Here is a 57,671-nt window from a genome sequence, read left to right as displayed (position 1 = left end):
AGGCGTTTTCATAGCGTCGTTATACCTTACTTGCGCGCTGGATGATATATCTAAGGAAATAATTTTTACTTGCTGATGGGCTACTGATTAAATGAGGCTCAATAGTACTGAATTTGTGCTTTGTAGACTCTTGTTTATTAGATGAAAATGCTGTAGCCATTCAGCTAAATATAGTCGATTCTGATCCTTTTACCGAAAGATATCGATGGGGTGAATGTTGAGTTATCACTAAAAAGAGCTGCCAAACGTGTTATATTAGCGGCCGTCATTTAGCGTAATGATATCAGTTGCGCCTATAGATTAAAATATTGCTGATGGTACGCCTAAACTAACGTTAGGTATAAAGGCCATCATTTAACGCAGTATAATATCTTGTATTTAATGATGAAGAACTTCAGCAAGACTTAAGTTCTTCTTCAGTCAGTATTGAGTGATGAGTAGGATAATCTTTTTTGATTTAGTTATTATTTGATTTTTATCTGAATCGGCTATTATTTGAAGCGATTATTGTCGATAACTCATTGAACAGTGATTCCAAAATTTGGCATGGAAGTCATCATGCGCACCTATTTTTTTTAACATTTTAATAGAGTTTTTATGAAACGGACCTTACTTTTAACACTATTTGTTTTTTCTAACGCCGCAACCGCAGTTGAACCTTTATTTGAAACCCCCAAAGATATGCAACCAACATGGATTGATGACATTTTGTCGGTTTTTGGCGCGGATGGTGAATTCGATGATACTAAAGCTATTGATATGAGTTATTTACCTACGGCTTATTACACCCCAGAGAAAAAGTTTGGTGTGGGTTTACTTATGGTGGGGTTATACAAAACAGATAACGCATCAAGTGAACAACAGCCTTCATCATTGGTGTTGAATTCATTTGCTTCTGTGAACAATTCTTATGGCGTCACGGTAGAAAATATGACGTTTTTAAATCAAGGTAAACAGCGTTTGTTGCTTGACTTAGAACTGCATAATGAAGCTGCTGTTTATTATGGAATAGGGATTGAACAAGGCGACCAAGACCTTAATCATCATGAGTTCAAAGAACAACTGTATAGTTTTAAGCCGCGTTGGATGACCGAAGTTGCCAGTAACTATTTTATTGGTGTGGGTGCTGACTTTATTTATACCACGGCCGACAGCTTAGAATTAGTCGCAACAGAAGCTCCTGTGGATTCAAGTACGCTTCTGCCAGACAACTTTAGCTCAGGTGTTGTAGTAACCAGTATTTATGATTCAAGAGATTACCGTTTAAACGCAACAAAAGGCTGGTTATTTCAGGTTGATGCTGGATTATACCAAAATGACCAGTTCGATTCGTTTTCTACTTATAATATTGAATTAGCGAACTATATTGATTTAGGCTCGACACCGGGTTTAATCGCATGGCAAGTGCAAGGTCATCTAACCAGTGGCGATGTACCTTGGAATCTATTACCTGATCTTGGTGGCTCCGACGCGATGCGAGGTTACATTAGAGGCCGATATCGTGACGAGCAAATGATGATGGGGCAAGTTGAATATCGCTTACCAGTGTTCCAACGTTATGGCATGGTATTTTGGGGCGCTGTTGGTAGTGTGGCACCTAAAGTGAGTGAGCTAACCGATACGCTATTAACGGCCTATGGCACAGGATTTCGATTCAAAATTAAAGACAATATTAATTTACGATTTGATGTAGGGGTCGGTGAAAATGAAACTAACTTCTACCTAAATGTGAATGAAGTCTTTTAAGGCGATACTATTGATGATGACAGTAATGTCGCTAATGAAGCTTATGATGACCGGGTGTCGTAACATCCGGATATCTGCGACAGCTTATGCTGTCGACTCGAGAATGATGATCATTGTGTGTTTGGTTAGTGGCTTATTGCAGAGTAATAGTGCCTTGGCCAGTGACATTCCACACAGTTGCCAGCGAAGCTTTAATTACGCTATTTATCTCAGTGGTCTGCACACTGGTAAGATGAACCGTACTGAGAACTGGCAGGGTAAATCTGCTGTTATAACCTCAAAGAGTGAAGCCAGTATTCTAGGGGTTGGCACTCAATATCAACAACGTACTGAGTTATCGTGGTCAAATAACCGCAATGAATGGCTAACCGATAGTTTTCATCAGCAGGTAACCGGTTTTCGCTCACGAGACATGCAAGCCACTTTTTACAATAATGGCCTTGAGTCACGAGTGGATGTTGATGGCGATATTGAGAATTATACCTCAAGCCAAATACCATTAAGGGATGTAGACACCTTAGCCATTCAAATACGCGAAAACTTGCTCGGTGGCCGACGTCAATTTGCGTTAATTAGGCAAGCTTCAGATGCAATTGAACCTTATCAATTTTATGTAAAGGACGAATTAACCGCTACCATCGCGTCTTTGGGGGAGATACAACTTATTCCGGTGGAGCAAACCGGGGCCGAAGAGGTGACGTACTACTTTGCACCAAGTATGAATTATCAACTGGTGAAAGCCCATTATCATGGGATGATTTTGCAAGGTGTTATTGAGCTAGAACATTATGTTTCATCTTGCGATACCATAACGGAGAGCTAACCTTACCTCGTGATAAGCAGCAAGTTCAGTACCGTTTACTTCATTAGGCTTATTGACGCGTCAATGAGCCTAATTTTCACGGTATTATTGCCATAAATGGACACTATAGAGAATTGATTTACTCGTTATGGGCGGTGGCTGACTCATCACTATTTATGCTAGTTATTTTAGCATTAGCCATTATCTACTCTAGCCATAGCCATTATCTACACTAGCATTAGTCATTATTAGCGCGAGTCAATAATGATTAAAGGATTAATCTCGATACCTTAATATTAGCCCCGCAAGATCATCAATAGACTTTTTCGTACAAGCTATCAAGTAACAATATCCCTGCGATAAGCTCGATGGCGTTAGTTGCTGACTAACCCGATGAAATCGTGTCGTCTATGTTATATGATTTTGGCTGGTGAATATGACCCAAAATTTTTATCGAATAGGTATAATCTACTGCTGATGTTCCCATTGGAGATACCATGGCCAAGGTGATCAATAAAGCCATTTTTAGCAGTCGAATATTATCGATAAATTTGGTGACCTACCATACTCATCATCGTGTGATGACACATATCGATCCGGTACAACAAGGCCGCTATTACAAACTCAATTTTGTCTTTGTACAACCTAAAGTGGGCGGGGTGTTTCGTTGTGCCAAATGCATCATGAACTTATGGGGACGAGTATATTTATTTCGTCCAGATAAATATGAACACAGCGTGACTAAGATTGAGACTGGTAAACGTGTGTTGCTAAGTGTTGCTTTGAACATCTAGAAGGGTGTTAACGGGACCATAAGTTAACGTTCGTGGACAAGTTTAGGGTTAGCCTGTAATTGTTGGGTTAACGCAGTTGTTGGCTTATGAGTGTCATTGGTTGAAACATATTGACGTTTAGCCACCACTTGTACACCTTCAGTTGATAGTTTGAGGTTTAAATCACCCTCAGGTACACAACAACAGGGCAGACATTCATCTGATTTCAGTTCTGCTAGTGGCTCGGAGAAGTATTTGACTTCTCCTGATATCACTGTGGTTTTACACGCGCCGCAAAATCCATTACGACACTCTGAAAACACTTTTACTTTTTTCGACTCAAGCGCTTCTAATAAGCTTGAATGTTGGCCGTCAAATAAAATAACCGGCTGTCCTTTCAAGCTCACGATAGGGGCTTTTTTGAAAAAATTTTTATAGGTCAAAATCTAAAAACTCGTCGCCATCAACAGAAGAATCAATTTGACCAACAAGATAAGATGATACTTCTACTTCTTGTGGGGCAACCTGTACTGCATCACTTTCTAACCAGTTTTTCATCCACGGTAGTGGGTTTGACTGTTCATCATAAGGTTGAGGTAAGTGAACTGACTTCATCCGTTGGTTAGTAATAAACTCAACGTACTGGCATAAAATCTGTTCATTTAAGCCAATCATCGAACCGTCTTTGAATAAGTACTTGGCCCATTCTTTTTCTTGTTCCGCCGCTTTAACAAATAAGTCATACGCTTCTTGCTTACACTCAGCAGCAATTTCTCCCATTTCAGGGTCGTCTTTACCACCTTGCATCAGGGCTAAAATGTGTTGTGTGCTATTGAGGTGTAATGCTTCATCACGGGCAATTAAGCGAATGATTTTAGCGTTACCTTCCATGACCCGGCGCTCTGCAAAGGCAAACGAACAGGCAAAACTGACATAGAAGCGAATCGCTTCTAAAGCATTAACTGACATCATGCACAAATATAATGACTTTTTAAGAATACGTGAATTAACGGTGATTTCTTTACCGTTAATAACGTGCGTTCCTTCACCTAACAAGTTATTAATCTGGGTGAGGTTAATTAAGTCATCGTAATAAGCGGCAATGTCACCGGCACGCTTTAAAATTTCGTCATTTTGCACAATATCGTCAAATACCACAGATGGGTTATTAACAATATTACGAATAATGTGGGTGTACGAGCGCGAGTGAATGGTTTCAGAAAACGACCATGTTTCAATCCACGTTTCTAATTCTGGTAGCGATACCAAAGGCAAAAATGCCACATTCGGTGAACGGCCTTGAATTGAGTCGAGTAATGTTTGGTATTTTAGATTTGATAAGAAAATATGCTGTTCATGTTCAGGCAAATTACCGAAATCAATTTTGTCACGGCTGACATCAACTTCTTCTGGACGCCAGAAAAACGATAATTGCTTTTCAATTAGTTTTTCAAAGACTTCATATTTCTGTTGATCGTAGCGTGCCACATTAACCGATTGACCGAAAAACATAGGTTCTTTGGTAGAATCGTTAGGTGTTTGACAAAATGTTGAGTAAGCCATTATTTAGGTGTCCTGAAAACGCATTTTTCAAAAAGCGGGGAAGGCCCCCGCTAAATATACATAAAGTGATGATTAGATCTTACACGCACCGCCACCACAACCATCGTCTTCTTCTTCGACAGCAATAATGTCGTCAAACTGATCAGAAGCACCGTCACGAGTATTATGATAATACAATGTTTTAATGCCCAGTTTGTAGACGCTTAACAAGTCTTTTAACAATGTTTGCATCGGTACACGACCGCCTTCAAAACGGCTTGGGTCATAATTGGTGTTAGCCGAAATAGCTTGGTCGATAAACTTCTGCATTAACCCAACAAGTTGGATGTAACCATCGTTGTTTGGCATATTCCACAGTAGTTCATACTTATCTTTCAGTAATTCAAAATCAGGAACGACTTGCTTTAACTGACCATCTTTACTGGCTTTAACGCTAATTAAACCGCGTGGAGGCTCGATACCATTAGTCGCATTTGAAATTTGCGATGAGGTTTCAGACGGCATTAGCGCAGACAAGGTTGAGTTACGTAAACCGTACTGCTTAATGTCGCTACGTAAGCTTTCCCAGTCCATGTGCAATGGCTCGTCACAAATCTTGTCTAAATCACGCTTGTAGGTGTCGATAGGTAAAATACCTTTCGAATAAGTTGTCTCGTGGAATAACGGACATGCACCTTGCTCTTTTGCTAAGTTCATCGACGCTTTCAGTAAATAAAACTGAATCGCTTCAAAGGTTTTGTGAGTTAAGTTATTAGCTGAACCGTCTGAATACTTTTTACCGTTTTTAGCTAAATAGTTAGCAAAGTTAATCACCCCAATACCTAAGGTACGACGGTTCATTGAACTCGTTTGCGCGGCTTTAATTGGGTAATCTTGGTAATCAAGTAAGTTATCTAGCGCACGAACAGCTAAATCAGCTAATGGTTCAAGCTCTGATAAATCTTTAATTGCGCCTAAGTTAAGTGCTGACAAGGTACACAACGCGATTTCACCGTCTGGATCATCGATGTTTTTAAGTGGCTTAGTCGGTAAAGCAATTTCTAAACATAAGTTAGATTGCTTAATTGGCGCAACTTTAGAGTCAAACGGGCTGTGAGTATTACAGTGATCGACGTTTTGAATGTAGATACGGCCAGTAGAAGCACGTTCTTGCATCATCAATGAAAACAGTTCAACCGCTTTAATTTGTTTTTTGCGGACATTGCTGTCTTGTTCATACTGAAGGTATAAACGTTCAAACTCAACTTGGTCTTCAAAGAATGCATCGTAAAGACCGGGCACGTCTGATGGGCTGAATAGACTGATATATTCGCCTTTAATCAAACGTTGGTACATTAATTTGTTTAACTGCACACCGTAGTCAAGATGACGTACACGGTTGTCGTCAACACCACGGTTGTTTTTTAGTACTAATAGCGATTCAACTTCTAGATGCCATAAAGGATAGAAAAGAGTTGCTGCACCGCCACGTACGCCGCCTTGAGAACACGACTTCACCGCAGTTTGGAAATACTTATAAAATGGTAAACAACCGGTGTGGAATGCTTCGCCGCCACGAATAGGGCTACCAAGGGCACGAATACGACCCGCATTAATACCAATACCAGCACGTTGGCTAACGTATTTAACGATAGACGATGCAGTCGCATTGATTGAATCTAAGCTGTCATCACACTCAATCAATACACATGAGCTGAACTGACGTGTAGGGGTACGCACACCGGCCATGATTGGTGTTGGTAAAGAAATCTTAAACAGAGACGTCGCGTCATAGAAGTCTTTAATGTACTTCAAACGAATTTCTTTTGGGTAACGGGCAAACAAACATGCTGCGACTAATATGTATAAAAACTGGGCGCTTTCGTACACTTCATGGGTGACACGGTTTTGAACCAGGTATTTACCTTCAAGTTGCTTTACCGCGGCATAAGAGAAGTTCAAATCGCGCCAATGATCGATATAGGTGTCGAGTGTGTCTAATTCTTCACGGCTGTAGTCAGCCATGATATGCATGTCATATTTACCCAGTTCAACTAATTTGGTGACATGGTCATATAACGTTGGTGGTTCAAATTGACCAAACGCTTTTTTACGTAAGTGGAACACCGCTAAGCGGGCAGCCACAAATTGGTAGTCAGGTGACTCTGGAGAGATCAAGTCAGCCGCAGCTTTAATGATCGTTTCATGAATGGCTTCTGTTGGAATGCCATCAAAAAACTGCAGATGAGATCGAAGTTCTACTTCAGATACTGAGACGTTTTTTAATCCCTTGGCTGCCCAAGTGATCACGCGATGAATTTTATCTAAATCGATAGATTCACGTTCGCCACTGCGTTTAGTGACTGTCATATTGCTATTCATTGAAGAGAGGCCTTGGTTCTATATCTAATCATGTGATCTGTTGTTGGATGCAGTGCTGCTTGATTCGATCCGAACCAGTTACAAAACAATTCCATGTTAAAACAATCAACCTGATGTACTCACAACGTGGTAGTTAAACACCAGTACGTTCAGTTAGCCACTACATCCTTTGGAACGTCGTGGAGTAGTGTTTTGATTGTCAGCCACACACAAGATATGGTGTTATTTAAAATCTAAGATACAAGATAGTGAGGTTTGAGGTTTATTGCAAGCCACAATTTCATTAACTTCTTGTGGATAACTTGAGGATAAACGGCAGGGTTAGTGACAACTAACCCTAGAGCCCAAATTCATAAAGAGTTTTTGATAAATGATATTTTTTAATCCATCAAATGATAAAAATTTGATCGCTAAAATAAACAGCGATCAAAAAAAATGGACCGTTTATTGGTTGATCTTTTGTTGGTTTTGATCGGGTATAAATTGATGACTGTTAACTGTACATTTAAGCTTAATAAGACCCGTTAAACTTCACTCATGCTTTGTTCATTTACCCAAAAATTAACCCGCTAAACCGATGTCGAACATTGTCATTAATCAGTGAAAAACTGTTTAAGTGAGGCTCCGTGTTCAAATTGCTTGCCTGCTGGCCATGTGTCAGGTTTATCTGTCGCAGATAAGTAACCCCATAACGCAACGCCGCCTAACATACTGGCATTGTGGGCGGCGACTAAGTCACGTTCAGCGTCACCTAGATATAAGATACTTTGAGGAGCAATGGCAATTTGTTGTGCTGCTAGCAGCATTGGTGCGGTATGAGGTTTAGAGTGACGAGTGCTATCACCACTGATCATGGTTTTCAATTTATGAGTTAAACCAAGCTTTTCCACTAATGGCCTGGCAAATCGAGCCGGCTTATTGGTCACTACGCCATAAGGAATCGATTGGGCATCAAATAAGGATAATAGTTCGGGTAAGTCAGCGAATAAACGGCTGTTGTCACCATTGATACGGGCATAATGCTGAAGTAGTGCTTGCTGGATGGTAATTTGTACTTGTTCATCGGCATCTGGAATGGCCGTTTTAACTAAATATAAGCTGCCATGTGATGCCGCATGGCGCATCAAGTCAAGCGGTTGGACGTTAAAACCGGCTTCATCCAAGCTGAGATTCAATGCCTGTACTAAATCTGGTGCGGTATCGGCTAAGGTACCGTCTAAATCGAACAGCACTCCTTTTATATCTTGTTTATGCAAGGGCTAGCTCCTAACGAGAGAAAATAACAATAGACAGTGCAAGCCCTTTATAGCGTTATTGGCACAACATAACGCTATTGTGGTGCATTCACATTGAAATGTTGAAAAGAATCACCTGGATGATTAATCAATTTTTTGAGTGGCTATCATATAATTTACATCGACACTTTTAGTGTACTTAAACACACCCGACAATGGATTGTAGGTAATTCCCAGCGCATCTTTACACAATAAGTCGGTGTTATCGACTAATGCCATCAGTTCCGATGGGCGAATAAACTTGCTGTGATCGTGAGTACCAACTGGCAGCATTTTTAATAAATACTCTGCGCCGATAATCGTCTTTAAATACGACATCATATTACGGTTTATGGTTGAGAAAAACACAAAACCATTAGGTTTAACCATGTCACAACAGGCTTGAATAACCGATTGGGGATCGGGTACATGTTCGAGCATTTCCATGCAAGTGACCACATCATAATATTCGCGGTGGTTATCGCGATGTGCTTCGGCTGTTGTTTTGAGGTAATTAACCGTAACACCAGACTCTAAGGCATGTAGTTTTGCCACTTCAAGTGGCGCGTTGCCCATATCAATACCGTCAACGTTAGCACCTAGGCGCGCCATACTTTCTGACAAAATACCGCCACCACAGCCAACATCAAGTACTTTTTTGTCAAAAATACCCTCAGCGGTTTGGTCAATGTAGTTTAAACGCAGTGGATTAAGTAAATGTAATGGCTTGAACTCGCCATTGAGATCCCACCACGTTTGCGCCATGGCTTCAAATTTTGCGATCTCGAGTGGATCAACATTGGGTGTCGATTGTTCAGCGTGTGACATAACGTAACCTAAGTGTGTAATAAAGTATGGTCGCTATTATAGCGATAACCTTTACGAATAGTAGTCAACAATGGCTTTTGCCGTTTACGCTTGCTCATAAAACATCCATTTAAGCGAGGTAAATGGATGTTTTATGCTATCAACTGCTTAAATCATCAGCAAGTTAACGATAATTGTTGCTCAAATTTAGTCGTATATTAGCCAATGAATAAACTAAATTAGCTGAAAATATTAGCTTTTTTGTAATTTTTAAGAGTGATAGAGCATTTGGCTGGTCTTTGCTCTGGCGACATTAAATATCTGTGTTAGAATGCCAAATCACGTTTTTAAGCTAGATAATAATATGGAAGTTTTATTGTCAGCTCACTTTAGGGGAACGCGCAGTTTATGACTGATCTGGCATCATCTATTTCGCCAATTAACATCGAAGACGAACTTAAAAATTCTTACCTTGATTACGCCATGAGCGTAATTGTAGGTCGTGCATTACCTGACGTCCGTGACGGTTTAAAACCAGTTCACCGTCGAGTATTGTTCGCAATGAGCGAATTAAAAAACGATTGGAACAAACCATATAAGAAATCCGCTCGTGTCGTTGGTGACGTAATTGGTAAATATCACCCACACGGTGATACTGCTGTATACGATACAATTGTTCGTATGGCGCAACCGTTCTCGCTACGCTACACATTGATTGACGGACAAGGAAACTTTGGTTCGGTCGACGGTGACTCGGCAGCGGCGATGCGTTATACCGAAATCCGCATGCAAAAGTTGGCGCATTCATTATTAGCCGACCTTGAAAAAGAAACTGTGGATTTTGTGCCTAACTACGATGGCACCGAAATGATCCCTGCGGTGTTACCAACACGTGTACCGAACCTATTAATCAATGGTTCATCAGGTATTGCGGTTGGTATGGCCACTAACATTCCACCTCACAACTTAACAGAAGTAGTGAAAGGCTGTTTGGCGTTAATCGAAGATCCAAGTTTATCGATTGAACAGTTAATGGAATACATTCCAGGTCCAGATTTTCCAACGGCAGCTTCAATAAACGGTCGCAAAGGCATTATCGATGCTTATCACACTGGCCGTGGCCGCGCTATCATGCGCTCTAAAGCGGAAATTGAAACTGAAGAGAATGGTCGTGAACGTATTATTGTTCATGAAATTCCATATCAAGTTAACAAAGCCCGTTTGATTGAAAAAATTGCCGAGCTTGTTAAAGATAAAAAATTAGAAGGTATCAGTGGCCTACGCGATGAGTCTGATAAAGACGGTATGCGTATTGTTATTGAAATCAAACGTGGTGAAGTGGGTGAGGTTGTACTAAACAACTTATATTCTCAAACACAAATGCAGTGTTCTTTTGGTATCAACATGGTGGCATTGACTAACGGTCAGCCTAAATTGTTTAACCTTAAAGAAATGCTTGAATGTTTTATTCTTCACCGTCGTGAAGTGGTCACGCGCCGTACTGTATTTGAACTGCGTAAAGCCCGTGAACGTGCTCATGTTCTTGAAGCACTAGCCATTGCATTGGCTAACATCGACCCTATTATTGCGCTTATTAAAGCTTCACCTACACCTGCTGAAGCCAAAGCAAAATTGGTTGCACAAGGTTGGGAATTAGGCCATGTACAAGGCATGCTTGAAAAAGCTGGCGATGACGCTGCACGCCCTGAATGGTTAGAGCCTGAGTTCGGTATCCGTGACGGTCAGTACTATTTAACTGAGCAACAAGCCCAAGCGATTTTGGAATTACGTCTGCACCGTTTAACCGGTCTAGAACATGACAAGATTTTAGCTGAATATGAAGAGCTTTTAGTTCTTATTGCAGGTTTGTTATTCATTCTTCGTACTCCATCGCGTTTGATGGAAGTGATTAAAGAAGAACTAGAAGAAATACTTGAGCAATACGGTGATGAGCGTCGCACCATTATTAACGCCAACGAAATTGATATGAGTCTTGAAGACTTAATCAATGAAGAAGATGTTGTAGTGACCTTGTCTCACTTAGGTTATGCGAAATACCAAGTGCTGTCTGACTACCAAGCGCAACGTCGTGGTGGTAAAGGCAAAGCGGCAACTAAAGTAAAAGATGAAGACTTTGTTGAAAAGTTATTGGTGGCAAACACCCATGACACCATCTTGTGTTTCTCTGACTTTGGTAAGATGTACTGGCTAAAAGTGTATCAATTACCATTGGCAAGTCGTACAGCCCGTGGTCGTCCAATTGTTAACTTATTACCACTGTCTGACGGTGAGCACATTACTGCAATCCTACCAGTACGTGAATACGCAGATGATAAATTTATCATCATGGCTACCGCGCACGGAACCGTTAAGAAAACAGCATTAACAGCTTACAGTAACCCTCGTGCAAACGGCATTATTGCGGTGAACCTAAAAGACGGCGACCAATTAATTGGCGTTGATATTACTGAAGGTAGTGACGACATTATGTTGTTCTCTAATGAAGGTAAAGTGGTTCGCTTTAATGAAAAAGCGCGTGATTCTGAAACCGGTGAAGTGAAGATTGATGCTGAAACTGGCGAAGAAATTATTGCACTGCGCCCTATGGGTCGTACTGCTACCGGTGTTCGCGGTATTAAACTTGATGCTGGCCAAAAAGTGGTGTCGTTAATTGTACCTAAAGGTGACGGTGCTATTTTAACCGTAACTGAAAATGGTTACGGTAAGCGTACTGAGCTGAGTGAATACCCAGCGAAGAGCCGCGGTACTAAAGGCGTGGTATCAATTAAAGTCAGTGAACGTAATGGTGAAGTTGTTGGTGCTGTTCAAGTAGGCACATTTGACGAAATCATGTTGATCAGTAATAAAGGCACCTTAGTGCGTACTCCTGCTGAAGGCGTATCCATTATTGGTCGTAACACTCAAGGTGTGACTATCATCCGTACCGCAGAAGACGAGAAAGTCGTTGGTTTGCAGCGTATTGAAGAAATTCAAACTGAAGAGTTGTTAGACGAAGAAGGCAATGTTATTCCAGTAAGCGATGTTATTCCAGTAAGCGATGTTATCGATGCTGAAGCGACAGATGCTGAGTCAACTGACGATGTTGAATCAACAGATGCAGACGAAGCCAAAACCGGAGATGACGAACAAGAGTAATAGATTACTTTTGTTGTAGATATCCTCGAACGGGCGCCCTTATGGCGCTCGTTTTATTTTACGGAATAAATTTCATCAAAATAGGTAAATAAAGGCCTATTCATCAACCCGTAAAATACTTACTATTACGGTTAAATTGTTATTGTCTATATTGATTATTTGTCAAAGGAGTTGTCTGTGAGCGCGATTTATAATTTCTGTGCTGGACCTGCCATGTTACCTCAAGCTGTAATGCAAAAAGCACAACAGGAATTAATTGATTGGAATGGCCTAGGCGTCTCCGTGATGGAAATCAGTCATCGCAGTAAAGAGTTTATTGCGCTGACCGATCAAGCAGAGGTGACATTACGCAAGTTGATGAACATTCCTGCAAATTACCACGTGTTATTTATGCACGGTGGTGGCCGGGCTCAATTTTCTAACGTAGTGAATAACTTTCTTGGCGATAATGGTCAGGCACTGTATTTGGTCAGTGGTCAGTGGTCATCGGCAGCGGTCACTGAAGCGAAGAAATTGGTAAGCGAGCACAATATTGACAGTATCAATATTGTTGAGCAAATCAATGGGCTTCATCAGGTTAAACTGCCGCACTTAACGGCAATCGATAAAGATTATCGTTATGTGCACTATTGCTCAAATGAAACCGTAGATGGTATCGAGATTTTTGAAGAGTTAGACAGTCCATGGCCAATTGTTGCTGATTTATCATCGACCATCATGTCGCATGAAATTGATGTCAGCAAGTACGGTCTTATTTATGCCGGCGCGCAAAAGAACATTGGTCCATCAGGCTTGTCGATTGTCATTGTGCGTGACGATATGCTTAAACTGCCTAGTCTGCCGCAATCATCAGTAATGGATTATCGCGTTGCCGTTGAGTATGGTTCTATGTTTAATACGCCGCCAACGTTTGCTTGGTATTTAGCCTCGGAAGTGTTTGCGTGGTTAGCCGCAAATGGCGGCATAAGTGCGATGGCTGAAGTGAACCAACAAAAAGCTGCGTTACTGTATGCTTGTATCGATAGCAACCCGTTTTATAAAAACGGTGTAGCACCACAAAACCGCTCACGCATGAACGTCACCTTTCAACTAGTGAATGATGCCTTAGACAGTGAGTTTTTAGCCCAAGCGGAGCAGGCTGGGTTAGTGGCGTTAAAAGGTCATCGTATTGTCGGTGGTATGCGTGCAAGTATTTATAACGCCATGCCGCTAGCGGGTGTGCAAGCCTTAGTGGACTTTATGAATAACTTCGCCGTAAAGCACAGTTAATTCGAACCGCTTATTTATTTACCGTAAGATCGGCTTAGTAAAGACAAAAAGCGAATGCCTAACAGCATTCGCTTTTTTTATGCCATCAATAAATGTGTATGTTATCGCTATATTACTGTTCTAACTTCTTGCCACTGGTCTTTCTGGCCTGTGAGTTCTGTTAATTCATCGGCTTTAATTTACAGCGCAGTAAAGTATGACCTAGGCCAATGTTGTCGATATCTTCATCAACATACAGCCCAGCCTCATTGATCATTTTAAGCATGTCTTTACTGTGATACATCCGGCTATTTCCATTGGCTATCGCGGTAAAATACAACGAGGTTGCGTTAACGCAATAGGCGCCCGCTTCGTGTGGCTGTCTGTCCCAATAGGTCTCTAAAATACACAGTTCACTGCCAGGTTTCATCGCAGCCACTGTGCGCCGAAGAATAGTGATGATTTGTTGTTTAGAAAAACAATCTAAAAATTGACTCATCCAATACAAATCACCTCCTTGGTAAAACGGTTTGTTGCTATCAAGCAAATCGGTTTCAAATGGATGAACGCGGTCGGCAACCAAACATGCTTGGGCATTTTTCATTGCCACAGCAAGTTGACCGGGTAAATCCATTATGGTGACGTTGACGTTTTTATTATAGCGGGTGCAGGCAAATGCCCATTTACCGGTATTACCGCCTACATCAATAATATGAGCTGGATCTGACTTGAAAATCAAAGGTAATAAGCTGTCAAAGGCATGATCTGAATAGTAATGATCAAATTCAAACCAGCTTTTTTTAGTTTGTTCAGGTAGCTGGCTTAACCCTGGGTAAATAGTATCCCAATCGCCAAAGTGTTTAAGTCCTATTGCTTTGCCTTGCTTAAGTGAATCATCAAGATCAAACAAGCCTTGATAGCAAACATCATGGACGAAGTTTAGGTTCTTGGCGGCCATATCATCATGGAGTAAGAAATAACCCGTTTTATCGAGTCGATAATGATCATCCTTACACCAAAAAATGCCCATGCTTAATCCCATATCGAGCAATACATGAATGGCATACTCAGACAGTTCAAAATGTTGAATCAGTTGAATTAAGCTAATACCTTCGTCTCCGGCGTCATCAACTTTTGCCAGTAAGCCAAATTGACTTAAGCAACGGGCGACTTGAAAGCTTACGGGTGCGAAAGCTATTTTTTGTGCTTCAAACTTAGCATCAAATGCAGACATTTTTTTGGGAGATTGGTAAAAAGACATTAACCGTATTTACTCAAAGGAAGGAGGTGATATGGGTTTTATAGTAGCAAGATAATGCTAGTAAGGTTTTGAGCTACTTCTAGTTTTTGTTTTTTGATAAATGTATAACAATAGAAGTTGAAGCATAACACTACATTTTGTCTGAGTTTTTATACAAAACTTTGCCTCAATCAATAATTCGAGCGGGTGTGAGCCCGCCCAAATTATCTTATTTAACTCAGCAAGCCGAATAGAATGGCAGTCATAGATAATAAACCGGTAATGACGACGAATATGTTGCTTACTCGACCGCGGTAGGCTTTCAGTGCCGGTACTTTGTATATCGCATACATTGGCATGAGATACAAAATAGCCGCAATCACTGGGCCACCAAGCGCTTCAATCATACCCAGAATACTTGGATTCATAATCGCCACGCCCCAGGTGGTGATAAACATAAACCCTAAAATAAATTTATCCAGTTTTTTGCTATTTTCTGGCTCGCTGCTATCCGGTAATTGCTTAACAATAATGCCTTTTAACCCTTCTGTGGCACCCATATAGTGACCGAAGAAAGATGAAATAATGGCGATGAAAGCAATGACAGGGGCAAAATAACTGATAAAGCCACTTTCATGCACGTTGGCAAGATAAGACAATATCGGCAAGTTATCGGCTTTAGCTTCTAATAACTGCGCCGGTGTTAACGACAGTACACAAGAGAACACAAACAACATCACAAATCCGACTAACATAATGGCTGTATTGCGGAGGATGACATCGGCTTTATGGGAGGCATTCGCGCCATGTTCTTTTTTGAGTGAAACCGAGAACTGTGAGATAGCGGGTGAATGGTTAAAGGCAAATACCAACACTGGAATGGTTAACCAGACAGTCCCAAGAAAATTAGTTGTCGAAGGCACAACCATTAATGCATCAAACTTCCAGTCTGGTATGAGGTACAAGGACATAAAAGCAAGGATTGCGACTAACGGATAGACTAATAATCGCGTCACGGAGAGCATAAATTTTTCACCCGCAACCATCACCGACATCATGCCTAAGATGAGCATTCCCGAAAGCAGCCAACGTGGAATACCACTGACTTTATCGATTATTTGCCCGCCAGCTTCCGTCAGTGCAGGCGTACCGTCGAGTAACATTCTTGGCACTTCGGTAAACATGCCTAATTGATTAATAATGAAACTGTCGACGGTATTAGTTATCCCAACGCCATAGATTAATACAATAGGATATATGGCGAGAAAATACAGCCAAGTAATCGCTTTACCTGCTCCAGTCCCAAAATGTTCTTCAACGACCTGAGTGATGTCACTGCCAGGAATCGCTGATGAACATAGGAAACGAGATAATCCACGGTGAGCGAGATAGGTCATTGGGCCTATCATGAGTGCCATTAACACTAATGGCCAAAACCCTCCCATTCCCGCATTGATCGGTAAAAATAAAATTCCGGCGCCAACCGCTGTGCCAAACAAGCTCAACATCCAGGTGGTATCCTGGCGTGACCAGCCAGTGGCTGAAACAACGGAGGATACGGGGATCTCTTGTACACTTATGGTTTCATTTTGCATGGCTGACTCGCTTTGTTGATATATTAAATTCAGCGTCAGGCTATCTCTTTTTAAGAAAAATTAAACAGTTACAGAGTCATTATGTTAATCATGTTCATGCAATGGGAGCTGTATCCCGATGAGCGTAAATTAAAAACGACAAGCAGCTTCAATTCATATACAACCATCACCTATAGATTTAACAGTGCGATTACTTAAATCGAGACCCAAGAATTAACGGTATTATGTATTAGGCATATTGACTCAATTCGATAAATTGCATTGCTGATATTTGGCATCACTTGAGCCTGCTATTTACAAGGGCAGGTAAGTTAACCTAACTCGGATTGCGGTCTTGGAGAATTATGATGGAATAACAAAATGGCTATTTTTGATAACTGATTTTTATGTCATTTTGAGGGGGTAAGCAGACAATTTTTTAGACTGAGCATAAACAAGGCCGCATTTAGCGACCTTGTTTATACAGTAATGTTACTTGCTAACCATTATCTAAATAGTATCGGTTATAGCACTGCCGCGATTGATTTCGCTAAATAATCAACATTAGTTTCACTAATACCAGCAATACTGATGCGGCTTGAGCCGACCATGTACACACTGTATTGCTGTTTAAGGGTTGCCACTTGTTCTGGCTTAACACCTAAAAATGAGAACATCCCTTTTTGGCGGGCGATAAAACTAAAGTCACGGTCAACACCATTGGCCGTTAATTGATTGACCAACATTGCCCGGTTACCGTTAATACGGTCGCGCATGACTTTTAGCTCGTCTAACCATTGTTGCTTGAGGGCTGGGGTGCCTAAAATGGTTTCAACAATCGCAGCACCATGTGCTGGCGGCATAGAATAAATACAGCGCACTACGTATAACAATACCGATTGGGCAACATCTACAGTTGCACTATCTTTCGCCACAATTGAGCAAGCGCCAATACGTTCGCGATATAAACCGAAGTTTTTCGAGCAAGAGCTGCATAAAATCATGCTTTCAACTGCTGCAGCCATTTGACGTACGCCATAAGCATCTTCATCTACGCCGTCACCAAAACCTTGATAAGCCATATCAATTAATGGCGTAAAGCCTTGCTTAACCGTAACCTTAACCACTTCATCCCATTGCTCAGTCGTTAAATCCATGCCACTTGGATTATGACAACAAGCATGTAAAAGCACTACGTCATCCTTACCAATGGTATTTAAGGTTGCCAGCATTTGATCAAATTTAAGGGTTTTGCTGTCGTAGTCATAATACGGATAGGTTTTCACCGTAACACCAGCTGCTTCAAATAACCCCGTGTGGTTTGCCCACGTTGGGTCGCTAACCCATAACACCGCATTAGGATTACAACGCTTAATAAAGTCAGCCGCAACGCGCAGAGCACCGGTTCCGCCAGGGGTTGACACTGTTCGAACTCGGTTAGCCAGCAATGCACTGTGGCTAGCACCAAAAGCTAATTCACCCATAAGTTGGTTAAATGACGCAGAGCCAGTCGGGCCGATGTACACTTTGGTTGTTTCGGTATCTAAACGAATTTTTTCGGCGGCTTTTACACAATCTAGAATAGGTGTATGACCAACAGGATCTTTATATACGCCCACACCTAAATCGACTTTATTTGGGTGGCTGTCTTCGCGGTATTGAGTCAATAGGCCTAAAATCGGATCGGCAGGCATCGCGGTTAATGAATTGAACATGAATTGACCTTCTTATTTAAAATTACAGGCATTAGGGCGAAATAAGCTAACAGTATATGCATTATGGTCTTAAGCATAACGTGATTTACATCAATAAAGAACTGCTAAATCAGCTGTGATGGGATATTAGCAAGAGGGTTGTTACGATTTCTGGCAACTAAGCCTGACAGGTGAAATAGCCAATGTTGTGGTCCGATTTGCTAATAAAAAAAGCGATAAAGATAAAATAAATTCAACTTGAGTATAAAAGTCACCTAAAACACAAAATAACGGTTGAATCCTTGCTGACAATCAGTAACGTAGGGCTACGAAGAATTATTTAGTAAATTATTAGCAAACTGTACCGAAAAATTGCCAGTGACATGTATTTTAAGATGTGCACCGATCCGCATCACGTTAACAATGTCACACTTATTTCTCCAGCGAAGCCTTTTACTCATATCTCGGTCGATAGACGTTTAATGAGTGCAACACTAAAGAAGAGTATTAATGAAACAACTGCGTCTAGACCAAATTACTCGCATGAATGGCGAAATTAACATTCCAGGCTCTAAGAGCATTTCAAACCGTGCACTGTTACTCGCAACTTTAGCGCAGGGTAAAACCACTCTGACGAACTTGCTCGACTCTGATGACATTCGCTATATGTTGGCATCATTAAAGCAGTTAGGTGTGCATTACCAGCTGTCTGACAATAATACTGTTTGTGAATTAACCGGTTTAGGTGGCGCTGTTTCATCTGTGGACGCACAGAGTTTATTTCTTGGCAATGCAGGCACTGCAATGCGACCATTATGCGCCGCACTCACATTAGGCCATGGCGAATTTACCTTAACCGGTGAGCCTCGCATGGAGGAGCGCCCAATTGGTGATTTGGTCGATGCGCTGCGTCAATTAGGTGCCGATGTCACGTATCTTAAAAATGACGGTTTTCCACCATTAACCATTAAGGCAACCGGCTTAAATGGCGGTAATGTTGACATTGCCGGTGATTTATCAAGCCAGTTTTTAACCGCATTACTCATGGTTGCGCCACTGACCAAAGACAGCGTCAACATTAATATTAAAGGCGAGCTTGTCTCTAAGCCTTATATTGATATCACCATTGCGCTAATGAAGCAGTTTGGTGTTGAAGTGATAAATCATCAATATCAACGTTTCGAAATTAAGGCCGGTCAACAATATGTCTCACCCGGTAAAGTACTGGTAGAAGGCGACGCTTCATCGGCATCTTACTTCCTCGCTGCAGGCGCTATCCAAGGCGGTGAAGTTAAAGTCACTGGTGTTGGACGCTTAAGTATTCAAGGCGATGTTAAGTTTGCCGATGCGTTAGCCCAAATGGGAGCAGATATCGAGTGGGGCGATGATTTCATTATTGCCAGAAAATCGAGCCTTCGCGCGATAGAAATGGACATGAATCATATCCCTGATGCTGCAATGACCATTGCAACAGCGGCTTTATTTGCCAAGGGCACCACAAAACTGACCAATATATATAACTGGCGTATTAAAGAAACTGATCGCTTAGCGGCCATGGCCACTGAATTACGTAAGGTTGGCGCGACAGTTGAAGAAGGCCATGACTATATTACCATTACACCACCTGCAGAATTAAATACTGCAGCAATTGATACCTATAATGATCATCGTATGGCAATGTGTTTTTCAATGATGGCTTTTGCTGATTGTGGTATCACCATTAACGATCCAGACTGCACATCTAAGACATTTCCAGATTACTTTGCTCAATTTGTACAGCTAGCAAAATAATATTACAGCGCGGAATTAAAACGGACCCTTTAGCGCATCAGGTATGTGCTAAAGGGCGATCTTGGTTTTAATAACCGAAAATTCATCAGTAATTAACATTTTTTTGTTATACAATGCGCGCGCTTATTTTGATGAACCCTTTATCTTTTCAAGGAAGATAGATTATTTTCGGAGGAAATTATGTCTGAACGATCTCCAGTGATCACAGTCGATGGCCCAAGCGGTGCAGGGAAAGGGACGATATGCCAATTGTTGGCACAACATTTAGGGTGGCATTTGTTAGACAGTGGTGCGATTTATCGTGTTTTAGCCTTAGCCGCTATTCATCATGATGTTGAGCTAGAAAACGAAGAAGCACTGACCTTATTGGCTGCACACCTTGATGTCCAATTTTTAACGGGCACCGAGGCAGATGCTATTAAAGTGATTCTCGAAGGTGAAGATGTTACCACCACCATTCGAACACAAGAATGCTCAAATGCTGCCTCAAAAGTGGCTGCATTACCACGCGTACGTGAGGCATTATTACGCCGTCAACGTGCATTTTGTGCCGCTCCAGGACTTGTTGCCGACGGACGCGACATGGGCACAGTGGTTTTTTCTAAAGCACCAGTAAAAATATTTTTAACTGCGTCTGCTGAAGAACGTGCGCAAAGACGCTATAATCAGTTGCAGGACAAGGGCTTCGATGTTAAAATCGACCGCCTTTTAGCTGAAATTATTGAACGAGACGACCGTGATATCAATCGCGCCGCTTCGCCTCTAGTCCCAGCTGATGATGCCCTTGTTATTGATACAAGCGGCATAGGTATTGAAGATGTATTGAAGCAAGTGCTTGAATACGTTGGACAAAAAATTACTGTTGCGTAATCGAATGGTCGATTATTGTGCAGTAGGTATTCGTGTTAAGGATGACACGAATAATATTACTAGACTCCACATCTAGGATGGATGGTGGTTTATTTAATGAAAGTAACCTAAAACATGACTGAATCTTTTGCTGATCTATTTGAACAATCCCTTCAAACCCTAGAGTTCCGTCCAGGTTCTATCGTCCGTGGTACAGTTGTTGCCATCGAAAACGGTATGGTACTTGTTGACGCTGGTCTTAAGTCTGAAAGCCCAATCAATGCTGACGAATTCAAAAACGCACAAGGCGTTTTAGAAATCCAAGTAGGTGATGAAGTTGACGTAGCCCTTGACTCTGTTGAAGATGGTTTCGGTGAGACTCAATTGTCTCGCGAAAAAGCTAAGCGTCATGAAGCTTGGATCGTTCTAGAAAAAGCGTACGAAGATGCTGAAACTGTAATCGGTATCATCAATGGTAAAGTTAAAGGTGGTTTCACTGTTGAATTAAACGGTATCCGTGCCTTCTTACCAGGTTCTCTAGTTGACGTGCGCCCAGTTCGCGACACCGCTCACTTAGAGTACAAAGAATTAGAATTCAAAGTTATCAAGCTTGACCAGAAGCGCAACAACGTTGTTGTTTCTCGTCGTGCAGTTATCGAATCTGAAAGCAGTGCTGAACGTGATACTCTTCTTGAGAATCTACAAGAAGGTCAAGCTGTTAAAGGTATCGTTAAAAACCTTACTGACTACGGTGCATTCGTAGACTTAGGTGGTGTTGACGGTCTTTTACATATCACTGATATGGCTTGGAAACGTGTTAAGCACCCATCTGAAATCGTTAATGTTGGTGACGAAATCAACGTTAAAGTTCTTAAGTATGACCGTGAACGTACTCGCGTATCACTAGGTCTTAAGCAACTTGGCGAAGATCCATGGTTAGAAATCAGCAAGCGCTACCCAGAAAGCACACGTCTTACTGGTCGCGTAACTAACCTAACTGACTACGGTTGTTTCGTTGAAATCGAAGAAGGTGTTGAAGGTTTAGTACACGTTTCTGAAATGGATTGGACTAACAAGAACATTCACCCATCTAAAGTTGTTAACTTAGGTGATGAAGTTGAAGTGTTAGTACTAGACATCGATGAAGAGCGTCGTCGTATTTCTCTAGGCCTTAAACAGTGTAAAGTTAACCCATGGGATGACTTCGCAACTCGTTACAACAAAGGCGACAAAGTATCTGGTAAGATCAAGTCAATCACTGACTTCGGTATCTTTATCGGTCTTGACGGTGGAATCGATGGTCTTGTTCACTTATCTGACATTTCTTGGAACGGTACTGGCGAAGACGCAGTTTCTGAATACAAGAAAGGCGATGAGATCCACGCTGTAGTTCTTTCAGTAGACCCAGAGCGTGAGCGCATCAGCCTAGGTGTTAAGCAAACTGAAGATGATCCATTCAACGCATACTTAGCTGACAAGAAGAAAGGCACCGTAGTTCACGGTACTGTTTCTGCTGTTGACGCAAAAGGTGTTACAGTTGAATTAGCAGAAACAGTTGAAGGTTACATTCGTGTAGCTGACATCTCTGCAGACCGCATCGAAGACGCATCTACTGTATACTCAGTTGGTGATGCAATCGAAGCTAAGTTCATGGGTGTAGATCGTAAGAACCGTTCTATCAGCTTATCTATCAAAGCGAAAGATGAAGCTGAACAGAAAGAAGCGATTGCTACTTTGAACAAGCAAGACGATGTTGTAATGAGCAGCGCAATGGCTGAAGCCTTTAAAGCAGCTCGTAAGTAATCGAAAATCGTCTGTTGTATGGGGACCTTGTCCCCATTAGGCGACTGTGTTTGGCTTGATAATATGGGATAGCTAAGATGACAAAATCTGAACTTATCGAAAAACTCGCCACTAGGCAGTCGCAACTGTCGGCGAAAGAAGTGGAAAGTGCAATCAAAGAAATGTTGGAGCAAATGGCGACAACATTAGAAACCGGTGATCGTATAGAAATCCGTGGATTTGGTAGTTTTTCACTTCACTATCGTGCGCCTCGTACGGGTCGTAATCCAAAAACAGGAACCTCTGTTGACTTGGAAGGCAAGTATGTACCGCACTTTAAGCCGGGAAAAGAGCTGCGCGAACGTGTCGATGCTGTTAATCCTTGATTAACGCTTGAATAAAAAGCCTCCTATTGGAGGCTTTTTTGTATCTAATGGCAGTCAATGCTGGTCAGCCCAGTAAATTTCTTGGATAATCATTATATTGATGCACCTTCATGGAGAATAGCGTGAGATCATTTATTGTCGTTGTACTGGTTGGATTGATGTTTGTTCTAGCATTATTATTTGGCGCTAAAAATGAACAAGTCGTAACCTTAAGTTACTTTATTGCTGAAGGGCAGTATCGATTGCCTATGGTTCTTGCGGTGGTATTTTTCAGCGGGTTTATTATCAGCTGGATATTTGCAAGTTATCACATCGTAAAGTTAAAACTCGCATTGCGTAAAAGTAACAAAGCGCTTAAAAAGCTCACCGCTGCGGATGCAACCAGTGTAGTTGTAACGCCTAAGGATCAAGCCGCCTAGTATGCTAGAAATCTTGTTCTTGTTATTGCCTATCGCTGCCGGTTATGGATGGTACATGGGACGACGCAGTATTCGTCATAGCGATAGCCAGCAGACTAAAAAATTAAGCCGAGATTATTTTACTGGGCTTAACTTTTTACTGTCGAACGAGTCTGACAAAGCGGTTGATTTATTCATCAGCATGCTCGATGTTGACGATGAAACTATCGACACCCATTTATCGTTAGGTTCGTTATTTCGTAAACGTGGTGAAGTGGATCGTTCCATTCGCATCCATCAAAATTTGATTGCTAGGCCCAGCTTAACCAATGAGCAGCGTGACATTGCGATGATGGAGTTAGGTAAAGATTATATGGCTGCAGGTTTTTATGACCGTGCTGAAGAAATCTTTATTAACTTAGTCAGCCAAGATGACCACAGTGAAGAAGCTGAAACACAACTGCTGTTAATCTACCAAGTGACTAAAGAATGGCAAGACGCCATCAATATCACTAAGCGCCTACCTCGTAAACGTCAGCAAGTGCTTAAATGCACCACGGCCCATTTTTATTGTCAGTTAGCTGATGAAGCCAATAATGATGCTGATAAAATCAAAAAACTACAACAAGCCATTAAACAAGACGCCCAATGCGGCCGTGCTTGGTTAACCTTAGCTAAAATGTATCTTGATGCTGGCCAATTTGAGCTATGTAAGCAGGCGCTACAAGAGTTAAAAGTGGCAGATATTAATTTATTTGCCGATGGTGTTTCAATTGCAAAGCAAGTGTATCGAGATACTCAAGATCCAAATGGTTTTCATGAGCTGCTCGCCAAAGCGATTGCCGATGGCGCGGGAGCCAGTGTGGTAGTTACACTCGCCGAACATAAAATTAGCCTCGGCCAGCATCAAAGTGCTGAAACCATGATGCTCGATAATTTATATCGTCATCCGACCATGAAAGGCTTTCAGCATTTAATGAAATTACACATTAAACAAGCTGAAGATGGTCAAGCCAAACAAAGTCTGTCCATGCTTGAACAACTTGTTGAACAACAAATTAAATTCCGCCCTAGTTATCGCTGTACTGCCTGTGGTTTCCCTTCTCACGGTTTGTATTGGCATTGTCCATCGTGTAAACAGTGGGGCAGTATCAAGCGAATAAAAGGCCTCGATGGCGAATAACGTCGCCATCACAAGATAGAATCCCTATAATAAATGCATTAACACAAGCTATTGCCGCTGGAGTCCTAATGACTGATAAATCCATTGTAGTCGCCCTCGACTATGACAATAAAAATGACGTATTAACCTTTATTGATAAACTTGACCCAGATATGTGTCGTTTAAAAATCGGCAAAGAGATGTTTACGTTATTCGGACCCGATCTGGTTAAAGACATCCACAGTCGTAATTTTGATTTATTTCTTGATTTAAAATTTCATGATATTCCCAATACGGTTGCAAAAGCCGTTGCCGCCGCCGCTGATTTAGGCGTGTGGATGACCAATGTGCATGCAAGTGGCGGCTTAGCCATGATGCAGGCAGCCAAAAAAGCATTGATACCATTTGGCGAAGATGCACCAATTTTGATAGCCGTTACCGTATTAACATCGATGTCAGATGAAGATTTAGTATTACTTGGTATTAATGTCCCTGCATTTGAACATGTACTACGTTTAGCCAAATTGACTCATCAAGCAGAGTTAGACGGGGTTGTGTGTTCCGCTCAAGAAGCTAAATTGCTTAAATCATCATTTGGACAAGATTTTACCTTAGTCACGCCGGGGATTAGACCCGCAGGCAGTGATGCTGGTGATCAACATCGCGTCATGACACCACCCCAGGCCATTGCGGCAGGGTCAGATTATTTGGTGATTGGTCGACCTATCACTCAAGCAGCCGATCCATTAGCAGCACTTAAAGCTATTTATCAATCACTGCATGTTTGATTTGTTATCGCGCTAACGGCTAAATTGACTGAGTCATGGACTTGGTCAATCTAGTGGGTAAAGGAAACTTATCTACATTAACCAAATCACACAGAAATAAGGGATGACTATGTTTGATGACAAAGGGTTTGATAGAACAGGGTTTGATTACACAGGCAAAAATGTTGTTGTGGTTGGCGGTACATCTGGCATTAACCTTCAAGTTGCGATTCAATTTGCTACTGCTGGCGCCAATGTTGCGGTCGCAAGTCGCAGTATTGATAAGGTTAATGCTGCGGTAGAATTACTGAGCCAAGCTAACCCGAACGCCAAACATTTAGGTGTCAGTTTCGATGTACGTGACAACGATGCATTAACGGTTGGTTTTGCAAAAATTGCTGACCTTTACGGTCATATTGATGTGTTAGTGAGTGGCGCAGCGGGTAACTTTCCGGCCAGTGCGGCAAAGCTGTCGAACAATGGCTTTAAATCGGTTATAGATATTGATTTAATTGGCAGTTTTCAAGTATTGAAACAAGCTTATCCATTGTTATCTCGCCCGAATGGCAGCATTATTCAAATTTCCGCACCACAAGCGTATATCGCGATGCCGTTACAAGTGCATGTTTGCGCCGCTAAAGCCGGAGTCGATATGTTGACTCGTACATTAGCGTTAGAGTGGGGTGTTGAAGGGATACGAATTAACTCTATCGTACCTGGTCCAATAGAAGATACCGAAGGCTTTAATCGCTTAGCACCCAGTGAGGAACTGCAACAACGAGTGGCTAATAGTGTGCCGCTAAAACGCAATGGTAAAGGCCAAGATATTGCTAATGCAGCTTTGTTCCTTGCATCAGACATGGCGTCATACATTACCGGTGTTGTTTTGCCTGTTGATGGTGGTTGGTCATTGGGTGGAGCCAGTATTGCAATGACAGAATTAGGCGACATAGCCGCCAAGCACGGTTTATAAAAATCGATAAATTTAAAGGTAAATAACATGGCAAATGCATTACAAGATCAACTGCTTAAAGCAGGTCTTGCCAGTAAACAAAAAGTGCGCGATGCAAAAACACAAAAACGTCGTGACAAAAAAGCCAAAGTTGATGACGGCAGTTCAGAGCTCAAGCAACAAATTGCTGAGCAAAAGTTGCAACAAGCTAAAAAAGATAAAGCATTGAATGAAAAGCGCTTTGCTGAAGCATCTGAAAAAGGTCAAGTACGTGGTTTAATCAGCGAGTTTTCTAAGTTTGCCATTACCGTAGCCCGTGATGCTGAGCTTAAGTTTAACTTCACGTTAGAAAACAAAATTTATTCGGTTTATATTACCGATAAAATCCAAGCTGATTTACTCAATGGCAGTTTAGGCATAGTCCGTTATGAAGATAAAACCTACATCGTGCCGCATAAGCTCGCAGAACGAGTGAAGTTACTTGTTCCACAATGGTGTGGTTACTTATGGGATAAAGCCGCTAAAGACTCTGTTGAGCAGGTGAGTGGAGCCGATGACCCATATGCAGATTATGCAATTCCAGATGATTTAATGTGGTAAGTGGTTACCATTAACCATTAACCATTAACAATTAATCATTAACAACAAAACGCCTCTAAATAGAGGCGTTTTTGTTTGGTGTTAACCAATACTTTACGAGTCTGCATTAGCCTGTTTTGCCGTTAACGCGATAACTTGCTGACAATAAGCAAGGTGATGGCGGATAGTATCTAAGTATTGTGATGCTTGATTATCGATAAGGTACCAATAACTGGCTGTTTGTGGATACTGATTATAAAACAAAGACTCTGCCATGATGAGATCGCTTTGGTTAGCATAGGTTAACCATTGCACGCTCGGTAAGTTACTCAAGGCGGCTAACAACGCATATTGCACATCAAGATTGTCAGGTTGTTCAGTCGTCACTTGCAAGGCTAAGCGCTGGGCGATTTTAAATTGCGGATCAGCGTTGTCTGGGGTCAATATATCATTTTGGCGTCGACGAACCGCATCGCTCAATAGAACCTCAAACGGATTAATATCAACGGGTTCAGCTTCGTGAAGCAATAGGATAGAGGCATCATCTACAAACAATTCGGGCCACTGAATATTATTACTGGTGAGTTGCAAACCTAGTGCAATACGACGCTCACCTAACCAATTATGCACCATGCAAGGTAAATGTTCTGAGGCAGGCATGTCATTGGGTCTCGCTAAAGACGGTAATAAAGACATACGTTGTACATTGACCTGTTTTGCCATCAACGACATCAATAAAATGGTCACCAATCCCGAAGATGGCCAGCAGTTAAGTTGTCCTTCGAGTTTTTCACCCACTTCGGTTAGCAATGAAACTAACTGATTGTCATCTAAACTATTACTGACAACGAAGGCCTGATGCGAACCAGCATAAGGACCATTACAAATGTTAATAACGTTTTCGGCATCATGTTCAGTCCCATTGAAAATAAAAGTATGTCCAATGTCGGCTGGTTGCCAATCGCCATGTGCATTACCAATGACGGTGATCTGTTGATAGTGCTCAGATAGGGAAGATGATGGGGGGATCTCGTCAGTACGTGTATGCATAAAAGTGCTGTTCGCTATGGTTTATTACTAGAGTTTAATATTCGTGTTTAATTCTGTGGCTTAATACTCGGGTTTAATACTCGGGTTTAATACTTGGGTTTGGACCTATTGGGTCATCAAATAAAGTTAAAAAAGACCACAGATCTCAATCAAATAAGCTGCTAACTCATGGATCGTACGGCTAATTGTAACTCATTGGAACCCTATTGGGCTGAGAAACGTAAACTATCGAGATAAAGGCTCGCTCTAGCCGACATTCGTCAAATTATGGTTAGATAATTGCTAAAAAGCTTTTCTTTTTGTAGCGCTTTAGTATAAATTAAAACAACTGTTTTAATTATTTGTTTAAGAGACTCTTATGAACCCATACCAAGCCCCGTTAAAGGACATGCAATTCTTGTTGGAACAGGTATTTGATGCCCAAGCTACATGGGAACAACTTCCAGCTATGGCAGATGTTGTCGACATGGATACTGCATTAGCCATTCTAGATGAAGCGAATAAGATCAGCCGTGATCTGCTTCACCCTTTAAATCGCAGTGGTGATGAGCAAGGTGTGGTTCATAAAGGTAATGACATTATTACTCCTGATGGCTTTAAAGAAGTGTATCAGCAGTTTTCAGAAGGCGGCTGGGTAGGGCTTTGTGGTGAGTCAGATTTTGGTGGCATGGGCATGCCAAAAATGCTTGGCGTGTTAGTGGATGAAATGAATTACAGCTCGTGTAATTCGTTTACGTTATATAACTCACTGACCGCTGGTGCTGCGTTATGTATTAACGCACATGCCAATGAAGAATTAAAACAAACTTATTTACCTAATTTATATTCTGGCCAATGGGCTGGTGCAATGGACATGACTGAGCCACATGCTGGTTCTGATTTAAAAGGTATTCGTACCAAAGCAGAACCGCTTGATGATGGCAGTTATTCTATTACCGGTAACAAGATTTTTATTACCGGCGGCGATCATGACTTAACTGAAAACGTCATTCATTTAGTACTCGCAAAACTTTCAGGCTCGAATGGCATATCATTGTTTGTCGTGCCTAAAATCAGCGTTAATGCCGATGGTAGCTTAGGCGAAGCTAATGGTGTTACTGTGGGTTCTATTGAACACAAAATGGGTCTTAAAGCGTCAGCTACCTGTGTGATGAATTATGATAACGCCAAAGGCTTCTTAGTTGGCGAGCCCGACCGCGGTTTAGTGTGTATGTTCACTATGATGAACTACGAGCGTTTAGCCATTGGTTTACAAGGTCTAGGTAACGCACAAGCGGCTTATCAAATGGCCACAGACTATGCTAAAGATCGCCTACAGGGTGTTGCTGCTGCAGGTTCAGCGACTGGCGCAACGTCCGATCCTATTATTGTGCATGGCGATGTACGCCGCATGTTACTCACTATCCGTGCGATGACGGAAGCGGGCCGAGCATTATCGGTTTATACCGGTAAGCAGTTGGATTTAGCAAAGTATGCCAGTGGCGATGTGCAAGCTAAAGCGGCTAGGTACGTTGGTTTGCTTACACCTGTTTCAAAAGCATTTCTAACCGACCGCGGTTTAGATGCCACGGTTATGGGTCAGCAAGTGTTTGGTGGTCATGGTTATATTCGTGAAACCGGTATCGAGCAATTTGTTCGTGATACCCGTATTGCACAAATATACGAAGGCACTAACGGTATTCAAGCTATCGACTTTTTAGGCCGTAAAATTACTTACGATAATGTCGCCACTTTGACTGAATTTGTTGCTGAAGTGAATGCAAGTATTGCGCAATTAACTCAGGCTAATACTGAGCATAAAGCGATGGTAAGCCAAGTGTTTGCGGAGTTACTCACAACAGCTAACTACGTCAATGACAACAAGAAAACTCAACCAGCATTAGTTAACGCTTGTGCTGTCGACTTCTTAGATGCCTTTGGTTATGCCTTATACGGTTACTTCTGGCTATTGATGGCTGACAAGGCATCAAGTCATGAAGATGCTAGCTTTGCTGCCCAAAAGCAGTTTGTGGCTGACTTCTATATGGATAAGCTATTATCAAAATCTCAGTATCATTTATCACAAGTTAATCAGGGTGATAAATCGATAATGGCAATGCCTGCAGAAATGTTCTAAGTCTACATTTGCAATGCAACAAGATAATAAGCCTTCCGATGGAAGGCTTATTTGTTTGGCAGCCTTTATATCATCAAGGTTTTAAGCAGCATTTTAAGCAGCGTTTCAAGCGTTGTGCTAACCAAGGTAAATAACCAACGTTTAATCGCGTTGATCTAGCAAACTATTTTAGCTTTAGCATCGCATAACGTGTTGACTACAGGTTAGGCAATTACTTACTGCGCTTCCAATAGATAAACGCTACAACTGCCACAAGAGCAATGGCGGGTGTTAATTGAATTAAATGGTGAAACAGTCCAACACCACCATGTCCCTCATGCGCCATAGCAATAGATGGAATAGTGGCAAGGATAAAGGCAATTGATAAATATTTCATGGTGTTGTCCTTGTATTTGTAAGGTTACTCTGGTTATTAGGTTAGGGTATTTTAATATAACTGATTGATAAATATTGTGTTATGTGTCCATGACAAGCTGCATTAGCATCATGTCTTCACCGTCAATCACGGTGGTTTTATTTGACTGGCAAATGGGGCAAACAATGGTTCGTTCATCTACTTGCGATTGTTGTTCGCATTGATTGCACTGCAACACTAATGGCTGAACATTAATAATTAATCTTGCCTCGTGACAAACACTGTCTAATTTAAACGTTTCAAAAGCTGTCGATAGTAAGGTTGGCTCAACGCCACTTAACACCCCAATTTTTAGTTCAACTTGCTCAATTCGTGTGGCTTTATGCAGCTGTGCAAGCGCTTCGCATTGTTCCATTAATGACATCACAATCGAGTATTCATGCATTAACAAATCCTTGGCAGTAATTCACCTTGTGGTAAATCTAAATAGCGACTGCTGCCCCAAGGTGTTTGTAGCACCACTTTGCCAGGATGGCGTTCAGTAACATGGCCAATAATTGCTGCGTGTTCACAATGTCCATAGCGCTGCATCACCTCAATAGCCCCTTCGGCGACATCCATTGGCAATGCCATAATAAAGGTGCCCTCATTGGCTAAATCGAAAGGTTCAAAGCCAAATAACTCACATAAGCCTTTTACTTCATCACAAATAGGAATGCAGGCTTCTTCAACATCAATGCCAACGTTCGAGGCTTTGGCCCACTCATTTAGCACCGCAGATAAACCACCGCGGGTCGCATCTCGCATGGCATGAATATCGATATTTGCCACCAGCAGTTGTTCAACAATCGGCCATAGCGTATCGCAGTCACTGCACAAATCAGATTCAAGTGTTAAGCCATCACGGGCCATTAAAATTGCCGCACCATGACATCCAATGTCACGAGAGACAATAATGGCGTCGCCCACTTGTAAATTACGCACTGAAATATTCGGATGTAAAATACGCCCTACACCCGAGGTATTAATAAATAGCCCGTCAGCACAGCCTTTAGGCACCACTTTAGTGTCGCCGCAAACTATCCGCGCGCCTGATTTGTGTAATTCAGCAGCCATGCTATTCACAATAGTGGTTAAGTCATCCAGTGGAAAACCTTCTTCAATAATAAAACTACAGCTTAAATATTCGGGTTGTGCAGCCATCATGGCTAAATCGTTTACCGTGCCGGCAATCGCGAGTTTACCGATATCGCCACCAGCAAAAAATAACGGTGAAACGGTAAAAGAGTCAGTGGTAAAAGCAATATGACCACACATATTCAGTTTGGCCGCGTCTTCTTGCGAAGTTAAAATCGGATTATCAAAGGCTTTAAAAAACAAATCGTGGATCAATTGATCCATTTCTTTACCGCCACCACCGTGGCTAAGTTGAATCGTCTTTTTAGATGGCATGATTAACTTCTCCGTAGCGGTAATAAGCATTACACGCGCCCTCTGAGCTAACCATGCAGCTGCCCAGCGGTGTTTGTGGTGAGCAGCCTCGGCCAAACACTTTGCAGTCTTTAGGGTTGGCTAAGCCTCGCAAAATATCGCCACACATACAGGCTTTATGGTCATCAATTTCGGTTGTCGGCAATACTTTTGCATAAATGCGTTCGGCATCGCGATGATGATATTCAGGACGCAGTGTCAGTGCCGAATTAGCAATAGGCCCTAATCCACGCCAGCGAAAGCTGTCACGGACCATAAAATATTTGTCGACAAGTTGTTGTGCAGCAATATTGCCCTCGTAACTCACTGAGCGGCTGTATTGGTTATCAAGCTCCGCTTTGCCTGCCACTTTTTGGCGTGTGATACGTAAAATGGATTCCATCACATCTACCGGTTCAAACCCAGACACCACAACAGGGGTTTTGTATTGGTCGACAGTTGATTGGTAGATTTGAGCCCCACTAATCACGCTGACGTGAGCAGGACCGATAAAAGCGTTCACTTTACTGCGGCTATCAGACATCACGGCATCAATGGCGGGTGGAACCAGCACATGGTTTATATGAAACAAGATATTGTCTATTTTCAGTGCTTCAGCCTGTGCCAGTAAGGCGGCCGTCATTGGCGTTGAGGTTTCAAAACCAATAGCGAAAAAAATCACGGTTTTGTCAGGATTATCCTGGGCAATTTTTAAGGTATCCAATGGATCGTATATAGGTCTAATATCGCAGCCTTTAGCGCGAAACTGCGCCAAGCTGCCCATTGAACCCGGCACTCTGATCATGTCGCCCAAGGTGACTAAAATGGTATCGGCTTGAGAGGCAAGGGTAGCGGCATGGTCAATTCGCTCTTTAGGCATAACGCACACTGGGCAACCCGGACCGTGAATAAAGTGAATATTGTCGGGTAAAAGCTGTAATAAACCGTACTTCATAATGGTATGGGTGTGGCCACCACACACTTCCATAATGTTTATTTGCTCAGTCGTTTTAGCCGCTTGTTGAGCAATCAATTGCGCTAAATGACGAATAGTCTGAGGATCTCGAAACCCTTGATAAAAGTCATTGAGGCTAATCATTGCTCAGACTCCAATTCCATCTCAGCGACAATTTGTTGATATAAATCGAGGCTTTCTTGCGCATCATTGTGGTCAATTTTATTCATCACAAAACCGATGTGAATCAATACAAAGTCGCCTAACGCCAACGGATCGCATATCAAATGACAACTCACACGACGTTTAACACCAAGCGTATCAACAGTAACTGTTGCATCGTTATGAATTTCAACTACTTTTGACGGTACTGATAAGCACATAGCTAATATTCCTTATGTTCATCAAACCACGTTGCTAATACTTTCATCGAATCAGGATTTTTCACTGATACAACGAGTAATTCCACATCTGGATTTAATTTACTTAACTGTGCTTTGGCTTCGTCAATACTAAAGTCAAAGTAAGGAAGTAGGTCAGATTTGGTGATAACCACTAAATCTGCTCGGCGGAACATCACTGGATACTTCTCAATTTTATCGTCACCTTCAGGCACTGATAACAACACAATATTTTTATGGGTGCCAACATCATAACTGGCAGGACACACAAGATTACCGACGTTCTCAACGAAGCAAATATCAACATCATCTAAATTAATGTGATGCAGTGCACCGTGAACCATAAATGCATCGAGGTGACAGGCAGAGCCTGTTTGAATTTGATAGGCGTTGATACCCTTGGCAATTAAACGGTCGGCATCGCGTGAGGTTTCAAGGTCGCCTTCGATCACGGCATAGCGAGCATCAAGGTATTCATGTAAACATTCTAAAAGACTGGTTTTACCGCTGCCAGGACTACTCATTAGATTAAAGGCACTGACCTGATGAGCCGCAAAATGATCACGATTATGTTGTGCTTCGACATCATTTTTATCCAATATTTTATGGATAACCGCTAAGGTCTTTTTATCGTTAAGCTGAGGATTACTATGAAGAGTATGGTCATGATCATGGGTAATTGAACAGCCGCAATCTTTACACATGTTATGTTCCTTAACCTTGTTGTTATTCTTATTAACTAGTGTCGGTTAAGTGGATTAAGGATTCTTTGATACACATCAGTTTTTGCAATAAACACTGTGAACAACAGTGTTTATTGCGTTAATTATGTGACAGATGCCACAATTATCTGAAGGTCAACATTGATGTAGCATTGCAGCGTTAGCGATACCGCTGCTAGCCGGATTATGATAAAAATTAATCTATTCACGTTACTTACAATGGTTAAATTGTCATTAGTATTTGATACGCCTAAGCCTAAGCCATGTGATGTATGCCATACCACAATTGACCTAATGCAATACCACCGTCATTAATGGGAATATGGCCACTGGGCAAAACTTGCCGTTGGCCACGTTTACAATCATTAATGCACTGGCTTAGTAAGGTTTTGTTTTGAAATACACCACCACAAAATACCTGCGGTAACTGGGGATATTGTTGCCCAATTCTATCCAATTGCTGGCTAATCGAATTGATAAAATGCCAACATATTTGTTGGTTAATTAAAGGGTTATGTGAGCTTTCTACAGCACAGTTAACTAATTGAGTGATAAAGTCGCTACTGTGCCATTGAATCGGTTGTGAGTCAGTGTCGCTTATGGTGTTGAGTGTTACAGATAAAGGTTCAATATTTGACTTGCAATTATAGGCATTGGCTGCCGCTTCAATCATCATTCCGGCTTGGCCTTCGTACTGCGAGCTACCAATAAAGCCTAACGCCACCGCAAGAGCATCAAATAAACGTCCAACGGATCGACATTCAATACAATGGCTATTGTTACGCCATAATTGATACAAATTAGTGACAGTTTTGCTGCCCAAATCGGCTATAGCGGCAATCGGGAGTAAAAGTACTTGTTCAAGCGGCATCTGTTCAAACAATAATGCCAGCAGAATTCTAACCGGGTGTTTAATGGCTTGTTCACCGCCAATGAGCTTAAAGCAACTAAAGTGGGCCACCGTGGTAAAACCGTTAACATCAGCCAGCATCACTTCGCTGCCCCATAATGCACCGTCATCACCTAAGCCTGTGCCATCAAAACTGAATCCTAATACTTGCTCAGTGCGTTGGTGCATCGCCATAACCGACAAAACATGGGCGAAGTGGTGTTGTATGCCAATACAATGAGATGGCAAAAGGTGATGTTCCGATTGGTAATTTTCCGCCCATTGTGTCGGCGCATATTGCGGGTGATTATCATGCACAATATGACTCGGGCTGAAGTCATACAAACGCTTAAACGTCGCTAAGCTTCGGCTAAAATATTGCTCTGCTTCAAGGCTGAATAAATCACCAATGTGCGGTGATACAATCAAATTATCGGCAAAACCAAATGCGACCGTATTTTTTTGTTGTGCGCCAACAGCCAACACGCTGTTTTGGCTGTTTGATAGCATTGGTGTATGCAAATTAATGGTTAGCGGCGCATAACCGCGAGCCAATCTAATCACTTGCAGTTGCCCGTCAATCACTTGTACCACACTGTCATCACAAGCATTAATAATCGGCCGATTATGGTCGAGTATCCCATCAACTACATGGCTTAAATACTGTTCAATGTCAGCCTGATTACCAATAATGGGTTCACCGCTGCGATTGGCGCTAGTCGCTACAATGGGTTTCTGTAATCGCTGCATCAATAAATGATGTAATGGTGTGTAGGGTAAAAATACTCCAAGGCGATCAATACCCGGCGCTAGCAATGGACTCAGTATGATCGGCCCATTATTTGATCTATCATCTTTACCATTACCACTGTTATCATTACTAACAACGCGTTTGGTCATCAAAGTAATCGGCTTCTCAGGGCTGGTTAACACTTGCCATTCCGTTTCAGTACCGCTGACACATAATTTTGCTTGGGCTAAGTTGGTCACCATTATCGCTAATGGCTTGGCGAGGCGTTGTTTACGTTCGCGCAGGGCTGCAACCGCATCGTTATTGGTGGCATCACACACCAAATGAAAACCGCCTAAACCTTTAATGGCGATGATGCCACCACGGTTTATCATTTCAACGGCTTGCTCTAATGCTATTAACATCGATGAATCATAAAGACATTCAGCACGAGCATTGATGACGCTAAAGGTTAACTGTGGGCCACAATGTGGGCAACTGACAGGTTGGGCATGGTAGCGTCTATTCATTGGGTTGGTATAAGCGGCGTGGCAATCTTCGCACATCTCAAAATCAGCCATGGCGGTGTTGCATCGGTCATAAGGCAGGGCGTTGATAATGGTATAGCGCGGACCGCAATTGGTGCAATTAGTAAACGGATATTGATAGTGACGGTTTTGAGGGTCATTAATGTCGTTAAGACAATCTCGGCAAATACTCATGTCGGCCGAAATAGCCACATTTGCATGCTCGTCAGATGAGGCATGGCTTTCAATAATACTAAATTGGTCAAACAAACTTAATTGAGTTTGATGAGTAACCTCAATGGCATCAATTCGCGCTAATGGCGGAGGAGATTTAGCTAATGTATCGATAAACTGTTCAATCTGTTCGCTATTACCCTGTAAAACAATCGTCACCCCAAGGTGATTATTCAGCACACTACCGAGTAAAGTTAACTGATGTGCCAAACGAAACACAAAGGGGCGAAAACCAACCCCTTGTACAATACCTTTAACAATAATGGTAACTTGCTGTAATGGTTTCATAAGGACTCAATCTCATACAAGGATAAGCAATAACTGATATACCTTAAGATACCTTTTATCCACGTCGTTGTTTGAGATATAGCCCACCAATTGCGATATTAACGCCATCTAAATCCAGTAATGGATTAACCAGCAGCGGAAAGTTTTTACCAATGCGTAATTGCACCCGATCAGTTAACACCGGATTAGCAAATTCGCTTCCTGCAATCACTAATTGTTTTACGCCAATATTTTGATCTAAATGTTCAACCCAATGGCTTAAGTAGTCGGCAAACGAGTCATGAAATGCAAACGCAAGTTTTGCTAAGTTAGTCTCGCCTGCCAACTTGAAACTCATTAACGAGCCCAATGTTTTACACCAATTAAGGCTACGATGTGCGGCACCTTTGGTGAGTGGAAAGTCAATGCGTGGTGCATTGTTGCCATGATGCGCCATCGCTAAAGCAATAAATTTATCAGCAAGTTCGGTTACCGTCACACGTTGAGCGGTTTCTACTGGATAGGCACCAATAATCAGGGTAGCAACAGCCATTAGCTGAGACAATGCACCATCGTTGGCTTGAATGTGCAGGTCCAATAATTGATTATATTCGGCGGGAAATAATTGTTTAAACTTATCTAACAGGCTTTTTTGAGGAGACTCAGACAAACTATGACAAATCTCATAACCTGTTGTCGGCAACGTCGGTAATTGGAAAAATAACTCAGGCTTACTTTGGCTGTCGAGGGTGACAATTTGGCAAGTATTTTGTTGGCTGAAATACAATACCGCAGCATGCTTAACAAATTGTGCTTTATGATGATTTTTATTGGGGTCACAACGTAATACCGCAGCATTCAATGCACATAAGCTGGTAGTAATATCGTTCGTTATTGTGCTTGAATCATCTGCTAAAGAGCTTGCTAAAACAGCTGGTACAGCTAACGGTGAAGCTGACTGTGAATTAGAAGATTTAGCACCGTTGTCACTCACTCGCCAATTAATGTCAGTTGTAGAACTTTGAACCGTAAACGTATGCAGATCATCTTGGTAATGATGCTCATCATGCAAACAGGTTACGTTAGTGGGTAACGGTATGGTGCCATTACCTAGGGTGGTAATGGGTAACCATTGTTGATTAACACTGGCCAAACGCAGCGGCTTATTGAGCAAGGCTTCTTGGCTAGTATGCTGGTCAATATCATGAGTGACATGCAACCAATTAATGCCTTTTTGGCGTAACACTTCCGTGAGTATCACTAACAAACGATTTTCAGCAAATTGAATTTCATACAGCGGCGCTAATAAACTGGGGTGATCACTACTTGGTCGCACTCTTAGTAACGGTTTTTCGATGCTAGATAATGCCAACACTTGGCTGTCATTAACAATAAAATGGCTATTCAAAGAATTCGGATTACAGACTAATATTCGCGGCCGTTGATATTTTATTGTTGTGGTTATTGCGGTTATAGGCGCATTGGTCTGTGATGAGTTTATGCGTTGATCATCTGCATTTGGCGATATGGTCGAGGGTTGTATGGTTGAGGGTTGTATGGTTGAGGAGAATATGGCCGCGGGTGGGGTTAACCACAACGTGATCCCAAGAATAGGTAAGGGTAGAGACTTATGGCTTAGTAGGCGGTTTGCCATCGCGGCGATGTCGGCCTGAGTTAACGATTTTTCATCGCGACTGAGTTTTTCATGTCCCATACAATGATGACATTGCAGATTAATATCACCAAAAGAGGGATGTTGATTATCGCCAAATTGTGGTTGGCAATGCTGACAAAAATACAGCGGTAAACCAGAATAAAGCGGTTTAATCTTAAATGGTTTTCGCTGTCCGCTGTGTTGCTCAATCCGCTGAATGTGGGTGTCAAGTAACCAAACGGATAACAAAAAATCACTGGCAATCTCATCGGCTAACGCTTCAAGTTGCGCTTGCGTAGCAAAGGCCTCAATAAAGTAACGTATTTTACTGGTTTGAGGCTCGGATTCAGCACCAATACTGATATTAAATTCGTTGCGCTCCAGGTATTGATTACACAAGTGCTCATATAAGGGCACATGGCGTTGGCATACAAAATCAAATCGAATGTTATGCATCGACATAGCAACCTCGCTTATAGGCGTCAGGAATCACCTCATCAATAGTAATATCAGCCACAATCTGCTGGCTAAACCCTAAGTCGGTCAAATGGGTTAACAGAGCATGTTCCATTAGCGGAATGGCGGCATGTAAATGTGGCGTAAGCCCCAAAGTCATTGGCTCAATCACGGTAGGGGTAACGCCTAATACAAACGTGTGTGGTCTATCACCCACAATGTCCATCATGTTGAGTGTTTGCAGCATTTCCACTTCATGAGCACTGCCTTGCCAATCGATTTCAGCAGGGGCGTGATCAAAATCAAAAAAGTACACTTCACCGGGCTCCACACCAACACTATTAACCGTATCGACCACAATCAAATGGTCGTACTGGCTTATCATCGGAATAAGGCCTTGAGCTAGGGTGCCACCGTCGACAATATCTATGCTGTCAGTTTGGTGGCTGAATTGGTATTTGTCTTTGATATAATTGACAAAATGTACGCCGACTCCTTCATCGGCGTACAATACATTGCCTATACCTAACAGCAATATTTTTTTCACAATTATTCATTCATCCTATTTATGTACTTTGTGATAGTCATAACCAGACACAATAGAATCGACTGAATTATGTTTAAAGCGAATACCAGACCACACCGCCATATACATATGGATCACCACAAAGATGATGAAGGCCCATGTTAAGTAATGATGATAAATCCGCAGTGGCGCTAAACCACCACAGAGGCCGGTTATCCATGCCGATACATCACCGAGCATTCCGCCAATACCTAAATGGTACACATTGGCGTAAAGCACTAAGCCGGTGATACACATAATCAAGGCGACAAACGAAATGGCCACATAGGTCATAAACTGTAATGGTCCGTAAACGCCGGCTTTGTCTAAACTGCCCATCCAAAAATAAGATTTTATTTGCGATATCCAGCTTCGAGGCGATAGCACATCTTTAAATGATCGTCTTTCATTGTTAATACGACTAAAGAAAAACAAGTAAAAACGCACTAAGGTAATACTGGTTAACAAAAATCCAAAAATGATATGGGCAAAGCGGATCCAACCTTGTACCAATACATCAGTGCTGGCAGGCGCCACTAAAAATGGCCACGAGATATAAAATCCGGTGATCACTAATACCAAAATGGCCAGAGCGCGTAACCAGTGAAATATTCGAATCGCTGGAGTAAATATCAGCTGCCGATTATGGGTTGCAATATGTTCCATACTTTTATCCCTCCTACTCCATTACCTCTGATTAAAACCCATTTGGATCAATTTTAAATTGACCTAGGGTGTGTTTCTTGTAATCCATCACGTGAACGGAACACGCCATACAAGGATCAAAGGAATGAATAATGCGAATGACTTCTAACGGCTTAGTTGGGTCTTCAAGTTTCAAACCAATCAACGAAGCTTCGTATGGGCCCATTTTACCGTTAGCATCCACAGGGCCTGCATTCCAGGTAGTAGGAACCACAGCTTGGTAGTTTTCGACTTTGGCATCTTTAATCCGGATCCAATGACTTAACATGCCGCGAGGGGCTTCAATCATCGAATAACCTTCGTAAACACGGTCTGGGTCTATTTCAGGTTTAACGTAAGTAGACTGATCCGACTGTATATTCACCAGTAAAGCATCAAAGGTTTGCAAACTGGCCTGGCCAACCAACACCGTTTGCAACATACGTGCAGCAGTACGGCCTAAAGTGGTAAACAATGCTTCAAGAGGCAAACCAGTGCGAGCTAACAAACCATCAACCGCATTGACCACAACTTGATTGCCACGGGCATAGTTAACCAACAAACACGCTAGTGGACCTACTTCAATCGGTTCATCTTGGTAACGCGGAGACTTAACCCACGAGTATTTACCATCGCCATTAATGGTGGGTAATTTGCCATACACAGTGTCGCGCTCAATAAACCCGGTGTAATCAGGAATGGTGGTTCCTTGATATGGATGTTGCGGACCATCAGCTTTATACCAGGCGTGAGTCACATCTTCTTTAATCAAGCTCGGGTCGATATCCAATACATTGGCTAAATCACCGTTTAAAATGACCCCTTGGTTAAATAAGTACTCGCCATCGGTTGTAATAAAATCTTCACCGCACAAGAAACTGTTAACATTTACGCCGCCAAGTACACTGGCTTCTGTACCAAATGCTTCTGCTGCCATCACAATATCGGCTTGGTAAGCTCGCTCAATAAAGTCTTGCACGATAGCGTGCTTTTGTTTCCATTCTTGTAAACGGGCGGGGCTTAACATGTCACGTACTGAGGTTACGCCGCCCACAACAATAGACTGTGGATGTGGCGATTTGCCGCCAAAAATAGCTAACATTTCAGCCGCCACACGTTGTACTTCAAGTGCTTTTAAATAATGCGATAACGCAATGAGGTTTTGCTCAGGGGTAAAACGATAAGTACCATTACCCCAATAGGCATTGGCAAATGGACCCAGTTTTCCGGTTTCGACCAAGCCTTTCACTCGTGCCTGTACCGCTTTTAATTCACCTTCACCGGCAGCAATCGGTGCATCAGAATAATTCATTGCCACTTTAGCCGCTAAGGCTGGGTCGGCACTTAATGCTGATACCACATCCACCCAATCCAAACCATGTAGATGATAAAAATGCACAATATGATCATGCATGTAGAGTGATGACTGCATTATGCTGCGCAGGTATTTAGCATTAAGTGGGATCTTAACCCCAAGGGCATTTTCAACGGCCTCAGTACCGCAACGATAATGCGAATAGGTACATACGCCACAAATACGCTGCACAATTAAGCCCACATCCATTGGAGTTCGGCCTTTTAAAATAACCTCAATACCTCGCCATAAGGTCGACGAAGACCAAGCCTTGGTAATGACATTATTGTCATCCACTTCAACTTCGACACGTAAATGGCCTTCGATACGGGTGATAGGGTCGATAACGACACGTTTACTCATGATTATTCCTCCAAAGGCTTAGCAAATACGCTAGCAACTGCATGGGCGCCAATACCAACAACGGTAGCGCCTAAAATGACCGCACCAATGGTGTCTGCGGTGGCATCTATGCCATGTAAAAGTTGGCGTCCTAGCGGTTTTTCAAAGTCCGCCATGTCATCCCAAAAATTCGGCTCAGAGCAACCCATACAGCCATGACCCGCTAACACCGGCCAACTGGTGTGATGGTTAAAACGCTCAGTAGGGCAGTTGTTATAGGTATATGGGCCTTTACAGCCGACTTTATAAAGGCAGTAACCTTCTTTAGCACCTTCATCACCAAATTCTTCAACAAACTCACCAGCATCAAAGCGCCCACGACGTTCACAGTTATCATGTACCCGTGCGCCGTAAGCCCATTTAGGACGATTAAACATATCCAGTGCAGGTAACTTACCGAACATAATGAAATACATTAGCGTGCCAACAATGTTCTTTTCGCTCGGAGGGCAACCGCCTAAGTTAATCACAGGTTTATCGACCACTTCGTAAACACCTTTTGCCCCAGTCGGGTTAGGTGCAGCGGCTTGTACACCGCCAAAAGCAGCGCAAGTACCAACGGAGATAATCGCGGCAGCATTTTCCGCTGCTTCCTTAACAATGTGTAAACCCGTATGACCTTTACAACCCACGGTTAAAAAGGTGCCGTTATTGGCGGTAGGGACCGCACCTTCAACGGCCAGCAAATACCGACCTTTGTAGGTTTCAAGAGCGTTTTCTAGGTTCTCTTCTGCTTGCCAGCCAGAGGCTGCCATTAAGGTTTCGTGATATTCAAGCGAGATATGATCGAAAATCAATGTGTCGAGGTTGGGCGTGTCGGTACGAATTAATGACTCAGAACAGCCAGTACATTCGGCTAAATGTAACCAAATTAGCGGTACTCGGTCGGCTAATTCAGCCGCTTCGGCAACCAGATTACTAAAGGGTAGGGGCAAGGCAAACATTGCAGTGACCGACGCGGTCCACTTAATGAAGTCTCGACGAGATATCCCAATGTTGGCCATTTTTTGTTGTAGTGACACGGGCTGACGTTGGGCAAATTGGCGTAAATAATCAAGGCGGTCTTGACCCTGTTTATAAAGGGCTGCATGTGTGTCCATGTTGATACCTTCTGCTTAAGTTAGCTCAGTGGCTAATAATTAGTTGCAATCCATCGGTATCAATATTAAAACTCAGCCAAAAATGGTCTTTGATGTAAATCAACTTGTAAGATATTTCCTTAGCATATGTAGGGCTATATCGTCGAATACATGATGTTGATCAAGTTAACAAAAATGAAATCGGACAAATTGTCGCAGATCACCATTTTATTGACGTTATTATTTATAGACTTGCTGATGTTGGCGAGTTAAATCTTGTTCAATCTAGTTGTGTGCGGAGCGGATGCTCGTTGGATACTTATCATTAGCCATCTCCGCCACAGGATAACGTCATGGTTAAACGGCTAATAACGGTTCGGAAAGTGCCATAAAATCACTCCAATACAAATCATCTACTGCAATAGAACGACTATTTTGCAATAGATTGATCGCCATAGCATTTCCCAACTTCTCGGCCGAAATACTCCTAAATTTATTCAAAGAGCCACATAATAATGGGTCAAGTAAGGGCATAACAGACAGCGTTAATGCCTGTGATAAACCGTAGCGATTTGTGGGGGTCATGATCATTGATGGGTGGAACAAGCTCAGCCGCTCAAATCCAAGTTCTTTTAGGCCTTGCTCAAGTTCTCCCTTAGTACGTAAATAAAATGAGGATGATGATGGGCTTACCCCAACCGAACTTAACAGCTCAAAATGAGTAACCCCTGCTTTTTTACATGCAAAAGCAAAGTCGAGAACAGCATCCTTATCTATTTTAATGAATTCTTGTTGACTCATTTTTGATGGTTGGCCAACACCAAGGGCACAAATTGCGGTGTCGTGGCCAGCTATAAATGGCTCATATGATGTTGGTGAAAAAATATCGATTTGATGTTGAATGATAGACTCACCGACAACATTCTCAGCAGGCCTTCTTCCAAGTAGCGTCAATTGCTTAACCGCGGGCATGTTTGCGAGTTTCAATGCCGCATGATTTCCCACCGCACCCGTCGCGCCAAGCATAATGATTTTAGTAGCGTTCGACATATCGTCCTTTAATGATACTTACAGATACCAAGCGGTAATTAAGATTGTTACGCAATAAATTAACCTTTATTTTCCCCTAACAACAGACAAAGTCATATTTTGGCTGAAAAAGGGAGTGAGGCGAAACGAAGCCAACTGCTATGTGTTTGTTTACTTGATGGTGTTTTGACGGCATTTATCCGGAATAAAAAACTGACATCAATCTTTTAAACACCAGCTTTGTAAACCAGATATCATACAAGATTTATTTTTGCTTGGTGTATATTACCGGTTGTAATTTGTCTTACACCGACTTTGAAGAACAATGCATTGTAAAATGTGACTTGTTCGAAAACAGCTGGACGGGCGCCAATTTACAAAAGGCTTCTTTTAAAGATTCAGATCTAAGCCGTGGTGAATTTTCATCCAATGGACAAAAAATGCTAATTTATCCATAAGATAAGCTCACAATTTGATTAGACACGGCTTTAACTTTGCTTGTTTTTATAACATTATGACAACAAAGATGTGTTTTACTTAAACATCAATGACATTAACTATGACATTAACTATGACGTTAATAATGACATTAAAAGGATGTTACTCACCCATGAGAGCCACTTATCTATTTTTGTTATGTCCATTGCTCGTGCCTATCGTTACCAGCGCAAACAACTTGCCTAACTTCCTCACGGCAGACTCCGATAAAGAGTACCGTGCAACAATTAATCATTTACGGGGTTTATTACCCAAAAATGGCATTGCAGAAATATTGCCTGGGTTAGTCTCACCGTATGGTGTGCTTGATGTGCATCCAACAAAATTTACCTCTGCAGAGGATAAAAATGATTTTGCTAACTTCAATTTAGGTGTAATGAGTCACGCGATATTTAAAGCCGATCCCCAATTTGTCACCAGTTTGCCCAATAGAGTGCTGTGCAATGAAAAATCATGTCGAGACCAAAGGGTTAAGGCCATCAACATATTGCTGATAGAGCAAGACGTAATCAATAGTTTTTTTAAGGACAACGTCGATATCACTATTGTTCAGCGCTCAGATGATAATGTATTTAGAGTCAATAATGCATTTTTCACCCCCGCAGGTATTATTCAATATCAACCGTCAGCGGTAGCTGGGTTTGTACCTTCAGCCGATGCCACATATTTTAAAAATGTCACCAATATAGAAGCGTGTGATTTGTGCTCATCACGCTCAGCTAAGGTAAGAGACATTATGGCCAAGCACCACATTGCCGCGATGGTTAAAGAAAGTGACGGCGTAATGAATATTATTTTCGATGGTATCAGTAATAATCATTGGGGAGTTAAGCTAAGCGACAACTCAGATGTTAAGCCGGTAAAAGGGCAGCCAAATGCTTTGGGGTATCGATATGATGACGTTATAGCGATAACACCAACCGTTATTTACTACCAAACTAACTAAAATGATCACCAGCTAAAATATTCACTTCAATATCACGTCAATATTGCGAATATCGATACGGATAAAACCATTAATGTCAGCTACATTAATGGTTTTTTCGTGTTTATGAAGGGGCAAATTTACCGACGTTGACTAAGTGTTTACTGCTGCACCAGGTTAGACCTCATACTGTTATGGCCTAATTACCTTGTCTTCTGCTGCTATTGCCAATAGAGTGACGGCCGGAATGTCCGTAATTCAGCACCATGAGTGTGGAAACAAAAACAACGTAGGTAACAAGTTTGATAGATAATATAGCTTTGATCGTCGATTTTTTTCTCGAACACAAATTATTATTAACGGTGTTAATAATAATGCTTATCTCAGTGATAAAACGTTTTATCATTTCAAGTATTCGTGGCGACGTCGCTTTTCTTTCTGATGTGCAACGCAAATGGATGTCACGCACTAAAAATGGCACCTTCATTTTAATACTGGTTATTTTGTTCATGCTTTGGCAATCCGAAGTTAGCAAGTTTGCACTGTCTGTTACCGCCATTGCCATTGCCATAGTGATAGCATCAAAAGAAATTATTCTTTGCTTTACCGGCTCAATACAACGCGCGAGTTCACGTTCATTTGTGATTGGTGATTGGATTGAAGTAGGGAAAATATATGGCGAAGTGATTGAACATAACTTAATGGCCACCGTGATCCAAGAGATCGATCTTGATCAAGGTCAATATCATTACACCGGTAAAACCGCGACATTACCTAACAGTATGTTTTTTACCTATGCGGTGAAAAACCTCAACTTTATGAAACGTTATGTTTACCACAACATAACCATTACCGTGGTCCAGTTTGTTAATCTCTATACACTGTTTCCTGGGTTAACCCGTCAAATAGAACAGCACTGTGAAGACTTTATCGAAGTGGCTAAGCGTTACAACGGTGTGATAGAAAAACATGCTGGTGTCGATTTACCTGGCAGCGAACCGCATATTCATATCACCAGCGGCATCAACGGAGAGCAAAATGTGCATATCATGATTTTTTGCCCCACCGAACGCGCCATACATTTAGAGCAGTTAATAAGAGAAGACTTTATGATTGCTTACCACGAAAACTTTAGCTAACTCATCTGAAATCGCTCTCTATCGCTCCACATGTTTAGTCCGCACGGCATGATTAATCTCAGTTCAACACTGGGATTAATCATTAACTTCACTGTGTTTTAGAATCAATAACATCAATAACATCAATAACATCAATACAAAGTCTTTGCATGTGTCTATTACTCGTCATCATGACCTTTCAGTAGCGTTTATAGACTCATCTCAGTTTAATCTCGGTGATTGAGTTACACCTCAGTGTATAAGGCGTTGTGTCCCTCCCACCGTATGCATTTGCGTAGCGAATACAACGCCGTGGTTAATAAACAGAAAAATAGGTTATTACAACATTGATATACTCAGCGTTGTAGATGTTGCAGATGTTGTGATGTTATAGATGTTGTAAATAAGGCTTTTTACGCACTATTTTTTAGAATATTTGATGTAAATAAACAGTGACAATAAAATAACCCCGCCACCAATGAGCTTCTGCATTTCAACTACCTCATCAAGAAAGCTGATAGACAAAATTAATGTCCAAATGGGTTCTAAAATCATGATCAGCGAAGCGGTTTCAATTTTAACGCTAAATTGACCGACAGTTTGAAGTAAATAACGCACACTGGTTGCGATAACCGTTGATACCGCAAACCAAAATAGCACATGACCATTTATCTCAAAATGTTCAGGTGAAACCGCAGCCATAATCACGCAACCCACAATGCCCACCATGAATAATTGTACGCAGATGGATGTTAACGGTTTTATATTGGTCAAGACCCGCTTATTCAATACAAAATGCAATGACAGCAGTGCCGATGATAATAAGAAAAACCACTGGCTGTTATCAACTTCCCAGCCAGTTGTGATGGTCAATAACATAATGCCTATACAAGTAATAGGCAGCGATATCCAAAACATGCGGTTAGGTCTTACTTTGAATAATAGCCAAGAAATAAACGGGGCTATAATCATCGCCAGGCTCATGATAAAAGCACCTTCAGACAAAGTACTAGAGATGGTAATCGCGTGAACCCATACTTCAATCGAAGCTGCTAATACCATGCCAACGCCACAAAGCGCGGCAATTTGCTTAGGCCTGAGTGCATAAATCTGCTGATAACAAAAAGGCAATAAAATCAGACTCGCGATTAAGAAGCGAGCAGCAATAAACACCTCTCCAGGCATCTCTAAAATAACAAGTTTGGAGGCTATCCATCCCACAGCCGCAAGCATTGTGGCCAGTAATAAGGATATTTTGCCGCGCAACGCTTCTTGTTTCATCAAACCGTTTGTTCCAGCTGAGGGATGGGAAAAGGGGCAAGGCTCTTGGCAAGTCGCAATGATACGAGAAAACCAAAAAGTATGTCGTGATAAATAAATGATGTATACGTATAAAGCGATCCTACCTTACGTCAGAATCGCTCACATATTAACTCAACTAAACAGTGTGATTACTATTAGCTTGGGCTGTATTCGGGGTAATCAGTATACCCGCGTTCAGCACCACCAAATAATGTCTCTGGGTTGTGAGAGGCTAATGGATAGTTATGCTTAATACGGTTTACCAGATCAGGATTGGAGACAAATGGTCGGCCAAAACCAATCATATCCGCTACACCAGCATCAATGGCCTGAGATCCATTTTCGCCGTTGTAACGTCCCGCATAAATAAGCACACCTTTATAAACGTCGCGAACCGTATCTTTAAATACTGTTGGTGTCTCTGGGGCATCATCCCAATCAACTTCAGCCACATGGATGTAGACCACATTGAGGCTATTAAGTAATACAGCCGCGGCAATGTAGGTGTCTATCGGCGTTGCATCAACAGTACCATTTAGCGATGTGAATGGCGCAAGACGAACACCAACACGATCAGCGCCAATGGCTTGGGTCATTGCACCAACCACTTCACCCAGGAAGCGCAGGCGGTTTTCGATACTACCACCATATTCGTCGATACGATTATTCGCTTCAGAATCGATAAACTGGTTAATTAAATAACCGTTAGCAGCATGCAGTTCTACGCCATCAAAACCGGCTTCAATCGCATTTAACGCTGCTTGACGATATTCGCCAATCACATGTTCAATGTCAGCTTTAGACATTTCACGAGCCACAACCACGTCAACAAAACCAGGTTCGTCAGTACCATTATCCACAAACACTTTTACATTTTGGGCTTTTAGTGCAGAAGACGAAATAGGTTGTTGACCACCGATATTATCAGGGTGAGACACTCGACCAACGTGCCAAAGCTGAGCGAAGATAGTGCCATTTTGTGCATGAACCGCTTTGGTGACCTTCTGCCATCCGGCAATTTGTTCTGCAGAATAAATACCTGGCGTCCATGCGTAGCCTTGGCCCATGACCGATATTTGGGTGCCTTCTGTAATAATAAGACCCGCGGATGCTCGCTGAGCATAATATTCAGCCATCATCTCATTAGCCACATTACCCGGTTGGGTTGAGCGCGAGCGCGTCATTGGTGGCATAACAATACGATTTTTTAAAGAGAGTTTACCGAGCTGTATTGGTTGAAATAGTGCATTGTTCATTCTGTATTCCTCTTTACTTGCTAATTTGGATGAGCTCAATTTGGTATCCATCAGGATCGACGATAAAGGCGATGTGGGTTGAGCCACCTTTTACCGGTCCTGGTTTACGGGTGACGTTGCCACCGCGTGCTTTAATGTCATTACAGGCACTATAAATATCCTCTACACCCAGCGCAATATGACCAAAAGCATTACCATGGTCATACTCATTGGTGTCCCAGTTATAGGTTAATTCAATCGTGGTGCTGTCTGCTTGAGTGCCATAACCCACAAAAACTAAGGTGTAGCGATAGTCTTTGTTTTCGGTTCTTTCTAGCACTTTCATGCCTAGCACATGGGTATAAAACTCAATTGATTTTTCTAGGTCAATGACTCTCAACATAGTGTGTAAAAATTTCATAACTCTCTCTTTAAGCGACATCTTTTAAACGCATCAGCGAACGTGCCAATTCCCGAATAAACAAACGAATAAACAACCGAATAAACAACCGAATAAACAACCGAATAAACAACCGAATAAACAACCGAATAAACAATCGGATAAATTACACTATAAGGCGTGCGTGCGTGCGTATGAATGATGTTCGATAGACGTAATATACAGTGAACAAGGCTAAACAATAAATTATTAAAAGTTATCCTTTTAATAATAAAACGTTATCAATGGAGGGTTTAACAATTAACGTCCAAAATTTTTTGAACATAATTAACAAATTATTTGCAGGTTATCATGGTGACAATAAACATTATCATGCAAAGCAAACTGAAAGTTGACAATGTGCCCCTCAAATACAAATGAAAACGGTCTGTGATCTCTCTGATTTTTGCAAAAAAGAGGCACGCTTTATCGTCTAAATTTTAGCTTAGGCACAGATGTACGAACTGCTTTTTAACCATTAAACCATGGTGATAGTGCGTTTTTGTTGTTGCAAAGAGTATTACGCCTATAGCATAGGCGCATTAATGACGCAGTGTAGAAATATTTAGGCTCAATAAATATTGGGCAGCAGCATGAAAATAAGATTAACCATAGTTGCGATAATCTTTACCGCTATTTCGATGCCGGTCATGTCACAGACTGTTAACTAAGAAATACCACAAGCCATTCAACCTATGCACGAAACATCTAACCCTATTGCCTTTGAACACTTGCGCCATACTCGTGTGGAATACACTCAATGGCATAAATAATAATGTGCATTGAGGTAATGATGAGTCTCGACCTTAAGCTTATATACCCGCACCGTCATTTAAGCTCAGAGTAGGTTGCGTCTTAATCTGACTTTCGCTGCGGTATATCTCGTCAAAATCAACTAGCGGTAGGGATTCAAAACCAGGTTTAGCAAATAAATAACCCTGCATCAGCTCAATGCCACAATCGCGTAACCATTGCATTTCTTCTATTGTCTCTACGCCTTCAGCCAAAGAGGTAATGTTAAGTTCAGCAAACAAGTTTAAGCAGTTTTTAATAATAGCTTGTCGGGTTTTATCTTGGTCGATATTACGAACAAGCTTCATATCAAATTTGATAATGTTGGTTTGAAAATCAGCCAACAGTCCCAAACCGGCATAGCCAGAACCAAAATCGTCTAGTGCGGTGATAAATCCTGATTTCTTATAATATTCAACGATACTCTTAACAAATGCAGTATCACTAATGTTCTCATTTTCTGTAAATTCAAACATGATTCTGTTGGTTGGGAAGTTATACTCTTTAGCGGCTTCTAAGGTTGTTCTAATACAGCGCTCAGGTTTATAAATAGCATTTGGGAGAAAGTTAATGCTAAGCATTGAATCTAGCTTTAGTTTCGCCGCCAGTGCGATGGCTTTAACGCGGCAAAGTTGATCAAAGAGGTAACGATTATCATCATTGACTTGAGAAATGATCGAAAAGGCCGATTCATTCTGTAAACCACGTACCAATGCTTCATAGCCAAATATGCTATTGGTCTTACAGTTAATAATTGGCTGAAAAGCCATGGTGAAATCAAAATCAAGGCTGCTTTTATCAAAACATTTATTACAAGTAAATCTGTCATAAATTATTGGCTTTGTTTCCATTGTAGCAACCTCAATTAATATAACGCTCGCTTAAGCTATGCCGTAACGCAACTTAGGATTCTACCTTGTATGGTAATGACTAAAAACATTACCAATGCAGCGCGTTGCAAATCAACATTAAGTGTTTGTTGAGCTTAGCCGCTATGCGGCAGGAAAAGATAAAACTCATCTTAATTGTATCAATTTTAATTTGATTAACTGTCGACTTAATCGATGTTGCCACACTGTGTGGATTAACACTCAGACATCATAATAATATCAACGATAAAGACATTAAAACAACATCTTACCCATTTCAATTTTTAAGGCAAGCCACACACAAATATCATTACACATTATCGAGTATTTAATAGTATATCGGTCAATTTGTTGGCTAATTGCTTAATAAAAAAACATCATATTCACCATCTTTACGCACTAACAGTAGCCCAAATCTGACCAATGAATTACCAATAAAGCGGTCGGTAGTTTGTTGTACGGATTGATGCGCTGATTAGAACGGCAGTTGCTCACCGTTAACATCATAAAACTGACCGGTATTGTGAATCGATAAATTGTTGATCACTTTTATAATCCCAAGGGCGGAATCATTAACCTTTACCTTTGCAGAGCTGCCGCCCATATCCGTTTGCACCCAACCAGGATGAACCGATACCACCGCGACGTTATTATTAACCAGTTCAGTCGATAAATTCACCGTTAACATATTGGCTGCGGCTTTAGACATTCGGTAACCATACCAGTCGACACCTTGTGCTTGTGATAGTGATCCCTTAGAAGAAGAGATAATCGCTATTTTGCATAAACGATTTTTATTCAATAGTTTTAATAAACAGTGTGTTAAAAATAATGGCCCGAGCGCGTTCACTTTAAAACACATTTCAGCGTCAGCATAATCAATAGCATGAATACTGTGATTATCTCCATCTAAAAAGCCCGCATTATTAACGATTAAATCGAGACTAATATTTTGCTGACTGAGATTATTCGCTAAGCGCTGGATTGATTCAGAGCTCGTGATATCCATTGACTCAATCAATAATTTGTCAGCAAACTGAGCCTTCAACGACAAAAGCTCAGTCGCTGTTGCGCCATCTCTACAGGTTGCTATGACGCTGCAACCGTTGACAAGATATTGCTCTGTTAACGCTAAACCAATACCTCTATTCGCACCGGTGATTAATACCACTTCACTATTCATTAAAAACCTCTAAATCGATTGTTTTATATAACTTTTCTGGTAAATTCTTGTGTAAAATATAGATGTAAAATATTGATAAATATCATCTTGTAGTTGTGTCACTGCTGATGTGATTCGATATGTTTACTCTGTGTTGCGATAAGAATCGTCATTCGATAACACACAATGGCTGAGTGATCATCGTTATGCTTTGCTTATTCCTCGTATACTCGCTCCGAATTAATAAGCTGGTGGCTATAAATGATCACTCAATATATTCGTTCAATTTACTCGTTCAAAATGTTCGTTCAAAATGTTCGCGCCAATAGCCTTGCTCAAACGACTAGCTGCGAAATAACTACTTAGACGTTGCAGCAAGGCTTAATGTATTGAGGACACCAGAGATTTTATTAATAACCTTATCGCAGCCTGCAATACTATGACGCTGTTTAATGTACTGCGGATTGTTATACGACAGCCAAACCTTGTTATCAGCATCCTCGCTAATCAATACCTTTTGTGGCAAGTCAATCGCGACAAGTTGGTTACACTGCATTAATTGAGTACCGATGTTAGGGTTACCGAAAATAATCACTTCAGTTGGTCTCAGAGTTAAGTTCACACCGGCGGCATTTTTTTGATGATCAATCCTGGAAAAAACCGTAAAACCTTTGTCTTTTATGATCGACTCAAACCTATCTGCCGTTTCTTTGGCCGAATAATGGCTTTCAACAGTGATAAGGCTTTCTACCGCATAAGCATGAGCAGAAGCCAACAAGACGGCAACGGCTAAAGAAATATTTTTAATCATAAAATCACCTATTTGTTATGTTTGGTCATACTAGTTGTGTTTGGTCATATTAGTTATGTTTGATCAATAGAAGCATTTCGGCAATAAACTCGGCTAACATCAGGGATATAAAAATCGACTTAAGTATTTGTTGTACGCAAATACTATTAATACCCGTTTAGTTTCAGGCGTATTTATCTGCTTGGCCCTAATTTAACCGCAGTACCAAAAGCCATAATTTCAGACGAGCCATCCATAATGGCACTTGTCGTAAAGCGGATCCCCACAATCGCATCAGCCCCTTTTTGTGCCGCACTGGCAACTAAACGCTCAACTGCGACATCTCTGGCATCAGATAACATTTCGGTGTAACCGCGGATTTCGCCACCCACAATGCTTTTTAAGCCGGCCATAATGTCTCGACCAATATGTTTAGATTGAACCACATTACCGGTTACAACACCGACAATCTCGATAATGTCCCGACCAGGAATGGTTTCAGTCGTGGTATAAATCATAAATCCTCCATGAAAAATCAATCGTAAACCATCGTACTGCTAACACGCTTAAATAGGAATCCAATTAGTGATACTTAACTGACCCCCAATACTGTTGTTTACGCTTTAGGCGCATCCTGTAATAAAGGGAAGTAATGATGAGTCGTATTGAAGAGAAGCAATAAAGGGGCGTGATGAAGAGCCGTAATCAATAGCCGTAATGTAGATTCATAATACAGAATCGTAATCTAGACGATCCATAAAATGCTGGTGGACGTAATAGGTCACTTAGTGAGTATCGTAATAGACACTTAATGGCAGAGTAAAATACGCTCAGTGTTTTATAGGTCGCTTTTATGTAACCTGCGCAGACTTATTTTGAGTAAATATGCATTAAAGTGAGTGAAGGTTAAAAATTTACCGAGGGTAATACTTTTATTTTTGCATAATCACGAATAGTTATTCTAGTGGTGTGCTGGTGGCATTAGCCTACGTTAGCGGTGTTTTTTACTATCACTTTATTTTTATAGGGCGGTTTATGGCGTTAAACATGGCATAATTAGTCACTAGGTTCAGCATTCGTTTTTGTGTAAACATTTTTGGCAATAGCTTTAGTGACAATAGAGGTATGTTTGGCTTCACATCATTCATTATTAAATCATCAACGTCATTTTGAACGTATCGGGCCCGACTATCGTAATGGCGATTCGGTCAGTTTTCTCGACATTAAACACACTTTTGGTTTGCAGCATATCCGTGTTGGAAAATGGGTTAACCGTGAGGAGTCGGCACTTGCGGCTAATTTGATATTTGACTCACTAGCCGACTTAGCCAACATATTAGCAGTACCGCCAGAGTTGATTGGTTTACGCGGTAGCTTACGCTTTGCCTTTGGCCATGGCGGCCAAAAAGGTGTGCAAGCTCATTATGCACCAGCATACCGGGAACTGGCATTAGCCAAAAATGCCGGAGCAGGGTCGTTAGCTCATGAATTTTGGCATGCATTCGATCACTATATCGCTGATAAAATGTTTATTGACGACAGTATATTAGACCCGTATTTGTCGTCGCTTGTAATATCAGAGAAAACTACCACTACAACTCGGGCTAACTTAAGTCTTGCCAATTTATTTGCTTGTGCCAGCGACAATTGGCTGGCCGATAAATCCATAATCGCTCACCCGTTGAATAAGAAACTCTCTAACTTATTTAAAGTGACCTTGCTGAGTGCCAACGGCCAAGAGCCACACGATTATGTGCGTCGCTCCATCGCACTCGATAAACAGCAACGCTGCCATTACTTTGCTAAACCTACCGAAATGATGGCGCGCGCCTTTGAATCTTGCATTGAAATGTATTCACAGGATTATGCCAATATATCCAATCCGTACCTGGTTAACAGTACTATCAACTCGCCACTTGCTAAACATGGCGCTTATCCCGATGCAGAGCATTGCCGTGAAATATATCAAGCCATGATGGAATATTTTGAACCTTTAGGGCTAGCGTTTGATAAGCAGAATGGTTAACAGTAGGCACCATTCTCTATGGGGTAACGATGTAAGTTAGTAGCTTGTATGAGTTAGTTTGAGAATGGTGTCATTTCCAATGTTACAAACAAAGGCCGATTAATGCGGTCTTTGCTTTAATGTTTATCTATAGAAAATCAGTCTCGGCCAAGACTTGTTTTCACCTAGCTAACGTCATTTGCTAGCATTGTTGAGTATTCTGGGACAGATATTGCCATTTGTGTCCCTTATTTATCTCTTTTGCTTTGGTGGATAATGCCCGCTTTGCAATTTGATTTGCATAATGCAATTCAAATTGCGTCTCAACATGCAAACCAAATACCCATAGACTCTCCAATGTTGGTTGATGTTGGAAATTATTGCCTAATAACAATGTGTTAGATTGCCTCTGTATGAGTGGCGTACAAATTGCTGCTTCTTCGTTGTCGGTAGAGAGCAAAGAGGCAGTTCGTTATGAGTATTAAAATTGAATTACTTGAATTCATTCAATGTGTGCTCGCTAAAGAATTAGCCGAGCATGGGAAAACTATTCAACCTTGTTTAATCAATAAAACAGGCTATTACAGTGCGGTATATCAGTCCGATCCGACGTTAATGCATCAGCAATTGAGTGAACTGATAAAACAAGTGCTACAAGTCGCGGATGAAAAAATTGTGCTGATCGTTGCAGCTAAAAGTAAGCATTTAGAGCTTGCCATTTATGCTGATACAAACACCGACATTGCCGCTATCTGCACCACACCAGAGAAAGCCTTTTTTTCTCAGCCAGTGTCGATTCCTCATCAATTCATCGAATTACGGAGTGGATCGAACAAGATTAATGCTGTCTTAGCGCCGTATATTAAATTTTCGTTGGTTAATTTTACTCATTTGAAAATGAAGTCTGCGTTGAGTGTAGATTTAATTGACGAGGAGTCTAAAACCACCAATGATATTGATAATAACAATGACGTTATCAAGCTGACATTATGTAACATTGTCAATGCTCCAGATACCGATGTTAGCCCAACCTCAACTTTGTTTTGGCCATTTTATGATACGGATATTATTAACATGATTAACAAGCAAGCTTCACCAGAGCCATTATCTATACTCGTTGCCGACGACAGTATTCCTAGTCAAGTTGCTACCCAAGCAATGCTTGAAAAGCTCGGCTGTAAAGTGGTGTCGGCGAATGATGGCAATTCAGCGTTAGCGCTAGCACAGCAACAAACATTTGATTTAATTCTGCTCGATGAACGTATGCCAGGGTTGTATGGCAGCGATGTGGCACAAAGACTGGTTAACGATGACGCAATGAATCGGCTAACCCCTAAAGTGGCGTTAACCGGGCTCACTGAGCCCGATGAAATCCAGCACCTGTTCAGTAAAGGTATTACCCATTATTTAGAAAAACCAGTCACTAAATTGGCATTAGAAAAGTTTTTAGTTCAATGGCAGCTGCAATAAAAGCTTTGTTATATAAAATACATTCACTCTGATACGACAACGTAGGAATTGATTATCCATTGTCGTTAATAAGCCGTCTGTGCAGTCAGTTTATAGCGAAGATGTGTTGCCACCATATACCCAAGTAGTGTCATTCGAACGACTTAAGCTAACCAATAAAGGCGGCTAATCATGGCTGATGAATCCAGGGATGAACAACAAGTTCAAATTCAATATGCACTTGTTGAAAAACTCTCTCATGCACAAAAACGTCAAACTAAATTACTCGAACTTTTAGATGAATGCATTTTTGAATGTAATGACCAACTTGAATTAACGTATACCAATCCCGCATGGAAAAAGCGATTAGGTTATGATCGTGAGTCGTTAAATAAAATGAATTTGTGTTCGTTAATCAGTTCGTCAACGCAACTGGCATTACTTGAAGTGTGTCTACATAAATTAGCCTACAGCCGTAACAATGTCCCAACCATTATTGAAGTTCAACTTAAGTTATTAAACGGTCAGCATCACTGGTTTGAATTAAAGTTAGTGCAAGACGGTGACGGTGGTTACATCGGTTCGCTGTTTGAAATTCAGCAACATAAAGATATACAAGCACAACTACTTCATCAACAAAACTATGTTAAGCGTTTATCGTTAGTGGCCAGCCATACCAAAAATTTAGTGGTGATAACCAATCGCGAGGGATTCATTGAGTGGGTGAATAAAAGTTTTGAAGAAAGCACCGGTTATATCTTAAAAAATATTATGGGTAAAAAACCTGGTCATTTATTGCAAGGTAAAGACAGCAATCCTCAAACAATAACCTTAATGTCAGAGGCGTTACGCCAAGGTAAAAGCTTTCAAACCGACATTATTAATTACAATTGTCATGGCGAACCTTATTGGGTCAACATTAATACCAGTCCGGTGGTTGATAGCACTGGCAACATAAGCCACTTTATTGCGGTACAAACCGACATTAGCGAAAACAGGGCAGCGTTAAAAGTTTTACAAGAAGCTAAATATCAAGCAGAGCAATTATCCGAAGCTAAAAGTCGTTTTATGGCCAATATAAGCCATGAAATTCGTACACCACTGAACGCAGTGATTGGTTCTGCTGATATCCTGCTCGAAAGCGGCTTAACCCGTGAGCAAACACGCTTTACAGACATGATAAGAACCAGTAGTGATGCATTATTGAGTATCTTAGATGATGTCCTGACCTATTCTCGTTTTGA

The 57,671-nt window shown here is 41.5% G+C and carries 50 protein-coding genes and 1 pseudogene (2 of these 51 cut by a window edge); 21 read left to right on the top strand and 30 right to left on the bottom strand.

The annotated features are described in order from the left end of the window. On the bottom strand, positions 1-12 hold the 5' end (the start) of the coding sequence (locus GUY17_RS11375; protein WP_101087073.1) for a PA4780 family RIO1-like protein kinase. Its footprint begins 852 nt before the window's first position; the window shows 12 of its 864 coding nt (coding positions 1-12); its start codon is at positions 10-12; its stop codon lies off the left edge, out of view. A gap of 585 nt (positions 13-597) precedes the next feature. Here GUY17_RS11375 and GUY17_RS11370 point away from each other — a divergent pair. The 3 genes from GUY17_RS11370 (at position 598) to GUY17_RS11360 (ending at position 3,342) form a co-directional block, all read left to right on the top strand. Next, positions 598-1,746, top strand: coding sequence for a BamA/TamA family outer membrane protein (locus GUY17_RS11370; RefSeq protein WP_101087074.1), 1,149 nt, complete (start codon positions 598-600; stop codon positions 1,744-1,746). Positions 1,747-1,759: 13 nt separating this feature from the next. Continuing rightward, positions 1,760-2,569, top strand: a complete 810-nt coding sequence (locus GUY17_RS11365; protein ID WP_254439931.1) for a hypothetical protein — start codon at positions 1,760-1,762, stop codon at positions 2,567-2,569. 476 nt (positions 2,570-3,045) lie between these two features. Then, positions 3,046-3,342, top strand: a complete 297-nt coding sequence (locus GUY17_RS11360) for a 2OG-Fe(II) oxygenase (protein ID WP_162023226.1) — start codon at positions 3,046-3,048, stop codon at positions 3,340-3,342. A 23-nt stretch (positions 3,343-3,365) separates the two neighbouring features. Here GUY17_RS11360 and yfaE read toward each other — a convergent pair whose 3' ends face one another. From yfaE to ubiG, 5 genes are all read right to left on the bottom strand, one after another. Continuing rightward, entirely contained in the window at positions 3,366-3,764 is a 399-nt protein-coding gene (gene yfaE / locus GUY17_RS11355) for a class I ribonucleotide reductase maintenance protein YfaE (protein WP_101087076.1), read from the bottom strand. Then, complete coding sequence (gene nrdB, locus GUY17_RS11350) at positions 3,754-4,884, bottom strand: class Ia ribonucleoside-diphosphate reductase subunit beta (RefSeq protein ID WP_162023225.1); 1,131 nt, start codon at positions 4,882-4,884, stop codon at positions 3,754-3,756. The genes yfaE and nrdB overlap by 11 nt, the downstream gene beginning before the upstream one ends. A gap of 72 nt (positions 4,885-4,956) precedes the next feature. Next, the gene (gene nrdA, locus GUY17_RS11345) at positions 4,957-7,245 is read right to left on the bottom strand and encodes a class 1a ribonucleoside-diphosphate reductase subunit alpha (RefSeq protein WP_101087078.1); all 2,289 of its coding nucleotides are present in this window, start codon (positions 7,243-7,245) and stop codon (positions 4,957-4,959) included. 593 nt (positions 7,246-7,838) lie between these two features. Beyond that, positions 7,839-8,501 (bottom strand): HAD family hydrolase, encoded by a 663-nt coding sequence (locus GUY17_RS11340; RefSeq protein ID WP_162023224.1) that lies wholly within the window; start codon positions 8,499-8,501, stop codon positions 7,839-7,841. 123 nt (positions 8,502-8,624) lie between these two features. Next, entirely contained in the window at positions 8,625-9,347 is a 723-nt protein-coding gene (ubiG, locus tag GUY17_RS11335; protein ID WP_101087080.1) for a bifunctional 2-polyprenyl-6-hydroxyphenol methylase/3-demethylubiquinol 3-O-methyltransferase UbiG, read from the bottom strand. A gap of 387 nt (positions 9,348-9,734) precedes the next feature. Between ubiG and gyrA the strand changes: the two genes are divergently transcribed. Together gyrA and serC are read left to right on the top strand one after the other, a co-directional pair. Further along, positions 9,735-12,482, top strand: a complete 2,748-nt coding sequence (gene gyrA / locus GUY17_RS11330; RefSeq protein ID WP_162023223.1) for a DNA gyrase subunit A — start codon at positions 9,735-9,737, stop codon at positions 12,480-12,482. 177 nt (positions 12,483-12,659) lie between these two features. Further along, on the top strand, positions 12,660-13,751 hold the full coding sequence (gene serC / locus GUY17_RS11325; RefSeq protein WP_162023222.1) for a 3-phosphoserine/phosphohydroxythreonine transaminase: 1,092 nt from the start codon (positions 12,660-12,662) through the stop codon (positions 13,749-13,751). A 160-nt stretch (positions 13,752-13,911) separates the two neighbouring features. On the opposite strand, the gene GUY17_RS11320 is transcribed toward serC, so the two are convergent. The 3 genes from GUY17_RS11320 to GUY17_RS11310 form a co-directional block, all read right to left on the bottom strand. Next, positions 13,912-14,991, bottom strand: coding sequence for a methyltransferase (locus tag GUY17_RS11320; protein ID WP_162023221.1), 1,080 nt, complete (start codon positions 14,989-14,991; stop codon positions 13,912-13,914). A 212-nt stretch (positions 14,992-15,203) separates the two neighbouring features. Continuing rightward, a complete protein-coding gene (locus GUY17_RS11315) occupies positions 15,204-16,565 on the bottom strand; it encodes an aromatic amino acid transport family protein (protein WP_162023220.1) in 1,362 nt (453 codons plus the stop codon). Positions 16,566-17,068: 503 nt separating this feature from the next. Then, positions 17,069-18,259, bottom strand: a complete 1,191-nt coding sequence (locus GUY17_RS11310; RefSeq protein WP_101087085.1) for an amino acid aminotransferase — start codon at positions 18,257-18,259, stop codon at positions 17,069-17,071. Between the two features lie 489 nt (positions 18,260-18,748). On the opposite strand from GUY17_RS11310, the gene aroA reads away from it, so the two are divergent. The 9 genes from aroA to GUY17_RS11265 all read left to right on the top strand — a co-directional run bounded on the left by aroA (position 18,749) and on the right by GUY17_RS11265 (position 26,925). Further along, a complete protein-coding gene (aroA, locus tag GUY17_RS11305) occupies positions 18,749-20,029 on the top strand; it encodes a 3-phosphoshikimate 1-carboxyvinyltransferase (protein WP_101087086.1) in 1,281 nt (426 codons plus the stop codon). Between the two features lie 180 nt (positions 20,030-20,209). After that, positions 20,210-20,899, top strand: a complete 690-nt coding sequence (gene cmk, locus GUY17_RS11300) for a (d)CMP kinase (RefSeq protein WP_101087087.1) — start codon at positions 20,210-20,212, stop codon at positions 20,897-20,899. 114 nt (positions 20,900-21,013) lie between these two features. Beyond that, on the top strand, positions 21,014-22,681 hold the full coding sequence (gene rpsA / locus GUY17_RS11295) for a 30S ribosomal protein S1 (protein ID WP_059743635.1): 1,668 nt from the start codon (positions 21,014-21,016) through the stop codon (positions 22,679-22,681). Between the two features lie 77 nt (positions 22,682-22,758). Then, the gene (gene ihfB / locus GUY17_RS11290) at positions 22,759-23,046 is read left to right on the top strand and encodes an integration host factor subunit beta (protein WP_011637578.1); all 288 of its coding nucleotides are present in this window, start codon (positions 22,759-22,761) and stop codon (positions 23,044-23,046) included. Between the two features lie 122 nt (positions 23,047-23,168). Further along, positions 23,169-23,465, top strand: coding sequence for a LapA family protein (locus tag GUY17_RS11285; protein WP_162023219.1), 297 nt, complete (start codon positions 23,169-23,171; stop codon positions 23,463-23,465). Between the two features lies 1 nt (position 23,466). Further along, positions 23,467-24,627 (top strand): lipopolysaccharide assembly protein LapB, encoded by a 1,161-nt coding sequence (lapB, locus tag GUY17_RS11280; protein ID WP_162023218.1) that lies wholly within the window; start codon positions 23,467-23,469, stop codon positions 24,625-24,627. 68 nt (positions 24,628-24,695) lie between these two features. After that, positions 24,696-25,394 (top strand): orotidine-5'-phosphate decarboxylase, encoded by a 699-nt coding sequence (gene pyrF / locus GUY17_RS11275; protein WP_162023217.1) that lies wholly within the window; start codon positions 24,696-24,698, stop codon positions 25,392-25,394. Between the two features lie 109 nt (positions 25,395-25,503). Then, positions 25,504-26,346, top strand: coding sequence for an SDR family oxidoreductase (locus GUY17_RS11270; protein ID WP_101087091.1), 843 nt, complete (start codon positions 25,504-25,506; stop codon positions 26,344-26,346). Positions 26,347-26,373: 27 nt separating this feature from the next. Next, positions 26,374-26,925 (top strand): DUF2058 domain-containing protein, encoded by a 552-nt coding sequence (locus tag GUY17_RS11265; RefSeq protein ID WP_101087092.1) that lies wholly within the window; start codon positions 26,374-26,376, stop codon positions 26,923-26,925. A 93-nt stretch (positions 26,926-27,018) separates the two neighbouring features. Here the strand turns inward: GUY17_RS11265 and GUY17_RS11260 are convergent, their stop codons facing one another. Next, positions 27,019-27,954 (bottom strand): hypothetical protein, encoded by a 936-nt coding sequence (locus tag GUY17_RS11260; RefSeq protein ID WP_162023216.1) that lies wholly within the window; start codon positions 27,952-27,954, stop codon positions 27,019-27,021. A gap of 358 nt (positions 27,955-28,312) precedes the next feature. On the opposite strand from GUY17_RS11260, the gene GUY17_RS11255 reads away from it, so the two are divergent. Further along, on the top strand, positions 28,313-30,070 hold the full coding sequence (locus tag GUY17_RS11255) for an acyl-CoA dehydrogenase C-terminal domain-containing protein (RefSeq protein WP_162023215.1): 1,758 nt from the start codon (positions 28,313-28,315) through the stop codon (positions 30,068-30,070). Between the two features lie 211 nt (positions 30,071-30,281). Here the strand turns inward: GUY17_RS11255 and GUY17_RS21095 are convergent, their stop codons facing one another. The 13 genes from GUY17_RS21095 to GUY17_RS11195 all read right to left on the bottom strand — a co-directional run bounded on the left by GUY17_RS21095 (position 30,282) and on the right by GUY17_RS11195 (position 43,864). Then, positions 30,282-30,446 carry a hypothetical protein gene (locus GUY17_RS21095; protein ID WP_174839639.1) on the bottom strand — a complete coding sequence of 55 codons (165 nt, stop codon included), beginning with the start codon at positions 30,444-30,446 and terminating at the stop codon, positions 30,282-30,284. A 79-nt stretch (positions 30,447-30,525) separates the two neighbouring features. Then, positions 30,526-30,870 carry a hydrogenase maturation nickel metallochaperone HypA gene (locus tag GUY17_RS11250; RefSeq protein WP_162023214.1) on the bottom strand — a complete coding sequence of 115 codons (345 nt, stop codon included), beginning with the start codon at positions 30,868-30,870 and terminating at the stop codon, positions 30,526-30,528. Continuing rightward, positions 30,870-31,877 (bottom strand): hydrogenase expression/formation protein HypE, encoded by a 1,008-nt coding sequence (gene hypE, locus GUY17_RS11245; RefSeq protein ID WP_162023213.1) that lies wholly within the window; start codon positions 31,875-31,877, stop codon positions 30,870-30,872. The genes GUY17_RS11250 and hypE overlap by 1 nt, the downstream gene beginning before the upstream one ends. Then, complete coding sequence (gene hypD / locus GUY17_RS11240) at positions 31,867-32,994, bottom strand: hydrogenase formation protein HypD (RefSeq protein ID WP_162023212.1); 1,128 nt, start codon at positions 32,992-32,994, stop codon at positions 31,867-31,869. The genes hypE and hypD overlap by 11 nt, the downstream gene beginning before the upstream one ends. Then, positions 32,991-33,233, bottom strand: coding sequence for a HypC/HybG/HupF family hydrogenase formation chaperone (locus tag GUY17_RS11235; RefSeq protein WP_162023211.1), 243 nt, complete (start codon positions 33,231-33,233; stop codon positions 32,991-32,993). The genes hypD and GUY17_RS11235 overlap by 4 nt, the downstream gene beginning before the upstream one ends. A 2-nt stretch (positions 33,234-33,235) precedes the next feature. Beyond that, positions 33,236-33,955, bottom strand: coding sequence for a hydrogenase nickel incorporation protein HypB (gene hypB, locus GUY17_RS11230; protein WP_059743617.1), 720 nt, complete (start codon positions 33,953-33,955; stop codon positions 33,236-33,238). Between the two features lie 274 nt (positions 33,956-34,229). Beyond that, on the bottom strand, positions 34,230-36,641 hold the full coding sequence (hypF, locus tag GUY17_RS11225; protein WP_162023210.1) for a carbamoyltransferase HypF: 2,412 nt from the start codon (positions 36,639-36,641) through the stop codon (positions 34,230-34,232). Between the two features lie 55 nt (positions 36,642-36,696). Continuing rightward, a complete protein-coding gene (locus tag GUY17_RS11220) occupies positions 36,697-38,736 on the bottom strand; it encodes a NiFe hydrogenase (RefSeq protein WP_162023209.1) in 2,040 nt (679 codons plus the stop codon). After that, complete coding sequence (locus tag GUY17_RS11215; protein WP_101087100.1) at positions 38,723-39,277, bottom strand: HyaD/HybD family hydrogenase maturation endopeptidase; 555 nt, start codon at positions 39,275-39,277, stop codon at positions 38,723-38,725. The genes GUY17_RS11220 and GUY17_RS11215 overlap by 14 nt, the downstream gene beginning before the upstream one ends. Positions 39,278-39,292: 15 nt before the next feature. After that, a complete protein-coding gene (gene cybH / locus GUY17_RS11210) occupies positions 39,293-39,961 on the bottom strand; it encodes a Ni/Fe-hydrogenase, b-type cytochrome subunit (protein ID WP_101087101.1) in 669 nt (222 codons plus the stop codon). A 31-nt stretch (positions 39,962-39,992) separates the two neighbouring features. After that, positions 39,993-41,696 carry a nickel-dependent hydrogenase large subunit gene (gene hyaB, locus GUY17_RS11205; protein WP_011637560.1) on the bottom strand — a complete coding sequence of 568 codons (1,704 nt, stop codon included), beginning with the start codon at positions 41,694-41,696 and terminating at the stop codon, positions 39,993-39,995. 2 nt (positions 41,697-41,698) lie between these two features. Beyond that, positions 41,699-42,835: a nickel-dependent hydrogenase small subunit gene (gene hyaA / locus GUY17_RS11200; RefSeq protein WP_101087103.1), complete on the bottom strand. Its 1,137-nt coding sequence runs from the start codon at positions 42,833-42,835 to the stop codon at positions 41,699-41,701. 336 nt (positions 42,836-43,171) lie between these two features. Continuing rightward, on the bottom strand, positions 43,172-43,864 hold the full coding sequence (locus tag GUY17_RS11195) for an NAD(P)H-binding protein (RefSeq protein ID WP_254439813.1): 693 nt from the start codon (positions 43,862-43,864) through the stop codon (positions 43,172-43,174). 215 nt (positions 43,865-44,079) lie between these two features. Between GUY17_RS11195 and GUY17_RS11190 the strand changes: the two are divergent. From GUY17_RS11190 to GUY17_RS11180, 3 genes and pseudogenes are all read left to right on the top strand, one after another. Further along, positions 44,080-44,268 (top strand): annotated as a pseudogene (locus GUY17_RS11190) (pentapeptide repeat-containing protein); the annotation flags it as partial. 185 nt (positions 44,269-44,453) lie between these two features. Further along, entirely contained in the window at positions 44,454-45,287 is an 834-nt protein-coding gene (locus GUY17_RS11185; RefSeq protein ID WP_162023208.1) for a hypothetical protein, read from the top strand. Between the two features lie 284 nt (positions 45,288-45,571). Further along, positions 45,572-46,405 (top strand): mechanosensitive ion channel family protein, encoded by an 834-nt coding sequence (locus GUY17_RS11180; RefSeq protein ID WP_101087229.1) that lies wholly within the window; start codon positions 45,572-45,574, stop codon positions 46,403-46,405. Between the two features lie 399 nt (positions 46,406-46,804). Here the strand turns inward: GUY17_RS11180 and GUY17_RS11175 are convergent, their stop codons facing one another. The 7 genes from GUY17_RS11175 to GUY17_RS11145 all read right to left on the bottom strand — a co-directional run bounded on the left by GUY17_RS11175 (position 46,805) and on the right by GUY17_RS11145 (position 53,491). Beyond that, a complete protein-coding gene (locus GUY17_RS11175) occupies positions 46,805-47,665 on the bottom strand; it encodes a DMT family transporter (protein WP_162023207.1) in 861 nt (286 codons plus the stop codon). 176 nt (positions 47,666-47,841) lie between these two features. Beyond that, on the bottom strand, positions 47,842-48,942 hold the full coding sequence (locus GUY17_RS11170) for an alkene reductase (protein ID WP_162023206.1): 1,101 nt from the start codon (positions 48,940-48,942) through the stop codon (positions 47,842-47,844). Positions 48,943-48,955: 13 nt separating this feature from the next. Beyond that, a complete protein-coding gene (gloA, locus tag GUY17_RS11165; RefSeq protein ID WP_162023205.1) occupies positions 48,956-49,342 on the bottom strand; it encodes a lactoylglutathione lyase in 387 nt (128 codons plus the stop codon). Between the two features lie 830 nt (positions 49,343-50,172). After that, a complete protein-coding gene (locus tag GUY17_RS11160; protein ID WP_162023204.1) occupies positions 50,173-51,003 on the bottom strand; it encodes an EAL domain-containing protein in 831 nt (276 codons plus the stop codon). 493 nt (positions 51,004-51,496) lie between these two features. Continuing rightward, a complete protein-coding gene (locus GUY17_RS11155) occupies positions 51,497-52,204 on the bottom strand; it encodes an SDR family oxidoreductase (protein WP_162023203.1) in 708 nt (235 codons plus the stop codon). Positions 52,205-52,541: 337 nt separating this feature from the next. Continuing rightward, the gene (locus GUY17_RS11150) at positions 52,542-52,994 is read right to left on the bottom strand and encodes a DUF302 domain-containing protein (protein WP_162023202.1); all 453 of its coding nucleotides are present in this window, start codon (positions 52,992-52,994) and stop codon (positions 52,542-52,544) included. 173 nt (positions 52,995-53,167) lie between these two features. Then, positions 53,168-53,491: a heavy metal-binding domain-containing protein gene (locus GUY17_RS11145; RefSeq protein ID WP_101087111.1), complete on the bottom strand. Its 324-nt coding sequence runs from the start codon at positions 53,489-53,491 to the stop codon at positions 53,168-53,170. 611 nt (positions 53,492-54,102) lie between these two features. Here GUY17_RS11145 and GUY17_RS11140 point away from each other — a divergent pair. The 3 genes from GUY17_RS11140 to GUY17_RS11130 all read left to right on the top strand — a co-directional run. Then, positions 54,103-54,999 (top strand): LPD1 domain-containing protein, encoded by an 897-nt coding sequence (locus GUY17_RS11140; RefSeq protein ID WP_162023201.1) that lies wholly within the window; start codon positions 54,103-54,105, stop codon positions 54,997-54,999. A gap of 453 nt (positions 55,000-55,452) precedes the next feature. Beyond that, positions 55,453-56,448: a response regulator gene (locus tag GUY17_RS11135; protein ID WP_242445142.1), complete on the top strand. Its 996-nt coding sequence runs from the start codon at positions 55,453-55,455 to the stop codon at positions 56,446-56,448. A gap of 171 nt (positions 56,449-56,619) precedes the next feature. Continuing rightward, positions 56,620-57,671: the beginning of a PAS domain-containing hybrid sensor histidine kinase/response regulator gene (locus GUY17_RS11130; protein ID WP_162023200.1), read on the top strand. It continues 1,396 nt past the right edge of the window; the window shows 1,052 of its 2,448 coding nt (coding positions 1-1,052); its start codon is at positions 56,620-56,622; its stop codon lies off the right edge, out of view.

The organism is Shewanella sp. Arc9-LZ, from assembly GCF_010092445.1.
Lineage (GTDB): Bacteria > Pseudomonadota > Gammaproteobacteria > Enterobacterales > Shewanellaceae > Shewanella.
Note: the sequence above shows the minus strand (reverse complement) of the source record. Positions and strands in the feature narration are given on the sequence as shown.

Bases quoted from the DNA above. Each gene is read 5' to 3' on its own strand.
- hypD (WP_162023212.1), bottom strand. From the start codon at position 32,994: ATGATTAGCCTCAATGACTTTTATCAAGGGTTTCGAGATCCTCAGACT.
- ihfB (WP_011637578.1), top strand. From the start codon at position 22,759: ATGACAAAATCTGAACTTATCGAAAAACTCGCCACTAGGCAGTCGCAA.
- nrdB (WP_162023225.1), bottom strand. From the start codon at position 4,884: ATGGCTTACTCAACATTTTGTCAAACACCTAACGATTCTACCAAAGAA.
- hypB (WP_059743617.1), bottom strand. From the start codon at position 33,955: ATGTGTAAAGATTGCGGCTGTTCAATTACCCATGATCATGACCATACT.
- GUY17_RS11145 (WP_101087111.1), bottom strand. From the start codon at position 53,491: ATGATTTATACCACGACTGAAACCATTCCTGGTCGGGACATTATCGAG.
- GUY17_RS11250 (WP_162023214.1), bottom strand. From the start codon at position 30,870: ATGCATGAATACTCGATTGTGATGTCATTAATGGAACAATGCGAAGCG.
- gloA (WP_162023205.1), bottom strand. From the start codon at position 49,342: ATGAAATTTTTACACACTATGTTGAGAGTCATTGACCTAGAAAAATCA.
- GUY17_RS11320 (WP_162023221.1), bottom strand. From the start codon at position 14,991: ATGTCTTTTTACCAATCTCCCAAAAAAATGTCTGCATTTGATGCTAAG.
- GUY17_RS11255 (WP_162023215.1), top strand. From the start codon at position 28,313: ATGAACCCATACCAAGCCCCGTTAAAGGACATGCAATTCTTGTTGGAA.
- GUY17_RS11360 (WP_162023226.1), top strand. From the start codon at position 3,046: ATGGCCAAGGTGATCAATAAAGCCATTTTTAGCAGTCGAATATTATCG.
- GUY17_RS11260 (WP_162023216.1), bottom strand. From the start codon at position 27,954: ATGCATACACGTACTGACGAGATCCCCCCATCATCTTCCCTATCTGAG.
- GUY17_RS11160 (WP_162023204.1), bottom strand. From the start codon at position 51,003: ATGGAAACAAAGCCAATAATTTATGACAGATTTACTTGTAATAAATGT.
- GUY17_RS11365 (WP_254439931.1), top strand. From the start codon at position 1,760: ATGATGACAGTAATGTCGCTAATGAAGCTTATGATGACCGGGTGTCGT.
- GUY17_RS11135 (WP_242445142.1), top strand. From the start codon at position 55,453: ATGAGTATTAAAATTGAATTACTTGAATTCATTCAATGTGTGCTCGCT.
- ubiG (WP_101087080.1), bottom strand. From the start codon at position 9,347: ATGTCACACGCTGAACAATCGACACCCAATGTTGATCCACTCGAGATC.
- pyrF (WP_162023217.1), top strand. From the start codon at position 24,696: ATGACTGATAAATCCATTGTAGTCGCCCTCGACTATGACAATAAAAAT.
- GUY17_RS11220 (WP_162023209.1), bottom strand. From the start codon at position 38,736: ATGTCGATGCATAACATTCGATTTGATTTTGTATGCCAACGCCATGTG.
- GUY17_RS11235 (WP_162023211.1), bottom strand. From the start codon at position 33,233: ATGTGCTTATCAGTACCGTCAAAAGTAGTTGAAATTCATAACGATGCA.
- hyaA (WP_101087103.1), bottom strand. From the start codon at position 42,835: ATGGACACACATGCAGCCCTTTATAAACAGGGTCAAGACCGCCTTGAT.
- hypE (WP_162023213.1), bottom strand. From the start codon at position 31,877: ATGCCATCTAAAAAGACGATTCAACTTAGCCACGGTGGTGGCGGTAAA.
- GUY17_RS11315 (WP_162023220.1), bottom strand. From the start codon at position 16,565: ATGCAAAATGAAACCATAAGTGTACAAGAGATCCCCGTATCCTCCGTT.
- GUY17_RS11185 (WP_162023208.1), top strand. From the start codon at position 44,454: ATGAGAGCCACTTATCTATTTTTGTTATGTCCATTGCTCGTGCCTATC.
- GUY17_RS11175 (WP_162023207.1), bottom strand. From the start codon at position 47,665: ATGAAACAAGAAGCGTTGCGCGGCAAAATATCCTTATTACTGGCCACA.
- cmk (WP_101087087.1), top strand. From the start codon at position 20,210: ATGTCTGAACGATCTCCAGTGATCACAGTCGATGGCCCAAGCGGTGCA.
- GUY17_RS11155 (WP_162023203.1), bottom strand. From the start codon at position 52,204: ATGAATAGTGAAGTGGTATTAATCACCGGTGCGAATAGAGGTATTGGT.
- GUY17_RS11265 (WP_101087092.1), top strand. From the start codon at position 26,374: ATGGCAAATGCATTACAAGATCAACTGCTTAAAGCAGGTCTTGCCAGT.
- hypF (WP_162023210.1), bottom strand. From the start codon at position 36,641: ATGAAACCATTACAGCAAGTTACCATTATTGTTAAAGGTATTGTACAA.
- GUY17_RS11370 (WP_101087074.1), top strand. From the start codon at position 598: ATGAAACGGACCTTACTTTTAACACTATTTGTTTTTTCTAACGCCGCA.
- gyrA (WP_162023223.1), top strand. From the start codon at position 9,735: ATGACTGATCTGGCATCATCTATTTCGCCAATTAACATCGAAGACGAA.
- aroA (WP_101087086.1), top strand. From the start codon at position 18,749: ATGAAACAACTGCGTCTAGACCAAATTACTCGCATGAATGGCGAAATT.
- lapB (WP_162023218.1), top strand. From the start codon at position 23,467: ATGCTAGAAATCTTGTTCTTGTTATTGCCTATCGCTGCCGGTTATGGA.
- rpsA (WP_059743635.1), top strand. From the start codon at position 21,014: ATGACTGAATCTTTTGCTGATCTATTTGAACAATCCCTTCAAACCCTA.
- GUY17_RS11270 (WP_101087091.1), top strand. From the start codon at position 25,504: ATGTTTGATGACAAAGGGTTTGATAGAACAGGGTTTGATTACACAGGC.
- GUY17_RS11310 (WP_101087085.1), bottom strand. From the start codon at position 18,259: ATGTTCAATTCATTAACCGCGATGCCTGCCGATCCGATTTTAGGCCTA.
- cybH (WP_101087101.1), bottom strand. From the start codon at position 39,961: ATGGAACATATTGCAACCCATAATCGGCAGCTGATATTTACTCCAGCG.
- GUY17_RS21095 (WP_174839639.1), bottom strand. From the start codon at position 30,446: ATGAAATATTTATCAATTGCCTTTATCCTTGCCACTATTCCATCTATT.
- GUY17_RS11150 (WP_162023202.1), bottom strand. From the start codon at position 52,994: ATGATTAAAAATATTTCTTTAGCCGTTGCCGTCTTGTTGGCTTCTGCT.
- nrdA (WP_101087078.1), bottom strand. From the start codon at position 7,245: ATGAATAGCAATATGACAGTCACTAAACGCAGTGGCGAACGTGAATCT.
- hyaB (WP_011637560.1), bottom strand. From the start codon at position 41,696: ATGAGTAAACGTGTCGTTATCGACCCTATCACCCGTATCGAAGGCCAT.
- GUY17_RS11195 (WP_254439813.1), bottom strand. From the start codon at position 43,864: ATGTCGAACGCTACTAAAATCATTATGCTTGGCGCGACGGGTGCGGTG.
- GUY17_RS11170 (WP_162023206.1), bottom strand. From the start codon at position 48,942: ATGAACAATGCACTATTTCAACCAATACAGCTCGGTAAACTCTCTTTA.